Raw genomic sequence first — 57671 nt, 5'->3', positions numbered from 1 at the left:
CCCAGCTTTTTGGCCGGCGGCGTGGTTGCGAAGGGCGATATTTTGCTCAGCATAGAAAAAGACAATTACGAAGCGGCGGTTTTACAGGCCGAAGCCCAGCTGGCCAGTGCTGAAGCAGCCTTGATTGAAGAGCAGGCACAAGCAGACGTGGCAGCAGATGAAGCCAAACGTTTTCCAAACAAAAAACACACCGACCTGTTTTTGCGTAAACCTCAGGTGATGAGTGCCAAGGCTGCGGTTAAATCCGCTAAGGCCGCATTAATGCGTGCTCAGCGTGATCTGGATAATTGTGATGTGGTTGCGCCATTCAACGGTTTGATTGTGTCTCGTGACGTGGGCCTGGGTCAGTTTGTGTCAACGGGCAGTGTCGTTGCCCAGCTTAATAACATTGAGCAGGCTGAAGTGGTGATCCCCATCGCTGGGTTCGATTCCGTGTTTTTGCCTGAAACCGTGGGTGGTACCAAAGCGACGGTGTTTAACAAAGGCGTGAATAGCTTTACCCGCGAAGCACAGATCCATCGTGACCTGGGCACGGTTGATACGCAAACACGCATGAGCAATCTGGTCGTGCGTATCGAAGATCCATATGGCCTGAACAGTGACAAGCCGAAAGTGAAGTTTGGTACTTATGTGCAGGTGAGCTTTTTAGGTAAAACGCTCAAACAAATTTATCGTTTGCCGCAAGAGCTGGTCAATAATCAGACGGTCTGGTTGCTTAATGACAATGCGGAACTTGAGCCTCGTGAGGTGCAGGTGGTCCGAGAGGAAGGTGAATACTTCCTGGTGGGTGCCGGACTGAACAACAGCGACAAGGTGGTTGTCACCTTACCTGAGTATCCACAACGTGGTATGGCGGTGAAAGTTGCGGGTGCAGACGAATCCAATGCACAGGGCTCTGGCCTGGAAAAGCTATAACGGCAGGGACGGATAATGAGTGAACAACCTACACCAAAGCAAACGGGGCTGATAGCCTACTTTGCCCATAACCCGGTCGCTGCGAACCTGATGATGATATTTATCCTGATCATGGGGATCATCAGCTACTTTACGATCCAGCGCCAGATGTTTCCGAGTATTGAGCTTAATCTCATCTCGGTTAATGCGACCTACCCGGGCGCTTCGCCACAGGAAATTGAAGAAAGTATCCTGATAAAGGTAGAAGAAGCACTTAAGGACGTAACGGAAATAGATAAGGCGGTGTATCGTGCCTACCGTAACGGCGGTAGTGTACAACTGGAGATTGACACCAGTGCAGAGCTGGCCGACGTCGCCGACAAAGTACGATCCCGGGTCGATGGTATCGCAACCTTCCCGGCCTCGATGGAACCGATCCGTGTGCAACAAATAGAGTTTACTCAGGATGTTGTACAGATGGCTCTGGTGGCTGATCTGCCTCTGACACAACTGAAGCCGTTGGCGAAAGAAGTCGAAGACGAGCTGTTGCAGCTGTCTAATATTTCTTTGGTCGATCGTAATATGCCAGAATATGAAATCGCCATTGAAGTTGACCCCGATGCGCTGCGCCGTTACAACATGTCGATGGAAGAAGTGGCCATGGCGATCAGTCGCTATTCAACCAATGTCTCTGCTGGTCAGATCCGCACCAATTCAGGCCTGATCTCAGTACGGGTCGAAAATCAGAAATACCGTGGTAACGAGTTCCGCCGTATTCCGGTTAAAGTGGGCGAAAATGGCGCTAAAGTGCTGCTGCAGGATATTGCAGAAATTAAAGACGCCTTTATTGAAGGCGAATTCTATTTTCAACTTAATGGCGTGAATGCGGCTTACCTGTCGGTTAAAGCAACCAATGACCAAAACATGGTGCCGATCGCCAATACGATCCATTCCTACATTGAAGCGAAGAATGAAACGCTACCGGAAGGAGTTGAGTTAACGGCCTTCGTGGACATGACTTACTACCTTGAAGCCCGTCTGGCCATGATGAAAAAGAACATGTTCCAGGGGGCGATTTTGGTCGCCATTATGCTGAGCATTTTCTTACGCTTTAAGCTCGCGTTCTGGGTTATGGTGGGTCTGCCTGTGTGTTTCCTGGGCGCTATTATGATGATGCCGGTATTTGGGATCAGCATGAACATTGTGTCTCTGTTTGCCTTTATCATGGTGCTGGGGATCGTGGTGGATGACGCCATTGTCATCGGTGAAGCCGCCTATACCGAAATTGAGCGCAAAGGACCTGGCGTGAATAACGTGGTTGTTGGCGCGAAACGGGTCGCTACTCCGGCCACATTTGGGGTGTTGACGACCATGGCGGTGTTTGCCCCTATGGTGTTGTCGAGTGGCCCAGAAGCGGCATTCTTTAAATCGATTGCGGTTGTGGTCATGCTGTGTCTGGCCTTCAGTCTGATTGAGTCTAAGTGGATCCTGCCTGCACACATTGGCCATACCAAGTTTTCACCGATGCGTGAGGGCAGCTGGCGTGCGAAGTTCAATACGCGTTTCTTCGCCTTTGTGAATGGGCCTTACCGCAACCTCATCGAAACCTGTGTACAGTGGCGCTGGACGGTGCTGTGTGGCTTTGTTGGTATGCTAATACTGAGCGTATCACTGATCACCTCGAATCAGGTCAGGTTTGTGGCGATGCCCAAAGTACCGCACGATTACCCTATGGTAAAACTGACCCTGAACGACAACGCCTCGGACTCGCAAACGCTGGAAGCGCTGACCACCATCGAAAACATGATGTTGAAGGTGGAAGACGAGATCGAGCAGGAGTATGGACAGGGCATGATCAAAGACATCATGGTCTGGAATGAGGGCCGCACAGAAGGCAACGTGCTGGCGGTATTGGTAGAGGAAGATGACCGCCCGTTTGATGCCTTTGAGCTGTCGCGCCGCTGGCGTGAAAACATGCCGGACATTGCTGGTGTGAAGTCTTTGCTCGTGATTGATGACGTTAACGATGAAGGTCAGGGACAAGGGGAATTTGGTTACCTGCTGTATGGTCCGGACATCGATATGCTCAATGCTGCGGGTCGCCAGTTTATTTCTATGCTGCAACAAGAAAAGGGTCTGTTTGATGTGAGTTCCAGTATCGACCCGGAAAGCAAAGAAGTGCAGCTGGTGCTCAAGCAGGTGGCGTACGATTTGAACCTGAGTCTGTCAGACATTGCTAACCAGGTTGGCATGAGTTTCTATGGTGGTGAAGCGCAGCGCGTGATCCGCGATGGTGAAGAAATCAAAGTGATGGTGCGTTACCCGCGCCTGGACAGGGAAGCCTTCTCATCCCTGAAGCATACGGTCATCACAACGCCTGAGGGCAAAGATGTGATGTTGGGCGATGTGGTTGAGTTCGTGGAGCGCCCGGGTGTGAGCTATATTCGTCGTGAAAATGGCTACCGCACTGTGTATATCTACGGCAATATTGATGAGCAGGTGATTGAACCTAATCAGGTGGTTGAGAACATCAAAGATAACCTGTTGCCTAAGCTGCTTGAACAGTTCCCTGAGGTGAAGACCGAACTGGGCGGTGATATCGAAGAAGATCAGGCACAGGCCAATGAGCAAATGATGTTCTTCATTGCTGGTATGTTTATTGTCTATATTCTGTTGGCGGTGCCGCTGAAGAGTTATGGTCAGCCGTTAATCATTATGTCGGTGATCCCGTTCAGCCTGGTCGGTGCCATCTGGGGGCACTGGTTCTTTGGTCTGGATATGAGCATGATGTCGACCTATGGTCTGATTGCGGCGGCGGGGGTTGTGATCAATGACTCGCTGGTCATGACCGATTATGTGAACCAGGTCAGAAAAGAAGGCGTGAAGCTGAAAGATGCCGTGGTTGAAGCCGGGTGTGCGCGTTTCAGGGCAATTACCCTGACGTCTATCACGACCTTTGCCGGTGTTATGCCCATCATCTTTGAGACCAGCCTGCAGGCTAAGTTTGTGATCCCCATGGCGGTATCACTGGGCTTTGCGGTGCTGTTTGCGACCTTAATCACCTTAGTGCTGGTACCGTGCCTGTATATCATTTTAATTGATATCAGCAAGGTATTTGGCGGGGTATTCGGTGCGTTTGGTAAAGCCGCACGTCGTGTTACTAACAGCAGGGCAAGTCAGCCGCAAGGCTAACTATCTGCCAGAGTTACAATCTTTAGAGGCCAGCATTCGCTGGCCTTTTTTATGTGCGCAACTCAGTGGTGAATCAGGGGGTGTTTCTATTTTGGTTAATTATTGTTGAATAGGTGTTTTTTTGGTGTTACATTTGCGTTGATTTTAAATAAGGAGATAGTTATGAAATCAACATTTTTTAGGTCTGGCCTGGCGTTACTGACCTTGCTTTCATCTTTGTCTGCATTGGCATCTATGCCGATGGACCCGGAATTTAGAGGGTTGTACTTTGAATCTCAGGGAATTGAGGTCAAAGTTGATCTCAAAAGAGATAATATATACTCACCCTTTGAGCGCATTATTTTTTCAACTGTATGTGATCGCAACCATACTCGGTGCCATTCAAATGCATTCAGTATGCAAATGATGGATGATTTTGTTGCAGCATTAAAATACAAAAAATTCTATAAATATGTTTATGTACCTTTTGATCCTTGTGATGTTACACCTGGGTGTATACCAATGGGAATTGAACCTTCTGAAGGAGAGTTGAAAACTGGCAATGATGATATTCAAAGGCGAGGTGGATATCGTCCAGAACCACAATCCAGTCACCCTAGTTATTTGCAGACGTTCCTACATTCAATGGCTCAGGCAACAGGCTCACAATCGATTGGTGCCATGGCTGATTTTTTAAAGGCAGATAGTGCAGACGAGAATGGTAAATTTAAGACATACCGCTTTAGCTCCTATAATAAGCGAGGTCAGAAAATCCCCTTTTCAATATGTAAGATAGTCCCCGGAGATTGCGAAGAACAGATCGATGTGACAATTCGTGACTTAAACCGTGGCAAGATCGCGGTATCTGTTCCCGTGAGTGATGGCTCTGGTGGAGGCGACAGTGAAAAATACTGGCAGCGGGAGAAGGATATTCGAGACTATCTGCACCATCTAGAGTACGAATGTATCCCAGCTTATACAGATACAGGCGGGGGCAGGGTGTTGCAAATGGTCTGTGTAATGAAATAAAGCCGCGTTCACTATTCAGAGGCCAGCATTCGCTGGCCTTTTTCGTTTTCAGATAGAATCTCAGCGGCTCACAGTGAATTAAATGACATCTCAGGCGTTTATTTGCTATGTTAGGATCACAACGGTTTTTAACAAATTAGGAACAAGTGAGTGACCAAAACCCTGACCCCGCCAGTGGCTAAAAAAGTGCCACACACCATGACACATCACCAACATCAAAGGACAGACAACTACTACTGGATGCGTGACGATAAACGTCAGGACGTCGAGATATTAGACCATTTACATGCTGAGAACGCCTATTGTGAGGCGATGATGGCAACGCATAAAGGGCTACAGGACCAGTTGTTTGAAGAAATGAAAGGTCGCATTGTCAAAGATGACAGCACGGTGCCGGTTAAGGATGGGCGTTTTTGGTATATGAGCGAAGTCAGAGGCGACGATGAATACTCGCGTCATTATCGTGGCAGCGATGAAGCCATGACAGACAAGCAGTTACTACTGGATGTCAATCAGCTGGCGCAGGCATACGAGTTTTTTGAACTGGGTGACATTGCCGTCAGCCCCAATGACAATTTGCTGGCCTACAGTGAAGATACGGACGGCCGGCGTATTTATACTGTGTGCTTTAAAGACTTACAAAGCGGCGAGATGCTGAGTGACGTACTGACCGAAACCGAAGGGGAAGTGGTTTGGGCCAACGACAGCAAAACCGTGTTTTATGTCCGTAAAGATTTGCAAACCCTGCTGGGTTATCAGGTTTACCGCCATGTCCTGGGTACGCCGCAAAGTGACGACCAGCTGGTGTATGAAGAACAGGATCGTCAGTTCTATATGGGCCTGGGCAAGAGCCGAGATGAAAGCGAAATCTACATTCATCTGGCGGCAACGGAAACCACAGACATTCTGGCGTTGTCGGCTGATGAGCCTCTGGGTAAGTTTGAGCCTTTGCTGGCACGCACGCCGGGTCATGAATATGGGCTGGATAAGCTGGGCGAGTATTACTACCTGGTGTCGAACCGGGCAGCGAAAAACTTTCGCCTGTTGCGTGCTACCAAAGATACGCTGGCAGAGCCGGAACAGTGGGAAGAGCTAATTGCACACCGAGAACATGTGCTGCTTGAGGGCATGGAGTTGTTCAACAGCCACTATGTGGTGACAGAGCGCGAGCGTGGCCAGATCCGCTTTGTGGTGCACGATTATGCCGGGCACAGTTATCAGCTGAAATTTGATGATGCCTGCTTCTACGCTGGCCTGGGCTATAACCCTGAGCCCGACGCTCAGGTGGTTCGGATCTATTATTCAAGCCTGACTACCCCAAGCAGTATTTATGATTTTGCATTGGAAGGGGGCAAAAAGACCCTGAAGAAGCAGCAACGTGTATTGGGTGAGTTTAACCCGGATCACTATGCATCCGAGCGATTACATATTCCTGTGCGCGATGGTGTTGAGGTGCCGGTGTCACTGGTCTACCGTAAAGACAAATTCAATAAAGATGGCACCAACCCCTTGTTGCAGTACGGCTATGGTGCCTATGGGATCACCATAGATCCGAACTTCTCCAGTAATACGCTGAGTCTGCTGAACCGTGGTTTTGTGTATGCCATTGCGCATATTCGTGGTTCAGAAATGCTGGGTCGTCACTGGTATGAGCAAGGTAAAAAAGCGCATAAACAAAACAGCTTTAACGACTTTGAAGATGTAACCCGGGCGTTGGTTGAACAAGGGTACGGTGCTGCGGATAAAGTATTTGCCTCTGGTGGCAGTGCCGGTGGCTTGCTGATGGGAGCCGTGGTGAATCAGGCGCCAGCGCTCTATCGTGGTATCGGATGTCATGTGCCGTTTTTGGATGTATTGACAACCATGCTGGACGAAAGCATCCCGCTGACCACCAATGAATATGACGAGTGGGGAAACCCCAATGATGAGGCGGATTATCGCACCATTTTAGCCTACTCACCCTATGACAACCTGCGCGCAGGGGACTATCCTAATATTCTGGTAACAACTGGCCTGCATGATTCTCAGGTGCAGTATTGGGAGCCGATGAAGTGGGTGGCTAAACTGCGTGAGTTAAAAACTGATGACAATCAACTGTTGTTTAAAACCGATATGGATGCCGGGCACGGCGGTGCTTCAGGTCGCTTTAAGAGTTTGCGTGAAAAAGCCCTGGAAATGGCCTTCTTTATTGGCTTGTTAGAGCACTAACTGGTGCAACCGCCGGTTGGCATCTGCCAGCCGGTTTACCACGCAATGTTGACACACATGTTTGGAGAGCAAGGTATGTTTGCAGCACATGGAAAATGGCAGATCGACATTGTGCCGCCAGTGATATTTGTGAATCTGATTGGCGCATTTAATCGTGAAGGAGTACGGGCGTTTGAGCAACAAGCGCTGACTGAGATCGCGCCTTATACTGCTGGTGCGCTTCAGCGTGTGGTGATTAATCTGACCCAGTGTGAACTGGCAACCGCGGACAGTCTGGCTGCATTACAGGTGTATTTTGCGGATGTGGCCCAGCGCGGTTATCAGGAAATTGATTTTATCGGGGTGAATGCGGTGTCGCGCCAATTATTGACACAATTGTGGCAGACACAGCCGGTGAAAGTGTTATTTTACCTGGATGCGGACGCTTACCTGGTCCAGCACCCGCATTATCGTGATGCGACGCCCTGGCTGAGCTGAGCCGCCTTGTTTAAGATGGAGGGCGTGCCCTCCACTTATCATTGGCTGTTAGGCAAGATACGCTTTAAGCATCCACACCAGTTTTTCCTGCTCTTTGATGTAATCACTCATCATTGCTGCGGTGCCTTCATCGCTGGCATCACCTGCCTGCTCCAGAATATTGCGCTGCATTTTAATCAAGGTGGTAAAGCCATCCAGTAAGCGTTTTACCGCTTCCTGACCATCACTGATCCCTTTCGCTTCACTGATTTGACTGTGCTCCAGATAATCGCTGAAGGCGTGCAAAGGGGTGCCTTCAATGGTCAGGATACGCTCTGCGATTTCATCGACCTGAAGCAGTAACTGGTTATAAATTTCTTCAAACTTAACGTGTAACTCGAAGAAGTTACGGCCTTTGATGTTCCAGTGAACACTGCGGGCATTCATATATTGGATCTGGTAACTACTTAACAGGGTATTGAGGCTGCCTACCAGTGCCTGACTTTTCTGACTGTCTAATCCAATGCTGTTGCTCATTGTTTACTCCTGTACTGTGGTTAAAAAAGAGGACGCGACATGATGCGTCTGATTGATGCTTAGTGTGACTAAAAAGGCGGCAGATGCCAAATGGGAAAAGTCGATTGCCGGTATCGAGATTATTGAAGACAGTGCTGCCACACGCGTGTCTCCTTGTTAGAAAAAAGAAGGTACAGCAAGCGCTTAGCGCGGGTGTTAAGGATGCTTAAAGTTTGCCAATTTGACACGCCGCGCCCCAACAATGACAGCTAAGTTGATCTATCTCAAACGTAAAATGGGTTGTATTTTTGCTACAGCAGCGTTTTGATTCAGGTCAAAATTTCCACGATTCAGAGGCGCATAATGAACTTAACAGGCACAGAGCGTGTATTTTTTCAGGGTAATTTAAGTGCGCATCTGAGCCATCCCGTTAGGTTATTATTTCGGTGTGTCAGAGCACAAATACTGTGCAGCACCCAAGGAGCGTATCATGCAAGGTAAAACCCCTTCTCAACATAAATCCGAAATCGCTGTCGTGGTGATAGCACTGTTGACCTTTGTTGTGGGCCTGGTTGGCCACCTGGCAGGTGCCAGCTATGCAAATTCAGATGCGTTTGGATATATTGCTGCGCCCATTCCTCTGATTGTGGGGATCATCGCATTGGTGGCTTATAAAATTGCAGCCAACGGCGATCATTGATTATACCAATTTGCTTAATTAAGTGGTCTATTTTGAGGCGAGAAAATAGGGTCGATAACAAGGCAAAAATTTTGCTATTTAGTTGTTCTAAATAAGAAATTTTTAACGCCGTTAGCGTCCTATTTGCTCCTTCAAATAGACTAGGTATTAAGTGAAATTGGTATTACGTTCGAGTACTTCGACGATGTAATCGAGCACCGTCCGGGAATAAATTAAGGTGGTATGGCTGAGACGAAAGATTTTGTGCTCGGCCATGCCCTGCAATTTGGTCTCGTCCAGCAGCACGGTGCCATCGGAACGGCTGCCTTTTTTCAACAGCGGCATCAGACCAATTGGCAAGTCTCCGGCGATACTATAGAGCTTGGCTTTAAACGGCCAGTTTTGCTGTTGGCTGAGCAGGTATTCGACACTGTTTTTGAGCAGCATATCGAAGCCGTGATCATGCATGTGTTTGGCGATATAGCTGCCTTTGTGTGGTGTCCCCAGGGTGATTACTTTGCTGATGGCCGCACTGGCGGCCGAATTGTGAGTGAGGTAATCCCGGGCCACCAGACCACCCATAGAGTGGCAGACCAACGCGGCATCATGGCCCGCAACAAAAGCATCGATTTGTTCAAAGATAGCGTGTCTGTCGGGTGTCAGCGTGTTGTAGCTGAGATTGAGGATGTCAAAGCCAAGTTTTTCCAGGCGCTCGCACAGCGGGCGCATGACAAATCCAGACATATACAATCCATGTAAGACGACCACTTTGGTTACTGCCATTGTTTTTACCTCTTTTGCACCCGGGTGAGCTTATCCTTGTAGTGTTTCGGGGATCAGGTGCACGCTGTGTTGCTCATCACTGAACCAAATCTCGCCATCCTGCACTGTGACGGTTAACGCCATTGTACGCGTTAGCATTTCAGCCATCACGCTGGTGGCGCTATATGGCAGGCTGATGATTTTTAGGTTGCTATACTGGCGCAGGGTGTTTTGGTTCTTTTGCCACCATGGGCCCTGATTGTTCTCACCATACGTATAAAGTACCACTTGTTTGGCTCGATTGCTGGCTTTTTTCAGCCATTTTTCTTCCGGTAAGCCAACACTGAGCCATAGCTCAATTTCGTCACTGTAGTTTTTTAGCCAGATATCCGGCTCATCTTCGACACATAAGCCTTTACTGAAACTGAGTCCATCCTGATATTCCAGTGCAAACGCCAGTAGCCTGACCATCACGCGTTGGGCGTTTTCTGATGGATGTTGTGCCAGCGTGACACTGATGTCCTGATACACATGACGGTCCATATCGCTGAGCGAGAGGTTGGCCTTTAAAATAGTTGATTTGAGTGCCATTGCCTGTCCAATTTAGCAAAAACGACATTATATCGGTAAATACACAATTTGTGCGGGGAAAGTGAGGCTGATCTGCACTAGCCACGGTGCAGGTAGTAACGGAACAGACACGCCTGCAAAAGCGCACAGCCAGGCAGTAACCAGGGTCCGTTATAAGTCAGCGAGAGTATCAGCAGTATAGCAGGCAGGGTTGCGTAGAAAACAAGATGACCATTGGTATAGCGGCCACACAGCCAGTGAACCGGCAACCCGATAGCGAGCCAGCCTATCACAGAGAAAGCAAGGTAAAATGATGAGAGGAGCGCGATGGTGGTAAACAGGCGCACCGTTTCCATTGGACCGGGGAAGTCACTAAACATCAAGGCCGCAATACCCAGTAATAGCAGCAGGCCGGTGTAAAAGACACTTTTGACCGCGGCACTGTCCCAGTTTCCTTTCAAAACACATGCTCCCTGTTTGGTGTAACCTGTTGCTGTATCTTTGATCCCCCAATATCCACGTTTATAGTACACTATGCGTTATTCATGTGTCGCGTGGCCGGGTTGCAGAAAGTATGTTTTCTGTGCGTCTACAGTCTGACACAGCCAGATTTAATAAGGTAGAAAACGATGAGCAGAACAGGTATCCAGTGGTTTCCGGGACATATGAACAAGGCGCGCAATGAGATCAAAGAGATCATGCCGCAGATGGATGTGATTATTGAAGTGCTGGATGCCCGTATACCCTACAGCAGTGAAAACCCCATGGTGGCGCAGTTGCGCGGCGACAAGCCGGTCATCAAAATTCTGAACAAGGCTGACCTGGCCGACCCTGAGCAGACTCAGGCCTGGATGGACTACTTTGAGCGCGAAGATGGCGTCAAAACCCTCGCATTTGGCCATGACAAGGGCAACGAGGTACAGCGGATCAATGCCTTGTGTAAGAAGCTGGCACCGCAAAAAGTGGGTCAGGATAAGCAGCTAAAGGCCATGATTATGGGGATCCCCAATGTCGGTAAATCTACCTTAATTAACATTTTGGCCGGACGAATTGTGGCTAAAACGGGTAACGAACCGGCGGTCACTAAGGCCCAACAGCGTATTAAGCTGGAAGACGGCATTATGTTGTATGACACCCCGGGCATGTTGTGGCCTAAAGTAGAAAACGAAAACTCGGGATATCGTCTGGCTGCCACCGGCGCCATTCGTGATACTGCAATCAATTATGAGGAAGTGGCCAGTTATACCGCTGAGTATCTGTTACAGGCCTACCCTCAACTGTTGCAGGCACGCTATAAAATTGACGAGCTGCCCGAGTGCGACTGGACTTTTATTGAAATGGCCGGACGTAAGCGTGGCTGTATTCGCGGTGGCAATCAGGTCGATACGCACAAAATGTCGGAGATCCTGATCAACGAACTGCGCGATGCCGTCATTGGCCGTATCACCATGGAAACACCACAAATGCGGGATGAGGAAGAAGAAATGGTGGCCCAGTTGCGTTTGGCCGCAGAGGCGAAGAAAGCAGCCAAAGAAGAAGAAAAGCGTCAGCGCCGCGCTCGTGCGCGTAAAAACCGTCGTTAATCTGTGGGCTTGAAGCAAAAATCAGGCATAAAAAAAGCCCGGGGCAGGGCTTTTTGATTTCATATCTACCGTCACCGATATGAGCAATGTAGCAAGTAAAATGTGAGTTGGTTGCCTGTGAGCCACATCAAGGGGCGTTAATGTTTTTCACCTGCAACCAGAGCTTTTTGCGTAAGCAACACGTACTTCTGAGTCGAGAAACAAACTGAGTACTACAACAAATTGAGCCGTCAACCTCGCTTTGTTGATAATGATTATCAGTTAGATTTGATTCGGTGTCAACACCTATTTGAAATTAATTCTCATTTAGGTTTTTCTGTGTTAGGCAGGTAAATTCCGGACATAAAAAAAGCCCTGAGGAGGGCTTTTTGATTTCATATCTACCGTCACCGATATGAGCAATGTAGCAAGTAAAATAGTAAGTTGGTTGCCTGTGAGCCACACCGAGGGGCGTCGGTACTTTACACCTGCAACCTAAGCTTTTTTGCGTGAGCAACACGTACTTATTCTGGGTCGAAAACAAGTTAAAACATCAACAAATTGAGCCGTCAATCTCGTCTTGTTGATAATGATTATCAATTAGGCCTTTCCAGGAGTCAATACCTATTTGAAATTAATTCTCATTTGCGTTTTTGTGGTTGGATCATCAGGCAGTAAATTTTAGGCATAAAAAAAGCCCCGAGCAGGGCTTTTTATGTTCATATCTACCGTCACCGATATGAGCAATGTAGCAAGTAAAATAGTAAGTTGGTTGCAAGCATCCTGCATTAAGGGGCGTTAATACATAGCACCTGCAACCTGTGCTGTTTACGTGCGCATCACGTGTTTCAGGGTCGAGAAACAAATTACGTACTTCGACAAAGTGAGCCGTCAATCTCGCTTTGTTGAGAGTGATTATCAATTAGATCTTTGTGCCTGTCAATGCCTTTTTGAAAATAGTTCTCATTTGGTTTTTCTCTTCCTTCTTGCAGTTGTATCCGTTGATGTTGTGCTGGGCATTACACAGGCGTTTTTGATGATGTGGCTGGCACTTAGTTGTCAGGGAGAATACGAAAGGGAGTCTGCCTTCGTTCAGAAATGAAAAAAGCCCTGAGGAGGGCTTTTTGGGATCATATCTACCGTCACCGATATGAGCAATGTAGCAAGTAAAATAGAAGGTGGTTGTTGAGTTACACCAAGGGGCGTCAATGTAACTCATTAACAACCAATGCTGTTATCGTGCGCGACACGCGTTTCAGGGTCGAGAAACAATTAGAGTAACAAAATGAACCGTCAAGTCACTTTGTTGAGAGTGATTATCAATTAGATCTCTGTGCCTGTCAATTGCTTTTTGAAAATAATTCTCATTTATGTTTTTTGGTGTGTTGTGTATTGTAGTACGGTGCTATTTTATGAATTTATGCATGGGGAGTATCTATTCTGTAAACAAGTAAGTTGTTATTCTGGGTTTGCTTGAATTGCAAAAAGGAATTTATGATGACCCCCTGTTTTTTGCCAGTTGCAGCAGTAGCCGCACTCAGCCTGCCTGCATATGCTCTGGACTCTTTTGATATCAACACCCAGTTATTTTCATTTGCCTCTCAGGGCCACACAATTTATCTGGAGACATTGCCTGTACCACATTCAGGGCAAATGATACGTCTTCGCTTTTGGGCACAGTGCAAGGATCAGCAATGTGATGACTCACGCTTTGTGCGGCAAATGGTCCGTGATCTGGAATGGGCGATGCCACGAGAGGCGGTCGGCGTGTCAGACAAAGCGGATGTTCTGCCCTGTCAAAATGTGCTTGAGGGGTGCTGGCCGAGTTTCAATACAACTCGTATGCTGCTGGAAACGGATGTGACATTTCAGGAGTTGACTTCATTTGACCTGAACATTTTTGAATTGTTAATCGTTTCTACGACCCCAGAATCCGGCTCGGTGATCCCTATACAGGCCTGCACTCGTGAGGCGCGACCGGGCCTTTGTTTGGTGAACGATAACTTTCAGTTTACCACGCTCAGCCCAACGTCATTTTCGGTAACCTACGAGGCGAACTGGAATGATGCGGATCAGCGCGATGATGAGCAGGAGCTGCACCGCTTTACTCAAAGACAGGGTTATCATTGCAAAGAGCAGGCACACACCATGACGTCGCACGTGCGGGTAACACTGACATGCGAGCATCAGGGTGAGTAAAGACGCGTGCTTAGTGTGCTTGCAGCCAGTAATAGTAGTCGGTCGCATCGTGAATATCGACGCGCTGCTGCGTGGCTTCCAGTTCGCCAATGACCCGGTGTAAATGGGCAGGATCCTGCCAGGTATTGCTGACATCTACGCCGAGTCTCACCGAAAACGTGGGGGAGACCAGTGCCCGTTCATCAACAGTGGCATTTAAAATGGACGCGCTGTTATCCCGCTCGTAAGCCATGATCGAAACCCCATCCAGCACCTCCTCCAGTGCTGCGAAAAAGGCCGTCCCCTGATCGGCCCAGCCAATTTTAGCCGAGCTGTCATACCAGGTGGGAATATCGGCATACAGCTTTAATTGCGCCATACCCTGATCATCCAGCAAAGCTCTGATGGCTCTGAATGTATCAATGAGCTGCCACAACAACGCCTGACGAGACTGGGGTGTGCCTTGCTTCCATTCAGCCAGTGCATGAGGCTCAATATCCAGATGCAGTGCAGTAAATTCAGCATCAGGCGCAGCATTGCGCTGATAATCGATAAGACGAGCTTGTAATTTGTTGAGCATTTTGCTGTGATTTTGCGCGAAAACCCAGGTATTTTGCGCCATCAGGTAATGTGACTGAATTCCATGCGCAGCCAGTGCCTGGTTCCACTGTGCGACGGCCTGAGGCTGCGTTTGTGTATATTGTCCGTAGGAGCCATAGACGGCAGTGATATGTTGCTGTTGCAGCAAATCGATCAGCGTCTGCTGCGTCGACTGGCTGGTGATCATGGCGGATGCCCCCAGCGGATCTCCGCCTTTTTTCCACAGCCAGGTTGCGCGTTCCGTCGCTTGTGCACAGGCACTGGTGGTCAGCGCCAGAGCAAAGAGTGTTCCCAGAGAAGTGATCTTTTTAGCCATAGTGTGCTCCCTTTATACTTATTCGATAGTCGGTGATGCCCCTCAGTGAGGATCTGCTTGGGGTGCTCGATCCCAGTGCCAAATTGCCGTATAACTAACCTTAAATAACAAAAAATCAACAGGACATGTATGCTGAGTTTACTTGGCTTAATCGGCGCATTGGCGTTACTGATTGGCCTGACCCTGCGAGGGGTCAATTTGTTTATCGCTGCGCCTCTGTGCGCATTAATCGTGGCCCTGACCAGTGACATTGCTATTTTTAATGCCACCGCAGGCCAACCCTTTGTGTCTCTCTATATGGCCGGATTTGCCGGGTTTTTGCAAGCCTGGTTTTTAATGTTCTTGCTGGGCTCCCTGTTTGGCAAATTTATGGAAGACAGCGGGGCTGCGGATGCCATTGCCCATTATGTGATTGGCAAAATCGGCATGAAATACGCGGTGTTAGCTGTGGTATTGGCCTGTGCCTTATTGACCTATGGCGGCGTCAGCGTGTTTATTGTGGCCTTTTCTGTCTATCCGATGGCGCTCAGTCTGTTTAAGGATGCCAATTTACCCCGACGCTTTATCCCGGCGGTGCTGGCATTTGGTTCCGTGACCTTTACCATGACCTCTGCGGGGTCGCCCGAAATTCAGAACTGGATCCCAATCAAATATCTGGGGACTTCGCCTTATGCTGCCTGGCAGGAAAGCCTCGTGGTAGCTATTTTTATGGCGGGATTAGGGTATGTACTCTTAAGCTGGATGATCCGCCGGGCGGTGGCCAATGGCGAATGTTTTGTCGCGCGGGACAATGACCCGGAACAGATCCAGCGCAACTTACCGCACCCGATCACGGGTTTATTGCCCTTGCTGGTCGTGTTGATTTTGTCATTTACTCTGCATAGCACACTCCAGCAAAACGCGCTGATCGTCGCATTACTGGGTGGAGTGCTGACGATATTAGCGATTAACTTCAAGCACTTTCATAATTTATCTCAGGCGGTGAACTTAGGCACCACAGGGGCATTGGTGGCGATCGGAAACACGGCTGCGGTGGTTGGTTTTGGTGCGGTTGCCAAAGGCACGCCGGCCTTTAATGAGGCCGTTGCCCTGATGACCAGTATTCCCGGCAACGAACTGCTCGGCGCCGCGATTGCGGTCAGCGTGATTGCTGCACTGACAGGGTCGGCATCGGGTGGACAGGCCATTGCCCTGCCATTGGTGGCGCCACATTATCTCGACTTAGGCGTGGATGCCAGTCAGCTTCACCGGGTGGTGGCGATCAGCTCAGGCGCGCTCGACACTTTGCCGCACAATGGTTATGTCGTGACCACAGTGCGGGCGATCTGTGGCGAGAAGCATCAGGATGCGTACTGGCCGTTGGCAGTGTTGACTGTCTTAGTGCCTTTATTGGGGGTTGGGCTGATCCTGGGTTTGTTTATCTGGTTTTAACGGGCTTAAAGGAGGCGTTATGCTCAGGGGCGAGATCATCGTCAAAGCCCCTGTTTTAGGTAAGTCTGAGTAGTAATAAGTGGTCATTTAGATCATTAAAATGACCGCTTATTTGGCCTGTTCATGACACTTTGGTCATTGAACAAAATGGGGACAGCCTTTATCTGACGGTGTTTTAGAACGCATAAAAGCCATATAAGCAAAATACATTCCATTGGAAACCACTTTTTTCTCAAATTGATTGCATTTTAGACGACTTGAAGGATGATGTTCGCCTAAAGAGGTGATATACTCCCGCCGAATAATTTTTCTACTTTAAATAGAGCAAAACAATGGCAGATTTATCAAAGTACAGAAACATTGGTATTTTCGCGCACGTTGATGCGGGTAAAACTACCACCACTGAGCGTATACTAAAGCTTACTGGTAAAATTCATAAAACCGGTGAAGTACACGACGGTGAGTCTACAACTGACTTCATGGAGCAGGAAGCTGAGCGTGGTATTACAATCCAGTCAGCTGCGGTAACTTGTGAGTGGAAAGGCCACCGCTTAAACGTTATCGACACTCCTGGACACGTTGACTTCACAGTTGAAGTATATCGTTCACTGAAAGTACTTGACGGTGGTATCGGTGTATTCTGTGGATCTGGCGGTGTTGAGCCTCAGTCAGAAACTAACTGGCGTTACGCGAACGAATCAGAAGTTGCACGTTGTATCTTCGTAAACAAGCTTGACCGTATGGGTGCTGACTTCTACCGCGTAGTAGATCAGGTTCAAAACGTACTTGCTGCTAACCCACTTGTTATGACGCTGCCTATCGGTATCGAAGACGAGTTCTGTGGTGTTGTAGACGTACTTGAGAAGAAAGCGTACGTTTGGGATGAGACTGGTCTTCCTGAAAACTACGAGATCCAAGACGTTCCTGCAGACATGGTTGACAAAGTTGAAGAATACCATGAAATGCTGATCGAAACTGCGGTTGAGCAAGACGACGACCTGATGGAAGCATACATGGAAGGTGAAATGCCTTCTCTTGAGCAAATCAAAGCATGTATCCGTAAAGGTACACGTGACCTTGCTTTCTTCCCAACTTTCTGTGGTTCTGCATTCAAAAACAAAGGTATGCAACTAGTACTAGATGCAGTTGTAGACTACCTACCTGCACCTACAGAAGTTGATCCTCAGCCGCTTACAGACAAAGACACTGGTGAGCCTACTGGTGAAGTTGCAACTGTTGACGCTGAGCAGCCGCTTAAAGCGCTTGCGTTTAAGATCATGGATGACCGTTTCGGTGCCCTGACCTTTATCCGTATCTACTCTGGTCGCATGAAAAAAGGTGACACAGTACTTAACTCTGCAACTGGTAAAACAGAGCGTATCGGCCGTATGGTTGAGATGCAAGCAGACGAGCGTAACGAACTGACTGAAGCACAAGCGGGTGACATCATCGCGGTTGTTGGTATGAAGAACGTTCAGACTGGTCACACACTATGTGATCCTAAGCACGAATGTACACTTGAAGCGATGATCTTCCCTGAGCCGGTAATCTCTATCGCGGTAGCACCTAAAGATAAAGGTGGTAACGAGAAGATGGGTATCGCGATCGGTAAGATGGTTGCAGAAGATCCTTCATTCCAGGTTGAAACTGACGAAGATTCAGGCGAAACCATCCTTAAAGGTATGGGTGAACTTCACCTGGACATCAAAGTTGACATCCTTAAGCGTACTTACGGTGTTGAACTTGTTGTTGGTCAGCCTCAGGTTGCTTACCGTGAAACTATCACGCAAGAAGTTGAAGATAGCTACACGCACAAGAAACAGTCTGGTGGTTCTGGTCAATTCGGTAAGATCGACTACCGTATTAAGCCTGGTGAGCCTAACTCTGGCTACACTTTCTCATCTTCAGTTGTTGGTGGTAACGTTCCTAAGGAATTCTGGCCAGCAGTTGAGAAAGGCTTCAAGATGATGATGGACGAAGGTGTTCTAGCTGGCTTCCCAGTACTAGACGTTGAAGTTGAGCTGTTCGACGGTGGTTTCCACGCAGTTGACTCATCAGCTATCGCTTTCGAAATCGCAGCTAAAGGCGCATTCCGTCAGTCAATCCCTAAAGCAGGTCCTCAACTTCTTGAGCCTGTGATGAAGGTTGACGTGTTCACACCAGAAGACAACGTAGGTGACGTAATCGGTGACCTTAACCGTCGTCGTGGTATGATCAAAGACCAAGAAGCTGGCGCAACTGGCGTTCGTATCAAGGGTGAAGTACCGCTATCTGAAATGTTCGGATACATCGGTCACCTGCGTACTATCACGTCTGGTCGTGGTCAGTTCTCAATGGAATTCTCTCACTATGCACCTTGCCCGGCAAATGTTGCTGACGCAGTAATCGCAGCTGAGAAAGAGAAAAAAGCAGCTAAGTAATTAGTTGACTGATTTCTGAAAAAAGGCCGCATTCGCGGCCTTTTTTAATGCCTGAATTTTCTGCTATGTTGCACAATTCGGTAGTTCATTCATCCTATGAAACAAAAATATAAATAGAATCATGCCACTTTTTCCCGCCAGTCAGGGTAGACCAACTATTGCTAAAAATCACATAAACGGACTTGATTTAGGGACTTTGCAACTTTATCATTAGTGTCCAGAGTCAGTCGATTCTGTTTGTGATTGAGTAAAATTGGGAGGTACTCATGAGAACCATAGATTTGGATATCAGCTGGTTTGCCATTTTAGCCACAGTGTGTGGTATTTCGCTGTGTTATGTGATGATGAACTTGGTGGCGCTTCACGGCGTAGCATCGTCACTGGTGGTTGTATCCCTGTCGGGTGTCGCTTTGATTGTGCTGATGACACTGACCGACAAGCGCTTTGTACATATTGATAAAGCAGGAATTTGTTATCGCACATGGGTGAAAACACGATATGTGCACGCAGACGAAATAGCGTCACTGGAGCTACAAAAGCTGGGTCCATTGCAATGTTTAAAGGTTGTCCTTCATAACAACCGAAGATTGTCCTTTCCTTATTGGTCTATTGATGATGCTGATCTGCAAAAAGCAGCTCAGGTACTGTCGGTACCTATATCGGGGAGAAAACATCAAGTGAAGGCTTGATGAGCTATCAATTCACTTCGCTTCACCAAGTGAATTGATTTAAAAACTGAGAGTAAATAAAAATGCGCCGTAAGGCGCATTTTTTTATCTTCTTTAATGCAGGTATGGCTCAAGCACTTTTACATGCTTCAGCCATCACACTCACATTTATTTTGTGCGACGACGCAGCAGCGCCAGAGGTGCCGCAAACAGTGCTAACCAGCCCAGGCTGCCTGAGTCATCATCGCCGTCATTGTCATCACCTTGTTTGATATCTTTAACGTTGACAACAACCTGTACTTGCTCTGACAGGTTACCAGCACTGTCTTGTGCCTGAACCATGAACTCGATTCGGTTATCGAATTCATAATCCAGTTCGCCGGCAACAACAACCTGACCAGATTCATTGACCGAAATGACGTTTGTACCAGTTACAATAAAGCGCTCTACCGGCGTCTCGTCAGCATCTGCATCTGAGAATTCAAGCATACCAATAGCAGTGTTTATCGGTGTGTTTTCTGCTACGTCGAAGCTTTGACCAGCTGCAATCACTGGGCGTGGATCAACGGGCGGCGCGGCGGCTTCTGTTTTAATCTCTACAATCACTGGATCGTGGTCAGATGCACGGTAGGCATGTGGTGCGTATAGCGCGGCAATTTGTGCATCCGTTCTATATTCAGTGTTGTAATCCAGCATACGTGGTTCATCAGCATTGATGTGCCAGTCTGTCGCATCTGTGACCTTAGCTAACAGTGAAGGTGATGCCACGGCATGGTCCAGGCTACCCAGGCGTCCTGAGAAGGTATAAGAGTAGCTCTGTGTGTTACCGTCCACATGAGTCATAACATTGCTCAGACCTTTATCCGCGAAGGCACGCATCGGGTCTTCCATTGCATAGGCGTTCATATCACCTACTAGGATAACGTCTTCATCGTCGTTACCCGTTGGGTTGGTCGCCAGCCAGTCTGCGAACGCGTTTGCGCCTTCAGTACGGATGACATTCCAACAGCCCTGACCATCGCCCTGATCAGCGTTATCACCTTCTGCGCTGCCACAACCTTTCGATTTGAGGTGAGCAACGGCAACGGTAAACTCTTCATTATTGTCCAGCTTACGGAAGCTTTGCGCCGTAGGTGGACGGTTGCTGTAATCAAACGGCACAGCAGTTGTGAAGCTAGCAGCACCCGCTTCTTCTACTGTGTCGGTACGGTAGATAATGCCTGTTGTGATATCGTCACCACCAATCGTGTCGGTGTTGAAGTCGACAAATGCATAGGTGTAATTAGACTCAGCATTAATCGCTCTCACTAAATCAGCAATGGCACTGTGCTCACCAAATCCGTCGTTTTCGATCTCCATCAGACCAATAACATCGGCATCCAGCGCAGTGATAGCGGATACCAGTTTTGCTTCCTGACGGACCAGCTCTTCTGCTGTGTCTGCACCACGTGGTGTTGGGAATCCTGCACCCTGGCCGTCGCCATTGAAATAGTTCAGGACGTTGAAGCTGGCGATACGCAGATCACCTTCACCTTCAAGCTCTGGAGCTTCAGCACGTTCATTGGTGTTGTTGAAAGTCGGGGCTGTGGTTGGGTTTAGGCGGTATTGGCCAAAGCTGTAAGCAATAACCCCTTGCACATTAGACACCGTGTCACCCAGACGGATGGTTTTGTAAGCATCCAGGCCGGTACTTGGATATGGGATCACTTCTGGGTTCTGAACGGTCGAACCATCATCCATCAGCAGGAACTTCTTCTTGTTTTCTGCTTCCAGTGCATTGGCTTCATCACCAGGCATCGCTAATTGTGTACCCTGGTAAAGGCGTTCTGTTGCCAAGCCAACTTCACCATAACGACCTAAGTTATAAGTATCTGCCACAACCATGTCATTGGACAGGTTAACTAACATGCCTTCTACGGCCTCCAGGTCGCTTACCTCAGAGACGGGCAGGGTTAGCACCTGCGCCTGAACTTCTGCGCTGCCACAGATTTCTAGTTGAGTGACATTGCCCAGCTGAGTAGCATTGTAAAACTCTTGAACCGTACCCTTAACACGTACCTGGTCACCAACGTTTACGTCGACATCTTTATAGTATACAAATAGACCTTCTGAGGTCATGCTGTCTTCGTCCATGTCATTAGCCAGTGACTGAACAAAGAAGCCTTTCAGCTGGTTGTCTTCTTGCAGGTCTGCTGTGACCACAGCTTCAATGGTCACAATTTGATCTTTAAGCGGGCTTTCGTCTGCATTACCCTGAATAGCATTAATGGCTGTGGCGGCTTCTCCACACACTAATGGCTCTGGCGTGTCACCATCGTCGCCACCGTCATCTCCACCGCCGGTATCGCCGCTATGGCTACCTAGGCCAGAAAAATCATCTTTATCGAACTGTATCCACTCGGCACTTGGATCGAATGCCGCGTCAAAGGTTGTGCGACCGGTTGTCACTTCCAGGTTGCGACGTAGTGTTTTGTCTTTTGTTGCAACACCATTATTTTCCCAGTTACTGCCTGGGTCAAAGCCAACCTGGCCAAAGCTGTCCAGTACCGTATCACCGTTACGTAATACAATCGCATCGTCGCCATTGTACCAGCTGCCACCTATTGTTAGCTGTGCAGCACTTAGGACGGCATCAACGGCGCTACTGTTTGCAATGACATAAGTACCACCTGCTGCGATTTCACCGCTAAGCTCAATGGTATTTGATGGATCTGTGTTGCCATTTGAATAATAGCTGAGCGTATATCCGTCCAGTGATATTGCGTTTTCTGAAGTATTGAAAAGCTCTACTGCTTTATTGTTCGAGCTACCTTCAATGTACTCTGACATGATGACCTGAGCCTGCACAGGGGCAGTTGCTGCGGCCACAAGAAGTGCCAGTGGAGTGAATTTTGTTTTTATCATGGTTTTTCCCGTGTGTAGTTTAAACCCAAATGGGTACATAAGCTTACGGGGGCTATGTTACACAAAAATGACACAATGTTAATCGTAAAAATGCAAAAAAGGAGCAATTTATTGCTCCTTTTTTAATAATCACCTATTATTTATTTATCATTCAACCAGATAGCGGCTTGCTTTGCAAAGTAGGTGAGAATGCCATCGGCACCGGCACGTTTAAAAGCGAGTAATGACTCCATAATGGTTGGTTTTTCTGCCAGCCAGCCATTGTCGATAGCCGCTTTGTGCATGGCATATTCACCACTCACCTGATAAGCAAATGTTGGGACACCGAATTCGTCTTTTACTCGGCGTACCACATCCAGATATGGCATGCCTGGCTTAACCATCACCATGTCAGCACCTTCCTGAAGGTCTAATGCGACTTCACGTAACGCCTCATCAGAATTAGCCGGATCCATCTGATAGGTCTTCTTATCCGCCCCTTTGAGGTTGCCTGCTGAGCCAACTGCATCGCGGAACGGGCCGTAATAGCTGGATGCATACTTAGCAGAATAGGCCATGATGCGGGTATGAATGTGTCCGACTTCCTCGAGCGCATCACGGATAGCACCAATACGACCATCCATCATATCTGAGGGGGCGACAATATCAGCACCAGCCTCTGCATGAGACAATGCCTGCTTGACGAGTACCTCAGTGGTGATATCGTTTATCACGTAACCCGCTTCGTCTATGATGCCGTCCTGGCCATGTGTAGTGAATGGGTCCAGTGCTACATCGGTGATCACTCCCAGCTCCGGACACTCGCTCTTAAGTGCGCGTACGGTGCGTTGTGCCAGCCCTTCAGGATTATAAGCTTCTTCCGCATGTAAGGATTTTTTGTCGCCAGGGGTAACCGGGAAAATGGCGACAGCCGGTACACCCAGCGCCACCAGTTCTTTGGCTTCTTCTACCAGTAGGTCGATCGACAGACGCTCAATGCCGGGCATAGAAGGGATCGCTTCTTTACGGTTCTTGCCTTCCAGGACGAACACCGGATAGATCAGATCGTTTACCGTGAGCGTGTTTTCACACATCATACGGCGGGAAAAGTCGTCTTTGCGCATACGGCGCATACGCGTATAGGGAAAAAGATCCAGTCCTGACTGAGCCACGTTAAGTCTCCTGCTTAGGTTGGTAAATACAGATCCGATTGCGGCCTTGTTGTTTGGCCATGTACAAGCCTTTATCAGCCAAATCGGTAAATAGTGTGGGGTTGTTGGTGTTCTGTGCGATGGCACTGTAAACCCCGGCACTGGTGGTAAATTTAATATGGTGACCGGCGACTTTCAGCTCATGGGCTTCAGTGGCCTGGCGGATCTGCTCGGCCAGCTCCAACGCGCCTTCCTGTGAGGTGTTGGGCAGCAGGATCACAAATTCTTCACCGCCATAGCGAAATACTTCATCATGGGGTCTTTTCAGGTGTTTCTCTATGAGCCGCGCGAACGCACAAATGGTGTGATCCCCGGCAAGATGACCGTAGTTATCGTTTACTTTTTTGAAGAAATCAATATCCAGAATGATCAGACTCAACGTCGTTTGTTCCCGACGTGAACGGCGGACTTCCATCATCAGACGCTTATCAAAGTAACGACGGTTCTTTACTTTGGTCATGGGGTCTTCCATGTTGAGCTTTTCCAGCTCATGGTTTTTCTCTTCCAGCTCTCTCAGCGTCACCTGAAGTTCAAAAGTGCGTTCATCAATGCTGTTTTCCAGCTCTTCCTGTGCCTGTTCCTGGAGTTTCAGTTTTTCTTTGAGCAGGGCGTCTTCTGCCTGAGTACGGGCGAGCTTATGTTGCTGTGTCTTGATGTGCTTTTCACGTTCAAGTATGAACTGCCGAGTCAGCACAAAGCTGATATAGAGGCTCAGGATCAAGTAACAGATATAAGTCACCGGGCGGTCCAATTGAGCGCCACCAAATAAACCCAATTCAAAACCAAACTGATAGCTGAGGGTGATTAACATAATAATGTAGATCAGTAGGGCCGTGATTTTGGTGGTGCGACGGTAACGGCTGCGCAGGGTGCAGGCGATATATCCTAATACGAGTGTGAGTGCCATGCCATAGGCTGCAAAGGTGGCTTGTGTCAGCGGCAGGAGCTGGCTTAGTAAGGTTAAGATCAGACCCAGTATCAGCAGTTGCGTGAGCTTGCGGTCATATTTTATTGGCAGCAGGTTGGGCAGTGCTTTGCTGCGTTGAATGGGGATCAGGGTCAGTGTGGAGAACATCACCAGCAGGCTTTGACCATATTGCTGCAACCAGACGTGTGAACCATACAGATAACGGTAGCCAAAACCATATAGGTGCACTATGAGCAGCCAGAAGAGGCCGATAATGAGTGTGCCATGTAAAAAATAGCGCCGGCGAGTAAAACTATACAGGGTAAAGTTAATGGCGATCATGGCCAGTATAAATCCGGCCAGTATCCCGTAGACCAGATTAAACTTGCTCTTGTACTTGAGGTACTCTATTGGGTGCCAGAGGCTCAAGGGGACATTCAGCGTACCATGATGGCTGAGCTGCAAGTAGACCTGACTGTGACTCTGTGCCGGCAGCTCTAACGGAATGAGCTGGGCTTCGTGTTTAATGGGGCGCTGCATTAGTGGCAGCGCGTCACCCAACGCCAGAGTCAGAAAAGAGGCATCATCATGGCGGATGTAGGCGGTGATTTTATCCAGTAAGTTGTTATCTATACTCAGTAGCAGGGGCACCTCAATGGGGCCCGGGTTGTGTAAAGATACGCGGATCCAGGCTTGGGTATTTGCGGGCGGTTTTAACGGCTGGCGCTGACCTGGTTGCCAGTGTGGATCACTGGCCAGTAATGTTTGAATGGTGTCGGCCTGGCTGAAAGCATACTGATAGGACAATGCCTGGTGTTGCTTAAATTCAGCAGATACCTCCAGTGCCTGAGCAGCACCGGATAAGCACAGCAAAAGTAGCAGCCAGCGCCACACCATCAGGCATTGTTCCCTGATATCTGGAACAAGGTTTTGAAATTCTCCGTGGTTTGCTGGGCCAGTTGCGTCAGGGAAATGCCTTTGAGCGCCGCAACATGATGTGCAATCTCTGGCAGGTAAGCCGGCTCATTACGACGGGATTTCGGTTTCGGTTTGAGTGTTCTGGGAAGTAAGAAGGGCGCATCGGTCTCCAGCAGGATCCGATCTTCTGGAATATAACGCACTAACTCCCGTAAGGTTTCACCCCGGCGCTCATCGCACAGCCAGCCAGTCAGGCCAATCATCAGGCCATAATCCAGATAATGGCGCAAAGCGTGCCTATCACCAGTAAAGCAATGTAGTACACCGCGCAGGGAAAATTCGTTCAGCATGGCACTGAGCGTATCAAATGCCTCGCGTTCATGCAGATACACCGGCATGTCGAGTGTCTGAGCCAGCTCCAGTTGCACACCGCAGATCAGTTGCTGCACCGGGCGCGGTGAGTAGTCACGATTGAAGTCGAGCCCACACTCGCCAATAGCGACTACGTGATCTTGGGCTGCCAGGTGGCGCAACTGGGCGATGAAATCGTCCGGCACGTCTTTGGCATCATGAGGGTGCACACCTGCGGTCGCATACTGGTTATATTCTTGTGCCAGCGCCAGACTTTGCTCACTGGTGAGTAAGTCACATCCAATCAGCAACATAGATTCTACGCCCTGATCCGCCGCCCGGGTCAGGATGGCTGTGCGATCGGTATCAAATTGTGTACTGGTCAGGTTGACGCCAGCATCAATAAAGGTCGCCATTTAATCTACCCTTCTCACTTTTATTGAGCGGTTAGAGCCATCTTTTTGCATGATGAAAGAATTGAATGAGCCACGACGAATGGTCACTGTGTCCCCTTCTTTTGCAAAGAAGGCTTGTGTGCCGATCTGCTGCCAGCGTTGCTGGTTATCGAGCGTAAACCGGCGTAATCCATTGGCGGATTTGCTCACCTCCACCACAGTTGCGTTGACTGTCTGTTGGCTGTCCTGTTTGTGTTCCAGGCCAAAAGACTTGGCATTCGTTGCTGGCGGCTTAGAGCGTACCGGGTGTGGCTTACTGGCATAGTCAGCGGCCAGTTGATCGTAACAGGCTAAGCGCTTGTCGTCGGATTGCTGCTGACTACATGCTTGCAATTTATGCGGTAATTTACCTTTGGCCTGAGCTGGTTGTATGCCAAGCACAGCGGTAAATATCACTGCACCGATCAGCAAAAATGTGATTTTATTCATGGCTTTCTTCCTCAGCGACGGGCTTTTTGCTGTACAGCCTGGCCAACAATAACCCCAATTCAAACAGCAGTGCCATCGGAACGGCGAGTAGTGTTTGCGATAACACATCGGGAGGCGTTAAAAACATCGCGACGACAAACACGCCGACTATGATATAGGGCCGTTTTTGTGCCAGGCTTTGTGTGGTCGTGACACCGCTCCAGCACAACAGCATAATGGCCACGGGTATTTCAAATGCAACGCCGAATGCAAAGAACAACTTCAAAATGAAGCCAAGATAGCTGCTGATATCCGGAGAGAGGGTCATCATGTCGGGACCCACGGCGGTAAAGAAGCCGAGAATAATGGGCATCACGACAAAATAACAAAATGCAATACCGGCGTAAAACAGCAGGATACTGGACAGCAGAATGGGTATCAGCATGCGTTTTTCATGCTGATACAGGCCGGGTGCCAGAAATCCCCAGATTTGATGCAGTATCATAGGCACTGCCAGAAACAGTGATACAAACAGGGTCAGTTTAAAGGGGGCAAAGAAAGGGGCCGTGACATCTGTGGCTATCATAGTGCTGTTTGCGGGTAGGCTCTCAACCAGTGGGGCTGCCACAAATGCATATATATCGTTGGCAAAATAAACCAAAGAAATAAAAATGATCAGGATGCTTAGTAGCGCCTTAATTAGACGGTTTCGAAGCTCAATAAGGTGGCCAATAAAGCCACTATTTGTCATATCTGACATGCAAAAACTCGTAAACGGTTAGTTTTGAGAGGACGGATCTTTGTCGTTTTTCGACGGATCTGGAGACTTGCTGTAGCTGTGGCGTACTGACTCTGCCGCACGCTGCAACTCCTCAACCGATTGTTTGAGACCTGGGGAAATATTGTCCAGGCCCTGTTCTTCGGCTTTTTTCAGGTTGCTATGCAACTCGTGTACTCTCAGCTCTTCGCTTACTTCCGCCTTGACGGAATTGGCAACAGATTTGACTGTGTTGATCCAGCGGCTGACCGTTCTGATCGCAACAGGCAGGCGTTCTGGCCCGAGCACAACCAGGCCAACGATCAACACTACGACGAGTTCCCACATCCCCATGTCAGATCACACCTTGTCTTTTTCTTTTTCGCTGGTTGTTTTAGCCTGTGCAGCCTGATCGGTCAGCTGTTCTTTGCTATCCGTTTTTTCTGACTTTTTTTCTTCTTCGTCTTCAGACACTGCATTTTTAAAGCCTTTTACCGCATTGCCCAAATCACTACCAATGCCACGCAGTTTTTTCGTCCCAAACAAAAGCACGATAATGGCCAGAATGATAAGCAACTGCCAAATACTGATACCACCAAAACCCATGTCTACTCCATTTAATGTGTTATTGAATTAAGAAAGATTATACGCCGAGTGTGTAAAATATCACCCTGTTTTGCGCCATGCTTTAATAAATATTGCAATTGCCAGTGTAGCGCAGATTCCGCTTGCGAGCTGACGCTCATCAACAAAGCACAAACCAGCCACAATGGTGAGCGCTGCTGCGGCAAGGCCAAGTAGCAATGCACGGGTGTCTGTGTGGTTTTGTTGCACAATGGGTGCACTTTGACGCTGGCTGCGCTTCAGATTCTGATAGATAAGATCTGGCAGCTCAGGCATTTTTTCAGCCCAAAATGGCAAGTTGGTGTAGAGTTTTTTGGCCACTGCCAGAGGACCGACCTGATCCTGCACCCACTTTTCTAAAAAGGGTTTGGCCGTTTTCCATAAATCCAGCTGTGGATAGAGCTGGCGGCCCAGACCCTCAACGTATAAGAGGGTTTTCTGTAACAACACCAGTTGGGGCTGCACTTCCATATTAAAACGTCGAGCGGTATTGAACAGGTTAACCAGTACATGTCCGAACGAAATTTCGGCCAGTGGTTTGTTAAAGATTGGTTCGCACACAGTGCGAATGGCAAACTCGAACTCCTCAACACAGGTGTCGGGGGGTACCCAGCCTGAGTCGACGTGTAACTGTGCAACCTGACGATAGTCGCGGTTGAAAAAGGCAATGAAGTTCTCTGCCAGGTAGCGTTTATCTTCACGATTTAAGGTGCCCACGATACCGCAATCAATGCCGATATATTTCGGGTTATGCGGATCTTCGCGTGACACAAAAATGTTACCCGGGTGCATGTCGGCATGAAAAAAGCTGTCGCGGAAAACCTGGGTAAAAAACACTTCGACCCCGCGCTCAGCCAGCACCTTCATATTGGTACCCTGGGCCAGCAGTGCTTCTGTATCCGATACAGGGATACCGTAAATGCGTTCCATCACCAGGACATTGCGTCTTGAATAATCACTGTACACTTCTGGAATATAAAGTGACGCTGAGCCTTCAAAGTTACGTCTGAGTTGGATGGCATTAGCGGCTTCACGCATCAGGTCGAGTTCATCGAGCAGAGTTTTTCGATATTCCCTGACCACTTCGACCGGGCGCAGGCGGCGACCGGCACTGATTAGGCTGGCCAGCAGATGAGCAAAACGCTCCATCAAAGACAGGTCCGCGAGGATTTGTTTTTCAATATTCGGGCGGATCACTTTGACCACCACTTCTCTTAATTCTTCCTCAACGACTAGCTTGGCGCAATGTACTTGCGCGATAGAAGCCGAGGCCAGCGGTGTTTGTTCAAATTCGACAAAACCATCGTGGATACTATTGAGGCCCAGTGCTTTTTCTATCAGTGCTTGTGCCTGATCGCCAGGGAAAGGGGCAACTTTGTCCTGCAACAGGGCGAGTTCTTCGGCAATGTCGGGTGGCAGTAAGTCGCGACGCGTTGACAGCATTTGGCCAAACTTGACCCATACCGGTCCTAATGTTTGCAGTGCCAGTCTGAGGCGGGCACCGACGGGTTTGTCGCTGTGCTGATTGGGTAGCCAAAATAAACTACGTCTAATCGCCCGGGCATACCAGGGTTGCTTGTGCCTTGGAAGCAGGTCGTCCAGGCCGTAATTAAGAAAAGTTTTACCGATTTGATACAGACGAGCGATGGACAAACCCAGCTCCTTATAATTCGCTTAACGCGTTGATACGTTGTTCCAGCGCCGCCAGTTGTTGAGCCAACTGTCGCGTATGGGATTTAAATTGGCGGACTTCCAGCGGGTGAACGGCTACTTTCAGCTCGTCCTGGCACAATTGTGTAAAGGTCCGTTGTAGCGTCTTGAGATGACTGCCACCACGTTGCGTGGCTGTCTTGCAGCGCTCGACCAGCAGTTGGGCCGGCGCATCGCCAAGATGACGTGAAAGGTGTTCTGCCCAGTCAATATCGAGGCCGGAAAATGCTTTGCTGTAGCTTTGTGCCAGTTGTAAATCGCCTTCGAGATCCAGCTTTTCCTCACGGATGAGACGCGTCAGCTGACTGGGATCTGAGATTTCACCTAAGGTCGATAAGGTGGTCGTGATGTGGCAGTCGGCTTTGTCCTGGTAGTTTCCATAGACAAAACAATGTGGTTTCCCTTGCTGTTCACCCACATAGTGCAGCGCACAGCACAAGCCGAGATCGGTTAAGGTGATCGCCAGCGTTTTGTGCTGCGTGGGAGCCAGCTGCAGTGCTAAAGCAGGTTCTTTGTTCAGCAGCTGATCCAGTGCGCTTTCTGCAACGGCGGTGAGCAGCGTGATCCACATACAATTTCCTTGCTTCTTCGAAATTAAAATTTAAAGCCTCGATGAAGCGCCACAATACCGCCCGTCAGGTTCTGGTAGCTCGCTTGTTCAAAGCCTGCTTCTTCCATCATTGTTTTCAGGGTTTCCTGGTCTGGGTGCATACGGATAGACTCTGCCAGGTAGCGATAGGATTCGCTGTCGTTGGCAACCAATTTACCCATAGTTGGCAGGATATTGAATGAGTAGAAATCGTAGAGCTTCGACAGCGCTTCGTTGTCTGTTTTAGAGAACTCCAGCACCAACAGACGACCACCCGGCTTCAATACTCGGTACATGGAACGCAGTGCCTTATCTTTGTCTGTGACGTTGCGCAGTCCAAAGGCGATGGTGATCACATCCAGGCTATTGTCCGGAAAGGGCAGTGCTTCGGCATTCATCTGCACATATTCGATATTCCCAACCCGGCCCAAGTCACGCAGTTTATCGCGGCCTACACGTAGCATGGAGTCATTGATGTCGCCCAGGGTCACCTGACCTGTTTCACCCACCAATTCACTGAATTTGGCTGTCAGATCACCGGTACCACCGGCCAGATCCAGAACTTTGTGGCCTTGTCTGACACCAGAACACGCAATGGTCTGGCGCTTCCATAAGCGATGGATCCCGAATGACATCAGGTCATTCATCACATCATATTTTGCAGCCACAGAATGGAAAACGTCGGCCACCATTGAGGCCTTTTCCTGCGTTGCTACTGTTTGATAGCCAAAGTGTGTGGTGTCGCGGTTTGCTTCTTTCATGTGTGTTATTTGTGCCGGATCTGGGTGTTAATAGTGTACTTGATAGCACTCAGTGAGCGCAATCGGTGTCAGCAATTTAAGCAGATTAATCAACAGGCCGCTGCACTGAAGCCGGATGAGCTGAGGAAATGTTATGTAGCGGCAGAGACATAGTAGTGCTGACCGAGCGACTGGGCTTTTTTGGCAGCGAAGGCAGCACGCTGGGCCAGGGTATTGAAATCGTGCTCGGGTTGATGTTGCGCAATGCCAATGGCCAAATCAATGTCGGGAAACGAGACATCGCCTTTGGCACTGACAAATTTCAGGCGACTCACGCCACGACGAATTTTTTGCGCGACGACCTGGGCTGTATCGGCATCACAGTCTGCCAGCACAATGGTGAATTCCTGTCTGCCTGTGCGTCCCGGCAGGCCGCTGTGGAGTACGTACTTTTTGATCCTTTTTGCGACCCGCTGCAATACAGTTTCGCCGATCAGCTCGCCAAACCCCTGACTAAAGTCGTCGAGGTTTTCGATTAAGATGGAAATGGCAAAAACGGGTTTATCCTGGGTCAGCCATAGTTGGGTTTTATGGCCCAGATAGTGGCGTTTATACAAACCCGTTTGTGGGTCTAAAATGCGTTGCTTGCGCAGAGTCAGCAATTGTTGTTGCTGTTTTTCGTGTAGCTCCCGGGCTTTGCGCAGAGCGTTTTTAAACTGCTGATGCTGTTTGAGCAGTTGCTCTGTGTGGGCGCTGAAGTCAGTTAAGGCCGCCCGCGTTTTAACGACGTTATGCTCATCGAGATTGTGGATACAGTGGCTGATCTGTTTAGCAAATCCAATCAGGCTTTGCTGAGACTGCTGCGCTGAGTCGCTGAGGTGATCGATCATGCCGCCAACTTGCTGGATGAGCGTTGCCTCAGTTTGATGCTCTTTTTGCAGGTGCTCGTAGTAGAGCTGCTCAATGTAAATACTGTCGATGTTGGCACGGTTTCGGATATCGCGATCCAGTTGTTCATTGAGTTCGCGGTGAGTCTGGCTGATATAGACATAGCCAATGTGGTAATTTAGGGGGGTAGGCGGCAGCTGATTCTGTTCCAGAAACTGACAAACTTTGGTCATTTTTTCTTGTGCTATTGCCATGGGATCATGGAACATCATTTTACTTACCACAATAATCAGTTGCTGTTAAATACTTGGCAGAAATACTCGAAACGGTTCCTATGAGATACCTAGCTTCGTTGCGGCTACATTAATCGCTCTGTAGAGTTTTGAAAAGCAAAAATCCGCGTAATGAGACAAATTTATTGCTTTTTATGGGTGTTGTTGAATTAGTAATCACTTTTTTATTGTCTCCTTGACTGGGCGTTGCAGGGGCATTGATGGCTCAAAGTAGCCACTGGTCGTATTAAGTTGCAAGCCCATCTCGAGCATGTTTATGTGTTGCGCAAATTTCACAATATTGTTAAAGGAACATCTACGTGAGCTTCCCACTGAAAACAACCCTATCCCGCTCTTTGTGCGCAGTGACATTGGCACTGGGCCTGGCAGGGTGTGAACTAACTCAGGTCAGCGCTGACCAGCAATTTACGACTTTAGCTCAGCAAGTCATGGTATTTCGCAATGACAAGCAGGCACAGGGAAGCACTTTACTGCCGGATTTGAGTGCAGCCTATCTGGCCACTAAAAATGCCGAGCGCGTAGCCTTTTTGCAGCGTATAGACGCACTGGATGAAACAAAATTAAGTGAAGAAAATCGTATAAACCTGATCATTCTGCGTGCTCAGATCCAGGACAAGGTAGATCGCTATCGCTTCAATGCGCACTACATGCCACTTAAGTCTGAAAGCGGCTTTCACAGCAGTCTGCCGAGGCTACTGGGTGGTACAGAGTTTAAAACCCGCGATGATTATGCGCTGTATCTGAGTAAACTGGCAGAAGTGCCGCGTTATTTTGCAGAAAATATTGCCTGGATGCGCAAGGGGCTTGAAACAGGCCTGACTCAGCCAAAAGCAGTATTGGCCGGGTACGAGGCATCTATTGAGGCCTTTATTGTCGATGAGGCGACGGAGTCAACCTACTTCCGTCCTTTCAAGCATAATCGCAGCGGCCTACCAGATGACGAGTTTGAGCGCTTACAAAAGCAGGCACAGAAAGTGATCGCACAACAGGTGATCCCGGCATATCGCGAGTATCTGGCATTTTTTGTCGAGCAGTACAGGCCAGGTGCACGTGATGACATTGGTATCTCGAGTACCCCGAATGGCGTTGAGTTTTACCGTAATCGGACCGCGCACTTTACGACCACACAGATGACACCTGAACAGGTGCATGCGTTGGGGCTGGAAGAAGTGGCTCGGATCAAAAGTGAAATGATGGAGATCATCAAGCAAACCAAATTTGACGGGAGCTTTGCCGAGTTTGTCCAGTTCTTAAGAACCGATCCGCAGTTTTACGCCAGCAGTGCAGAAGAGTTGCTTAAAGAAGCCGCTTTCATTGCCAAGAAAATGGATGCGCAGTTGCCTAAGTTATTCCATACACTACCGCGTCGCCCTTATGGGGTTGCGCCGGTGCCGGATGCCATTGCACCTAAGTACACTACTGGGCGATATCTGGGGGCAAGCAAGGACACTGACGCAGGTTTTTACTGGGTCAATACCTATGCGTTAGATAAGCGTCCTTTATATGTGCTTGAAGCCCTGACACTGCACGAAGCGGTGCCGGGACATCATTTGCAAATTTCGCTGAACCAGGAATTGGACTATTTACCTGATTACCGTCGCGACTCCTATATCTCTGCATTTGGAGAGGGGTGGGGCTTGTATGCTGAATATCTGGGTCTGGAAGCTGGCTTTTATCAGGACCCGTACAGCAATTTTGGCCGCCTGACCTACGAAATGTGGCGGGCAGCTCGCCTGGTTGTGGATACCGGAATGCACATGTTTGGCTGGAGCCGGGAGCGGGCGATGAACTTTATGCGTGATAATACGGCTTTGTCGCTGCACAATGTGAAGACAGAAACGGATCGCTACATATCCTGGCCAGGTCAGGCATTGTCATACAAGGTCGGTGAGTTGACCATTAAACGTTTGCGTGCGAAAGCCGAGGCGGCGTTAGGGGATGCCTTTGATATTCGCGAGTTCCACCATCAGATCCTGCGTCATGGCTCTGTGCCGTTAAATGTCCTGGAAACGCAGATCGATAAGTATATTGCGTCGGCGCAAAACACAAGCCAGACATAGTAACGGGCAGATGGATCAACTCTGAGCCTGGCCTGAGTTGATCCATGTGCTACAGATATTACTGTAAGACGCTGATGATCAACTGATAGCAGGCGTCTTTGCTTTGACAGCTGCGGGCATTCAGGATCAGCTGTTCACCGACCTCCAATGTCAGGCGCTGCGCTCGCAGGCGTGCCTGCTCATCTTCAATTTCATCCAAATCGCTGACATGGGCAAGCCCTATGGTGCGGCGGATCATCTCACTGCCACAATACCCAATGGCGTCTTGTAATACATCACGCAGAAACAATGCCGCATAACCAGGTGCCTGTAAGGTAGTGTCTGTGCCATGTTGTTCGCACAACGTCTGCCATTGATAGTCAAATTCACCCAGGCAGATATCTATGGTGCGCAACAAGTAAGTATGCATATCACGACGCTTTGACGCTTCACTGATACGGCCATGCTGAGCACAGAAATTGAGGAGTAAATTACCGATAAAAGAGCCGAGATCGAAACCAATGGGACCAAAAAAGGCAAATTCCGGATCAATAAACTTGGTGGTTGTGTCATCGACAAACAGGCTACCACTGTGTGCATCACCATGCAGTAACGCTTGCGGAGAAGACAAGAAACGCTGCTTGAGCTGAGCAATGGCCAGTTTTAATGCTGTATTGTGACGTAGCTTGTCGACCTCTTTGCTCAGCGCATCCGGATAGTGGTTACGCTCGCTATCCTGATAGGGGTCGTCAAAAAATAACTCTTCTGTGATGGCACACAATTCCGGGTTGGTAAAAGACTGGATCAGGGCTTTCTTGTTTGCAGGCGTGAGGTAGAAATCGCTGTGATAAAAACTGGTTGTGGCCAGATAGCGGGCCACATCCCGACCCAGATTGGCAAAAGTACGCCCGGCGTTGAGTTCACTGCGTAAGATTTTCAGATGACCCAGATCTTCAAGTATCGTCACTGCCTGCTCACTGTTGTGGTGCAATACCCTGACAGTATGGGTGGGACAAACCTCACCATGGCGACGTAAGGCGCTGGCTTCGATGCGGGCCCGATCAAGTGTCAGTGGCCAGCTTTCACCGACACAGCGCGCGTAGGGTAACGCCTGCTTAAGGATCACGCTGTGGTTATGTTGATCAGTGACCCGAAAAACCAGGTTCAGGTTGCCATCGCCAAACTCATAGCAGTTCAGCTGTGCGTCTGGTGGGAACATCCCCCCCAGGTTATTGATGTATTCAATGGCCTTGTCATTGTCAAACGCCTGATAAGCACTCATTCGGATCATCCAGATAGCATAAAATTAGATCAGCATTCTATACCTGCAAACGTTTAGAAGTCTATACATCTTTAGATCTTGATGTAGAATAGAACCGTTCGTTTTTTCAATCGGGCACTGTCGAGATGAAGTAATTTCGTCGGTGACAGATGACACAAAGAGGTCATAACGGCACGGTTAGTGTCAGACTTCATACTTGCCTGTCCATCGATATGAATGGGCATTCGTCAGGAGCAAATCGGAGTAAACAACGGTGAAAGAGCTAGTTGCGCGGAGTTTGAAGTATCAGGCTGGTAGGGTTCAGGTGCTGGACCAGTATTTACTGCCACATGAGGAGACATGGCATCATTGCACCAGTGTGGCGCAAATGACGTCGCTGATCCTGACGCTGAAAGTGCGTGGCGCTCCTTTGATTGGTTTAGCAGCGAGTCTGCTGGTTGCTTACCTGGCGGAGCAGGGTCACAGTAAAACTCAGCTTAGTGAGGCAATTGACGAGCTGGAAGCCACCCGCCCGACGGCAGTGAATCTGATGCACTGCATGGCGAGGCTGCGCACTGCCTTGCAACAGCAAGACTTTGCCCTGGCTGTGGTGACGGAGGCGGAGAGATTGTTTGAAGAAGACTGTGCACTGTGCGACAGAATGGCCACATTGGGTGCGCAGCTGGTCGAACCCTCAGATAATATTCTGACACATTGCAACACCGGCGCGCTGGCCACTGCTGGGGTGGGCACCGCTTTGGGCGTGATCCATCATGCTGCCCGACAGCATGCGGACATCCATATCTGGGTTGATGAGACCCGGCCATTATTGCAAGGGGGACGACTGACTGCCTATGAACTGGCACAGTGGCAGATCCCTTACACTTTGATTTGCGATAATATGGCGGCCAGCCTGATGGTTGCAGGCAAGGTCGATAAAATTTTTGTCGGGGCTGATCGCATTGCTGCGAACGGCGACTTTGCCAATAAAGTGGGCACCTATAATTTGGCTGTGCTGGCCCACTATCATAAGATCCCTTTCTATGTCGTTGCCCCGGTAACAACCCTGGACATTGGCTGTGCCTCGGGCGCAGAGATCCCGATTGAACAGCGTGCTGAAAGCGAGGTGACCGGGGTGAGTGGCAGCTTTGGTCACTGTCAGTGGGCACCCGCACAGGCACAAGTGTATAACCCGGCTTTTGATGTCACACCAGCTGAGCTGATCACGGCCTGGGTACTGGATACGGGCGTGTATTTTCCGCAGGACGTGGCGGCGGGCGTTTTAGGCACGGTATGACGACACCGTGCCGGGTGAGCGCTTTAATCCAGTAACGGAAAGCGCTCGGCGATAGGGCTGTCAGTACTTTGTGCCACCCAGCCCTGTTCATTGTTGAACAGCCGGATTGCGGTAAACTGAGGGTCGCTGCCCATATCAAACCAGTGAGATGTCATCGCGGGTACTGAGATCAAATCGCCCTGCTGACACAGAACCTGATAAACCCGTTCGCCAATATGCAGGCAAAATAGCCCCTGACCCTGAACAAAAAAACGTACTTCATCTTCGCTATGGGTGTGCTCAAACAGAAACTTCTGACGCATAACGGGCGCGTCGGGGTGACCTTTTGGCAAAGAGATCACGTCTACGGTCTGATAGCCATCCTGTGTTTTCAGGCGATTAATGTCCTGCTCATATGCGTCAAGAATGTCATCATGTGATGTCGTCTGGTTAATCTCATAGGCGGCCTGCCATTGCTCGAAGCGGACACCCACCTCAGCAAGCTGAGCGGCTATCTGGTTGTGTGCATCACTGTGGAATTCAATGTTATCCGGGTGCTGATCATGGTAAATGGTCAATTGGCTCATCGTGACTCCTGTGCATTATATTGGCTGAAATCTTCAATAAAGGCATGTGCCTGTGTCCGTGGCTGTCCGTCACGCCATAATTGCAAGGTCTGCATGCCTGCTGCTTTTGCCGCATCCAGCTCGGCCACCACATCGCTCAGAAAGAGCACTTCATGCGCCGCAAAGGATAGCTGACTGGCGATGGCCTGATAGGCCTCGGGTTGCTGTTTGGCACCTATCCGGGTATCAAAATAACCACTGAATAAGGGGCGCATATCGCCATAGTCCGAATGGGCAAACAGCAGTTGCTGGGCCTGCACTGAACCAGACGAATAGACGTAGAGTGCAGTGCCCGCAGCATGTTCGGTAGACAAAAACTGGTGCGCATCTGGGTAAATATGGCCGGTAAAATCGCCATTTTGATAGCCATGTTGCCAGATCATGCCCTGTAATTGTTTCAGAGGCGTGACTTTCTTATCTTCAGCGATCCAGCTGAGTAGCGTCTGGACAACCTGATCCAGTGAGGCTTGTGGTGCGTTCAGTTCAGCACGCACTGCATCCAGCTGTGCAGTCACTTCCGGGGTGTGTGCATGCTGGCGCACGAAATCGGGTAGCTTGTCTGCGGCATAGGGGAACAGGATCTCTTTGACGAAAGAGATACGGGTAATGGTGCCTTCGATGTCGGTCAAAATTGCTTTGATCATGCGTTTTTTTCCAGTTGTCTGCGCGTCAGTTCGCAGTTAAACAAAAATTCCAGTGCCTCGATATGACGACGCGTTTCACTGATGTCTGCCCCCATCGCATAAAGTCCATGGCCGCGGATCAGCACCCCGTGCCGCACAGGCGTGTGGGCATGGTATTCAGCTACCCGACGTGCCAGGGCTGGAATATCCTGATCGTTGTCGAAAACCGGAATAGCCAGGGTCTCCAGATGACTGGTGAAACCATGCAGGGCTTTTTGCATTTCGTACCCCTGAATGTTCAGGCTGTGCTCTGCTGTTAGGCGAGACAGAACTGTTGCCGCAACGGAGTGGGTATGCAAGATGCAGTGTGTACGCGCACTGAGTGCATACAGGGCAAGGTGCAGCTCGGTTTCGGCTGAGGGCTTACCGGTTCCTGCGATGTGTGTGCCTTCGGTATTGAACTCAAGAAAATGCGCGGGTTGCAGCGCCCCTTTGTCATGACCACTGGCCGTGACAACAAAGCCTTGCTCTGTTCTAATGGAAAAGTTGCCCCCGGTTGCCGGTACCCAGCCTTGCTCACTGAGCCAACGTCCGGCGTCTATCAGGGCATGTTTCGCTTGTGCTGATTGCATACGCTTACCTCTCACGAATAACATCGTGGATAATTTTAGACGGCTATACTTCTATTTGCAGCAATGATAGCATCGCTCGGGCCGTTACACCACACACAAACGAGGACTTGGCAGTGGAAAGTAAATTACCTCATGTAGGCACCAGTATTTTTTCTAAGATGACTGCGCTGGCTAATCAGCACGGTGCACTGAACTTGTCTCAGGGTTTTCCTGAATTTGATGCGCCAGAGCGCCTTAAACTGCGGTTGACTCAGCATGTACAAGCGGGGATGAACCAATACGCGCCATCACCCGGGGTACCGGCGCTACAGCAGCAAATAGCGGCCCTGGCAGAGCGCAAATACGGTGCGCAGATCGACGCCGAGGCGCAGGTCACAGTCACTGCCGGCGCCACAGAAGCCTTGTTTGTTGCCATTCAGACCCTGGTGCGCCCGGGTGATGAAGTGATCATGTTTGACCCGGCCTATGACTCTTACCATCCGGCGATAGAGCTGGCAGGTGGCACCAGTGTGCACATTGCTTTGCAGGCGCCTGATTACCAGGTTGACTGGCAGCAGGTTGCGGCAGCTATCACACCTCAAACTCGCGCTATTATTGTTAATACGCCACATAATCCGAGTGCGAAAACACTCAAAGCAGCAGATATGGTAGCGCTTCAGGCCCTGGTGATTGAGCATGACCTGTATGTGATCAGCGACGAAGTTTACGAGCACATTACCTTTGATGCGCAGCCACATTTGAGTGCGTTGCGTGACCCGACGCTGGCTGCGCGTGCGATGGTGGTGGCCAGCTTTGGTAAAACCTTCCATTGTACTGGCTGGAAGCTGGGGTATTGCATCGCACCAGAGGCGCTGAGCAAGGAGTTTCGTAAGATCCATCAGTATGTAACCTTCTCCTGCTTTACGCCAGCGCAGCTGGCACTGGCAGACATGCTTAATGAAGAGCCTGAGCATGTGGATGCGTTGGCTGATTTTTATCAGCATAAGCGCGATCTGCTCATTGAGGCGCTTAAACCAGGGCGGTTTACTATTTTACCCAGCGAGGGGAGCTACTTCCTGTTGCTGGATTACAGTGCTATCTCGTCACTGGATGATGTGCGCTTTTGTGATTATCTGGTGGAAGAAGTCGGGGTAGCCGCTATTCCGCTGAGCGTATTTTATGCCGACGGCAGTACAGATAAAGTGATCCGTTTGTGTTTTGCCAAAGAAGATAACACCTTACTGGAGGCGGCGAAGCGTTTATGTCAGCTTTAACTGTCGCTCTGGTTCAGCAGGCCATTGAGTGGTTGGCTCCCCAGAATAACTTTGTTCAGCTGGAAAGGCTGTTAGATGCACAGCAGGCGCAACTCAGTGGTTGCGATCTGATCATTTTGCCGGAAACCTTTGCAACCGGTTTTGCATTGGCTGAAGCGTGTGCCGAGCCGCCTGAGCAGGGGGAAGCACTGGCTTTTTTACATCAGCTGGCACAGCGCTGGCAGGCCGTCGTGGCGGGCAGTGTGTTGGTGGATCTGGGTGAAAAGAAAGCCAATCGTTTTTACTGGTGCTGGCCGGATGGCACCGTGCGCTATTATGACAAACGCCATTTATTCTGTCTGGGTAAAGAAGGGGATTATGTGCATGCCGGACAGGAGCGGGTCGTTGTTGAGGTAAAGGGATTTCGGATCTTACCTCAGGTATGCTATGACCTGCGTTTTCCGGTGTTCCAGCGTAACCGCAATGATTATGATGTGATGATCAATGTGGCTAACTGGCCTGCTGCGCGACGTCGGATCTGGGATACCTTATTGCAAGCCAGAGCAATTGAAAATCAGTGTTATGTGCTGGGCTGCAATCGTATTGGTGACGATGGCTATGGAACGGCGCACAACGGTGGCACCGCCGCTTATGACTTTACAGGCGCATTATTGGCCGGTGCCCCGGATGACGCTGCCGATGTACTCGTAGTTAGTCTGGAAAAGGCGCCACTGGATACCTTTAAACAAGGGTTTCCTGCTCACCTTGATGCCGATGACTTCGTGTTACCTGCATTGGAAAAAGGACCGCGCGACGAATGAGTTCGTCGCGCTAAGTTAAATCTGGCATACCTGCCGAATCAGCCTAAGATGCATTGTAGCTGTGGATGAGCAGCTCCTGCTCAGGAGGAGCCAGCGCTGTTTGCTGTTGCGAGGCTATCGAAAAATAGCCAAGCAACTCACGCATTGCATTCGCCTGATCCGCCATTTGCCTAGCCGCAGCCATGGTTTCTTCCGTAATGGCTGAGTTTTCCTGAATTAAATCGGTCAGGCGCTGCACCACAATGTCTACCTCTTTGATGGACTGTTGCTGCGTGGTCGTCGACTGATTGATTTTCACTATATTTTGACTGACATCGGCAACTGCCTGCACTATCTGGTGCAGCTTATCGCCTGAGTTATTCGCCAGTTGAGTGCCTTGTTCCACTTTTTCGTTGCTGTTAGCGATGATCTCTTTAATTTGCTTTGCAGACGCGGCACTGCGGCCCGCTAATTCACGCACTTCATTGGCAACCACGGCAAAACCCCGGCCATTTTCGCCGGCGCGGGCAGCTTCTACGGCAGCATTAAGGGCCAGTAAGTTGGTCTGGAATGCCAGCGCGTCGATCACCGACACGATTTCATTAATGTCTTTGCTGGCCCGGTTAACTTCGCCTATGGCATCAACCGTGTCCTGCGATAAGGAGCCACCTTCTTTGGCTATGGTCTCCGCGTTGCTGGCCAATTCCACAGCCGTACCGGATTGTTGTGCAACCTGAGTCAGCTCTTCCAACATATGGCCTGTGCTTGCGCTGGCCTCTTCCAGGTTGGCAGCTTGTTCCTCGGTGCGCTGGCTGATCTCGGTGTTACTGGCGGCTATCTCGCCAGCACTCTGGGTGACCTGGCCGGCCGCATACTGGATCCCTTCAATCACTTCCGTGAGCTTGGCAATGGTGGCATTGACGTCACGTTGCAGGGTTTCAAACACACCTTCATAGTGACCGTTGATCTGCTCATTTAACTGTCCTTTAGCCAGTGCCCCTAGTACCCGGGTGACTTCATTGATGGCATCAGATACTGTGGTTGTTGAGGTATTTACGTCCTCTTTAAGTTGCAGTAACTGACCCTGCAGGTCAGATTCTATCTGGATGGTAAAATCACCCTGGCTCATGGCTGACATCACGCTGGCCAGCTCTTCAATAACACGACTGAGGTTATTGACCGAGTGGTTGATATCGCCTTTGAGGGTGTCCAGCTGGCCCCGCATGGGAGAGTTGATGGTGCGATCAAAGCGGCCACGGCTGATTGCCATCATCACAGATGAAATCTCACTAATGGCTTCATCAACACTGCTGATCGACACATTTATGTGCTCTTTCAAATCACCAAGCTGCCCCTGAGCAGGTGTTGATACTTCCTGTTTAAAGTCCCCTTCGCTGACCGCGGCCATGGTGTGGCCAATGTCTTCGATAATGGCGGCAAGGTTTTCTACACTGGAGTTTGTGTCTTCTTTGAGCTCTTCCAGTTGACCACGCAGCGGCAACTCCAGGCGCTTACTAAAGTCGCCCTGACGCAGGGCACTCATCATCGCTGCCAGCCCATCTATGGCACCGGCGACGCTGCTCACGGAATTGTTGACGCTCACTTTGAGCTGCAGCAGGCTACCTTGAGCCTCTACCTGCACTTGTCCCCGGAAGTGGCCTTGCTCCATGTCCGACATCACGGTCACAATTTCAGTCATGGTGGTATTGATTGAATGCATGGAGCTGTTGATGTGCTGCTTCAAAATTGCCAGGTCGCCACACATGTCTGACTGCAACTGTTTATCAAATTGACCTTCCGACATGGCGTGGATCACCTGACCGATGTCGCTCAGTGCACTTTGCAGGCTCTGGGCACAATCATTGGTGGCACGTTTAAGGGTATCCAGTTCACCTTTGCAGGGGGCACTGATCCTGTCATCAAAGCGACCGGCCGCCATGCGGTCCATGACGCGGTTTGTTTCCGAAATAGATAATTGCAGTGCGTCCAGCAGTGAATTGAACGCTTGTCCGCAGCGACCAATTTCATCATTGGTGTCAATCTTGGTACGTAATGCAAAGTCGCCTTCTTGTTCTACCTGGCGCATGGTATTGACCAGCGCATGAACCGGGCGGGTCAGGGTTCGGGCAAACCAGAATGCGGCCAGAATGATCATCAGTACACAGGCCGCCAGCACGATAAGCAGCTGAGTACGCAAAGTATTAATGGGCGCGAAGGCTTCGGCCTCATCAATTTCAGCCAGCAATGCCCAGCGTACATTAAATACGTCTACAGATGTGTATGCTGACAATACAGGATTGCCATTGTAGTCCAGCACCACTTTTTGCCCTTGCTGCCCCTGCATGGCCAGCTGAAATGCCTCGGTATTCACTGTGCCTTTTTCAGGGTGACGGAATGAGGCAGTCACAGAATGATGAACCGGATCCAGGTAAGAATCTGAGCGCATCAGGCCTTCCGGGCCAACCAGGTAGGTCTCGCCGCTCTCACCCAATCCCTGACGTTCAGTCATGATGGCATTCAGGGCGTCAATGGAGAGTTGAAAGATCAGTGTGGCTGATACCTGACCGTCGATGACCAAAGGCGCGGCAACAAAACTGGCCGGGGCATTGTAAGAAGGCAGGTATTGCTCGTAATCAACAAAGGCCATTTCACCTTCTTTGGTGAGCTCTCGGGCTGCCAGAAATGCCTTGGCAAGGTTACTTTCTGCATAGGGGCCATACAGTAATGAAGTGGCAAAATCGCTCTCTTTGTAAACCGAATAGATCACATTGCCGTTCAGGTTATCGACGATAAAGATATCGTAGAACTCGTAAACATCGGCAATTTTTGTGAAAAATGCGTGATACTGACTATGTATTTCATCATACGCATCATCAACGCCACTGCTGGTCAGGTTTACTTTTTCGCCCAGAGGATGAGGGTTCTCGGCCAAGTAGCGAGTCTGTAAAGTGATCCCTTGAGGAGATAACTCAGAGAGCAATATTGCGGGGGGCGCAGCCTGCTCATTGAGTGATTTAAATTGGGGCGCAAACTGCTCACGGTAGAAGCGTGTCAGGCTGGTCGGAGTGGCAACCGCATCCTCAACTTCGCCATAGGCGCGGATAAAATCTGTAGCTGCCTGTTGGACATAGGGATTGACAGCCAGCGATATCAGCTTGTCCTCGACGCCATTGAAATGGCGCTCAATGGCGCTTTCTTTTATTTCGCCTACCGCACCCAACTGGGCATAGACTTGCCGGCTCATTGCATCGGATGATTGTATCAGTGCCATGGCGATAATGATGGCGGTCGGGATCAGGGCGACCAGTAAAAAGGCCGAGATCAATTTTTGCGTCAGGTTAAGTGACTTAAAAAAGTGGCTGAGATCAGACATGCTCCCTGCTCCTTGTATTCGCTGATATACCTGTGAGGCTGACCGATAAAACCTAGATTGACGACCTCGTTACACAGCCATCATAGCATGAGCTTGACGACAGAGTATCCTATTCAGTGACACAGTTTAGAACAGTTCTCGACAATATCCAGCACATGGATCGGGACAAAGAGATGCGTGTAAGGCCTTGTTGCCAGAAGATAAATGCTTAAATGTGGTGTTTAGTGAAAAAAAAGCAGCCTTTCGGCTGCTTTATGAATGAAATGACCAGATATTAGTGTTTCCAGTGATATTTATGTGCTTTCTCTTCCATATAAGCTTCCGTAGCCGGATGCATTGGCGTCTTGTTGCCATTTTCGAAGAACAGCGGCTGGCGCTTCACATTATAATTGCCGGTTTCATTCATGGTCGCGGCGTCATAGATACGACCATTCAGTACTGTATAAGCGACTTTTTCTGATTCACGGATGTCGTTCAGGACGTCACCGTCGATGATCACTAAGTCGGCAAGTTTACCTTTTTCAATGGTGCCGATATCATGGTCCATTGCCAGGTATTTCGCACCGTCAATGGTACCGCTGCGCAGCGCTTCCCATGGTGTAAAGCCACCTTGTGCCATTGACCACAGTTCCCAGTGTGCACCCAGACCTTCACGCTGGCCGTGTGCGCCGATGTGCACGGTTACGCCTTTGTCGCGCAATTGCTTGGCAGATTTAGCTGCATTGATGTGGTTGTAGTGGTGCTCAGGGGCTTTTTCACGACGAACAGAGCGCGGGTTCAGAATGTAGTCCGGAACAAAGCTTGCCAGGCGTTCATTCTTCCACACATCTGTGGTGTCATAGAAATAGTCTTCTCCTTTGATACCACCGTAGGCAACGTTAAAGGTGGGTGTAAAGCCCGCTTCTGTCTGACTCCACATCTGAGTGACGTCTGAATAGATGTTCGGGATTGGCAGGGCGTGCTCAAGACCCGTGTGACCATCGATGATCATGTTCATGTTCTGCTGGAACTTAGAACCGCCTTCTGGTACTACCATGATCTCCATCTGCTTTGCTGCTTCCAGCACTTGCTGGCGGGTATCACGGCGCGGGTGGTTGTAGCTCTTAACCGTGATTGCACCAGCGTCTTTCAGACGTTTAACGTGGAACTGAGCATCTTCCAGGTTGCTGATCGGCGTTTTGTACCCAGGTGCATTACCGGCATAGAGGATCCGGCCTACGGAGTAAATACGCGGTGCTACGGTCAGGCCGGCACGTTGTAATTCAGCCATAGAGAAGACTTCATTGGAGTCATTCGATGGATCGTGAATGGTCGTCACACCAAAGCTGACATTAGACAGCTGGTTCCAGTTTTGCTCAGGTTGCAGGTTGTAGCTGCCATAGCTGCCGTGGGCGTGCGCATCGACCAGACCCGGGATCACGGTTTTACCTGTGATATCCATTACCTTGGCTTTGCTCGGGATCTCAACTTCACTGCGGGTACCGACCGCGATAATGCGGTTTTCTTCAATCAACACTACCCCATCTTCGATGATCTCCTGTTGCTCGTCGGCGTTGCGCATGGTCACGACTTTACCACCAACCAGGGCCAATATGCCTTCAGGCTTGTCGGCCTTTTTCTCAAAGCTCAGGTCGATGCCTTCGGCAGTTAAAGGTGTAGCCTCGGCTACGGCACCTTTCAAAAACGCAAAGGTATCGGTCAGCTTGCGCTGATATAAAGTCGGGCCAAAGGCCCAGGTCAGGGCACTGCTGTCCGCCTTCCAGTTCAGGAAGTCTCCTGAGTATTTAGAGACTTGTTGCACTGGGAATGATTTAGTGCCCTTGTTGATAGACAAGGTTTTACCTGTGCTAGTGAAGGGCGCAACGAAGGTGTTGAAGTTCTCGATGAAAGCAACATAGTTGCCGTCCGGAGAGACGCGATAATCAAAAATGTAGTCGCCTTTGAAGTGTGAACGTTCTTTTTCACCGCTGAGGTCGACTGATTTCAGTTCGCGATGGGTTTCATCGCTCATCACACTGAAATAGATACGGTCTTTTTCCGCACCAAAGTGTGGGTTGTCACCACGCTTAATGATGCGCTTGGCTTCGCCACCTTTGGCGCTGGTCAGATAGATGCCTGGCTCCATCGACCAGTCACCGCTGAGCAGGTAGCCACCAGTCACTTTGCGATACAGTACGTGTTTACCATCTGGCGAGAAGCTTGGGTTGATGTAGTGACCCGGGTCCTGAGTGATCACTCGGCCTTTACCCCCACTGGCTGACACAATGCGTACGGCGCCTAAGTCCTGATCGTCCCAGCTGGTGTATACAATGTACTTACCATCACGTGAGAAGCTTGGGTAGAACTCAAAATGATCGTTTTGTTTGGTAACGCGACGTACCTTACCAGAGGCGATGTCTTTGGTGTACAGGTGGCCCAGTGCCTGGAACAGCGCGGTTTTACCGTCTGGTGAAATTTGTGACCAACGTGCCAGCTTGACCTTGAATGCATCCGGTGCCACATCAACGGCAAATTTCAGTGCCGGGGTAATCTCTTTTTCAGCAACCACGCGGGTCGGGATCACTTTGGCTTGTTTGCTTGCAATATCTACCTTATGGAAGACGCCAGCGGCCCAGAAAACCAGTGCTTTGCCATCGGGCGTGTAAGCGAATGCTGGAGTATTACCCTGAGCACCATTGGCTTCTTGCAGGTCACGGTCCAGTCCAGAGAAGATCTCTGTTTCGATACCGGATTTCAGATCTTTGATATACAAGGCGCTTTGCATCACCTCGCCATTTTCAATACGTTTCACGAACGCCAGAGATTTGCCATCTGGACTCGGCGTTGGGCGAATTGCACCGCCGGAGCCACGGATCACGGTTTCTTCTTCACCGGTGGCCAGATCCCAGGAGCGGATTTCAAACACTGAACCCAGTGCATTTTTGTTGTATTCCCAGCGTACGCCTGCAGTGGCATCGACGGAGTAATAGAGCTTCTTACCATCGGTTGAGAAAGCGGGTTCAGCGATGTTCTTCTGTGATTTTGCGCCGTGCAAACGATCTCTTACGACAACGCCTTTACCACCTGAAATATGATACATGCGGATCGAGCCACCCGGGATGGTACGGCCCGTTACCTGACCTTGTTTGACTGCAATGTACTGACCATCAGGCGACCAGGCTGGGTTATGTAGCAGGTTGTGAGACTCATCAGAGACTTTGCGCATGTTGTCGCCATTGACGTCCATCACCCACAGGTTTTCAGCGCCTTCGCGGTCTGAAATAAAGGCGATTTTGCTGCCGTCCGGCGAGAACTTAGGCTGGAAGTTCCAGGCTCTGTCGCTGGTAATGGCGGTTGCTTTGCCACCTTTAATAGGCATGACGTAAATGTCACCTAGCATATCAAAGATAATAGACTTACCGTCGGGGCTGACGTCCAGGTTACTCCAGGTCGTTTCATTGGTGTCTATGGTAATGGTTTGCTTGTCACCTGGCGGATTTAGTACATTCCACTCTTTGGTGCTCGCCTGTGATGCCTGTTCTGTGGCAGTTGCCACGCTGGGCGTGCTAAGGCCAATCATGGCCGCACCGATGGCAATGGCCAGCGATGATTTATGTAGTGTCATTTTATAAATTTCCTTCAGATTTCTTGTTATCTGGGTCGTCGGGTACCCTGTGTCGGTTAGAATGACTAAATTTTCCAATAAAGTCGACATTGCGGCGATAAAAGTACCGCTTTGTGCGTTTGGCTTTTAGCGTTTCACCTCAACTGAGTGTTTGATGCCGTACGTACTGCAAATAGGCTTCCAGGCTCTGTTGCCACAACACCATGGCATCGGCCAGTTCCTCGTCACAGCGTTTTTTATCCAGCAGCCTGCGCTCAATTTTCTTGAGTGTCAGACCATAGCGATTGAAACCCAGTTGTAGCGCTGTGCTGGCCTGACGGTGCAGGAGTTTGATGCACTGTTGATCGTCCTCATCCAGTAATTGCTGAATGTGGCGCAGTTTCGTGCGGGCGGACAAAACAAATTCATTGTAAATGGAAGACACTTCGTCTTCACTGAAGCCGCTCAGGGAGCCCACCGCACTCTCGTCGTACAGGGTGTCGCTGAGCTCGACGCTGATGTCAGGGGTTTGCGCCTTTTGCGAGTTGCTAATGGCCTGACGCAGTTTATCTTGTTTAATCGGCTTGCCCACAACGTCACGGATCCCCAGTGCCAGGTACTCTTTAACCTCTTCGGGGCTCAGGCTGGCGGTAAAGGCTAAAAATGGGGTGCGGCGATTTTTATGCTCAATGTTCTTAAGCCGTTTGAGCACCTCCTGACCCGTTAAGTCTGGCAAGTTCATATCCAGCAGAACAACATCAAAGGCATGCTCCGTAAGTTGTTCTATGGCACTTTGGCCATCGTTGGCCAGCTTAATTCGGTGCTCATCAATGGCCATAAATTCGATGGCTATTTTACGGTTCAGGTCGAGATCTTCCACCAAGAGAACATCCAGGCCGGTCGCGTAGTCGACATTGTGATGGCGCTTTTCGACTAGGCTGAGCTCGCCGACCGTTAAGGTGAGATCAAAGCTGAAGGAGCTGCCTTTATCCAGTTCACTGATGATCTCGAGCTGACTGCCCATTTTATCCAGCAGGCGTGCTGTGATAGCTAATCCAAGTCCGGTGCCGCCTTTGGTTTTACCCGCGCTGCTCTGGACATATGGCTCGGTCAGTTTTTCGATGTCCTCTTCTTCAATGCCCGGACCGGTGTCTATCACGCTAAAACGCACCCGGTGTTCCATATTGCCTTCTTTGATCAGCTCGACACAGACCTTTACTTCGCCTTGATCGGTAAATTTAATGGCGTTGCCAACCAGGTTCAGCAGGATTTGACGCAGCTTTTGCTGGTCGCAGTAGTAGCAAACCTGCTCGGGCATGTCGTACACCAGGGTAAAGGTCAGCCCGCGTTGCTCAGCCATGGGTGTCATCAGCAGGCACAGGTTGTTTAGCCAACTCTTGAATTCAATGTCCTCGGCGGCCAGCACTTCGTCACTTTGTTCCAGACTGGCATAGTCGAGCACTTTATCGATCAGTAGGTTGAGTGATTCAGCGGAGTTAATAATGGCTTCGCAGTAGGCTTTACTGGCCTGATCCCCAATGCGGTTCAGTACCAGTTGAGCACTGCCCAGGATGCCGTTGAGCGGGGTACGGATCTCATGGCTGACGGTGGACAAGAACAGCCCCCGGATCTCAAGGTCTTGTTGTGCTTTTTCTGTCAATCGGTTGAGGTTATGTTCGCGACGCTCATTACATAAAATTGCCATGCCAGTGGCATAGAAAATAGGTGCCAGCACGCCGTTGAAAAAGAGTGTAATGGTGAACCAGGGACTGTCCAGCAGGTTACCATGGTGGATCTCCCCCATGAGTAAAGTTCGGCCAGTAAACACACACAGAATAAAGCTCAGTACGATGAGATAGACAATACTGCCGTTGGGATACAGAGGATGGGCATAGCGGATAAAGTAGTACAGTAACAGCAGGGCCTCGGCGATATGCTGAAGATCGGAGATGAGAATACGCTGCCTGAGGCCCGGCGCTACAGCACTGAAATAAACAAGGGCACAAAATAAAACCCCTGTGACTATCAGATAAAACTGAAAGGCTTTATCGCGGACCCCGAGAAACTGGCTGATCGCCCAGCAATGCAGCACGGATGCCGCAAATAACAGACCGTTTGCAATGCCTATGGTCTGCCACTGCTGGAAGTGGCTGTGTAGCGCAAAGCCGATAATGCCAGCAAACAATACCATAGGGTAAAAAATGTATAACACAGTGCCGGGGGTGTCTTTATTAGCCCGCCATGTTAGATAATTTAGAAGGGTCATCATCGCCGTCATGACGACGCTGGTGACATACAGAGTTTTGGGATCCAGCATGGTGTGCCCTAGCAATCAATCGACTTTGCTAGCATAAAAGGAAGTGAGATATCAGTAAAGCGGTAGACAGTGTCGGGGTTGACCCGACACTGGATACAGTAGAGAAGGCGGTTAGCGGATCTCGTCTGGGATATTTTGTTGCGCCCAGGACAATAATTCGATTCGATTCCGGCATTTCGTTTTTCTGAATGCACTATACAAGTGCGTCTTCACCGTATGTGGGCTGATGTTCAGATCTTCGGCAATCTCTTTGTTCTTTGACCCTTTACTCATCAGGGTAATAATGGCTTTTTCACGTTTTGTGAGTTTAACCGGCTCAATATCCCCTTCGGTCAGTTTGTGTAGCGCATCTTTATTAAACTGCAACATACGGTTTAATGCATTACACATAATTTCGCGACGATACCAGAGCTGATCTTCCATCAGCAGGCGAATACCTTTCATCAGCACATCCGCATTATCTGTGGTGTAGAAGACACCACGGATACCGCTGAGCAATGCGCGATTGGCCAGCTCAGGATTCTCATCCAGGTTAAACAGGACAATGTCACAACTGACTTTTAGGTTAACCAGCTGTTCTTTCAACTGACCCCAGGCGTCATTGACGGCTGTTTCGATGAAGAGCAAACGAGTGTTCTCTGGTACATCTGAAATATCGGTCCCAGTGATTACGTCCAACCCCTGAGTTTTCAGCAATGGTTGTAATACATTGACGCCTATGGTGTTAATAGGCTCTTTGTCTAGCAATAAAAATGCAGTACTGCTCATGTGGAAAACACTCTCATTCTGTCTGATTACGCAATGCTATCACGTGATTCAGGCCTTTTGTATTAGAAATCACATCAATAAATAGATTGTTCTGCTATATATTGTGGCATTTCTGATCTTGTTGTCGAATTAAAGCCTTAGCGAAATAACTAAGGCTATGAAATTTATAATTTTAATTTTTTATTTGCTAATATGTTAGTAAATTACATTCATTAACAAAGAATAATTTAGCCTAGTACTTTTTTCTTATCCTGGTATGGGGGCCAGCCCATTTCTTTCCCGGCAAGCACGTGTAAATGAATGTGGTAAACGGTCTGACCGCCATCGTTGTTGCAATTCATGACTGCGCGATATCCGTTTTCTGCAAAACCATGCTCTTTGGCAAGTTTAGCTGCTACCAGATATAAGTGCCCAACCAGGTGTGCATTTTCTTCATTAATGTCATTCATGGTGGCGATGGGGGTTTTTGGGATCACCAGAACATGAAAGGGCGCTTGTGGGTTAATGTCCTTAAATGCCAGGGCCAGATCATCTTCAAACAGGATATCGGCGGGAATTTCCCGATTAATTATCTTGGTAAAAATTGTTTCTTGGCTCATTATTTTTCCTTGTAGACGATAGTTTAGCTGATCAGCATAGCGTGCAAAGAGTAAGATACAAGCGAAAAGTGTTGTTCAGAGTTTGGTCACCTGAAAACCGAATACCCATACCAGTGGAGCGGGTATGTTGGCCTTAACTGAGCGCTTGAATTCTCTGTGGCTATTTTGGGTTCAAAGCTAAGTGTCAGCCACATTAACAACAAAATAAAGAGGAATTATGAAGAAAAAACGCATTTTTTACTTTCTGTTACTCAGCCTGCTGAGTGCTCGAGCAGTGGCAGCGCAATTATCTTTTCCGGAAGAGTTGTTACCGCTACAGGTGGGGCAACAGGAAATAGAGCATTCCTTCTTTAATAAAGTGCGGGATCTGACGCTTGGCGCGGGCACGCACCAGGTAAAAGTCAAGTATACGGACTTGTACGAGATTGGGTATGACGATCATGAAGTGATTGAATCAAAACCATTTTGGGTGAGTGTTGAGGTCGAGGAGCAGGGTGGCTATCAGGTTGGGTTTGATCGGGCCGACACACTAAAAGCGGCTAAGCAGTTTGCAAAGCAGCCCAGACTCTGGCTGAAGGCCCCTGATGGTACACGCACACCGATAAAGGCGCTTGCACATCAACTGCAGGTGCGGGCTGTACCAACCACCGAACCTATGCCAGAGGCGGCACCAGTGAAACCGCAATTTTCAGACTCTTTGCCGGTAGAGCCGCCCGTGGCACCTCAGGCTGGAAAGCCTGATGCCGCAGCAATGCTGGACTTTTGGTGGCAACAAGCCAGCCCGGCGCAGCGCGCGGCGTTTTTAGAAAAAGTACAGCCCCGGTGAGGCTGCACTTTTATTGGCTGCGATACCAATCTAGGTATTAATTAGTTGGCAAAGATAGCGTCAATGGTGCCCTGGGCTAATGGGTGGTAACCCGGACGGGCTTTCCGATACACCTGATAGGCCCAGTCACGTTTACCATTAGCAACGAGTGATTTGTACAGGCGAACAATCAGCTTGCGACGGCCAATACCGCTGAGGTGTTTGTCGAGTGCCGGGTAGATGGCCTCATAGCCGTTGCCAACTGCCAGCATGAACCAGGCAAACGCCAATTCCGCGTTGGTTGAGTCAGTTAACCCAAACGCCTGGTCCAGCGCGACCATTTTACCCTCGGCCAGATCGCGTGGCAGATTATTGATAAAGTGCAGCCACTCATGCACTGTCCAGCTCGCGGTGGGTATGCTGTCTAATGTACGGTTACCCGCTAACCAGGCTTTAGTAGCAGCATCGACTTTGTCAAACGCATCAGAAGTGGGGTTAGGTGCATCTGCAGGCAAGCCTGGCGCGTGGATCCACTCATTGACCTTATCCATGCTGACAATGCCAGGGTGTTTGTTGATGAGGTGTTTCTCTATGTATTGAACAAACTCGGCTGTGGTCAGCGATTTGAACGCATACGCATCAAAATATCCTTTCACAAAGGCATCAAACACCTTTCGGCCAAACTTTTCCTCTAAATAGATAAGGAAGAGCTGCCCTTTGGTGTACGGAATAGAGCTGAATGCGTCGTCTGGATCGCGACCATTCAGGCGCAGATTCAGGCGGGTGTCAGGTGCTGGTAGTTCTTTGACGACGTTACGCAACCGGGCGGAATCCAATGCCTGTTCCATGACCGCACGCTCGCGACCAAAGACTTCTTCCATAATGCGGTTTTCTACATAGGAGGTAAAACCCTCATTCAGCCATAAGTCTTCCCAGGTGGCGTTAGTAACCAGGTTGCCTGACCAGGAGTGTGCCAGTTCATGGGCGATGAGGTTAACCAAGCTTTTATCACCAGCGACGACGGTCGGGGTAATAAAAGATAAACGTGGGTTTTCCATGCCACCGAACGGAAAGCTGGGCGGTAGCATTAATAAGTCATAGCGTCCCCAGGCATACTCCCCATACATGACATTGGTTTTGTCGATCATGGCCTGGGTATCATTAAATTCAGCGACAGACGCATCCAGGATCTGCGGCTCGGCGAAGATAGCGGTTTGGTGCGACATCTCTTTGTATTCAAGGTTACCTGCGCCAATTGCTATCAGATAAGGCGGAATGGCTTGTGGCATATCAAACCAATAGTCACCGTCTTTGATTAACGCACCGCTGTTGTCGGCACTCATAACCGCACGAACGTCTTCAGGGGTGTTAACACGGGCAGAATAGGTAACGCGCATCGCTGGCGTATCCTGGACGGGGATCCAGCTGCGTGCATGGATAGCCTGAGACTGGCTGTACATAAAAGGATGGGACTTGCTGGCGGTTTGCTCTGGTGTCAGCCACTGCAAACCGGATGCCTGCGGTAAGCTGTTATAGTAAATACGGGCTTTTTTTGCTTGCTGTTTGAAGCGAATGGTCAGCTTAGACCCTTTTACATCATCGCGTTTTGCAAGCGTGAAAGAAGCTGGGTACCATTTGCCGTTGCTGCCCTGATACATCACTTTATCAATTTCAAGATCACGCGTGTCCAGCACCAGGGTTCTGGCTTGCTTGTTTTGCCATGCCAGTGTGTGTTCAACAAAACCTTCCAGTTGTTTGTCAGTAAAATCGACATCCAGATCCAGGTGAAGGTGTGTACTGATCACGTCGTTGAGGTTGGCATAGGTGTGTTCGTCCACCGCCTGAGCACTCAGCGCGGTGTGTGACAGGCCTGCTAAGGCAAGACCAAAGGTTAGGGCAGAAAGTTTCATTATTATCCTTGCTCATGATGTGAGTAGAGCCGTTGTTATACCACTTAAGTGCCAAAATGACACCTTGATGCGTCGGAGCTTCGGATAGGCTACACTAGCGGCAATTTTGTATTTGTTACAGGGGTCGGGCGTGCCGTCTTTGCAGTCATTACATACATTTTCGTTACCGGCATCATGTCGTACCTTACTGCGTATCACCGATCCGGCGCAGCTTTACGACCACGATTTTTGTACGCCGTTTTATATTTTGGGTGAAGGCAGCAACAGTGTGTTTCTCGCAGATTATGAGGGCACCGTGATCCAGATGGCAAATTTGGGTGTGGAGGTAGAGGAGCAGGCCGAACACTATGTTGTGCGTGCGGCCGCTGGCGAATCCTGGCACGCACTGGTGATGCATTTATTGACACGCAACATTGGTGGGCTGGAGAACCTAGCGCTGATCCCGGGTACTGTGGGCGCGGCTCCGATCCAGAATATTGGTGCTTATGGGGTGGAGCTGGCAGATCTATTATATCAGGTACGCGGATTTGATATAGCCAGTCGGACTCTGAAAACACTGGATAAAGCGGCATGTCAGCTTGGCTATCGCGACTCTGTCTTTAAACATGCCCTGCAAGATCGTTTTATAGTCACTGAAGTGACGTTGCATTTACCCAAGCCATGGCACCCGGTGTTGCACTATGGGCCGTTACAGGCATTACGCAATGAGGCGGTGACACCTGAGATAGTCGCAAAGCAAGTGATGGCAATCCGGCGCAGTAAGTTGCCCGACCCGCAGACGCTGGCAAACGCCGGAAGCTTTTTTAAAAACCCAGTAATTGACAAAACGCAAGCTCAATCCCTGGTGCAAAGCTACCCTGATTTACCCCTTTATCCGGTAGATGCAAAGCGCTGCAAACTGGCCGCTGGCTGGCTGATTGAACACGCCGGGTTAAAAGGCTATCAACAGGGGGGCGTCAGAGTATATGAGCGCCAGGCTCTGGTGTTGGTAAACGAAGGGAACAGCAGTGGTGAGGATCTCAAAGCAGTGATCAGCCATATTCAACAGATGATATTCAACAAGTTTGGCATTGTGCTGGAGCATGAAGTCAGGCTGATAGGCCATCAAGGTGAAATTACAATACAGGAAGCGCACTATGGTTAAAGCACCAGATGGTAATAAGTTGGCTATTTTACATGCCCTGAAGTGCGGTGAATTTGTCTCGGGACAGGCATTGGGCGAGCAGTTGGGGATCAGCCGCGCGGCGGTGTCTAAGCATATTAAGTCTTTGCAGCAAATGGGCATTGATATCTTCAAGGTGACGGGCAAAGGCTATCGGCTCAACAATAGCTTGCCTTTATTAGAGGAAGCCGAGATCCGTCAGAGTTGGGAGCAGCTCAGCGACACGCCATGTCAGATAGAAGTGCATTCAATTATTGACTCAACCAATAGCGAGCTGATGCGCCGTATTCAGGCTAAGCAGCCAATTCCACGTGGGCAAGTGCTGGTTGCGGAAATGCAGCAGGCAGGGCGCGGCAGGCGAGGACGTCAGTGGCAGTCTCCGTTTGGTGCCAATCTCTACTATAGCTGCTACTGGCAATTGGAAGAGGGGATGCAGGCTGCCATGGGGTTATCAATAGCCGTCGGACTGGCGGTATATGATGCGCTCAAGGCGTTATTTGATCTGGAGGTACAACTGAAATGGCCGAATGATGTCTATCTGAATGAACAGAAACTGGCGGGTATTTTGGTCGAGTTGGACGGTCAGGTTGAAGGTCCTTGTCATCTGGTGATTGGTATCGGTCTGAATGTGGCGATGCCAGACAGTGCTGCCGGGGCGATAGATCAGGCCTGGACAGATCTGAGCCAGCACGTCAGTGCGGTAAATAAAAATCAGCTGGTGGCCGTGCTGACTTTGTGTTTGCAAAAGCGCCTGGAGGTTTATCAGCGTCATGGGCTGAGTGTAATGAGTGAGCAGTGGAACGCATTGAACGTATATCGCCAGCAGGCAGTGACACTGACTACCGGGCAGAAACAATGGCGGGGTATTTGTGAAGGCATCGATCAGCAAGGTGGGTTAGTGCTGCGTCAGGATGGTGAGCTGAAGACCTATTATGGGGGAGAAATTTCTGTGCGTAAGGAGTTGTCATGAAGCTGTTAGTTGATGTGGGTAACACGGCACTGAAAACTGCGACCCTGACAGGAGAGACGATCACCCTGATTGATGAGACGGATATTCCCTGGTCAGAGATAGAGGAAGTGCTGATCGCTCAGGTTGGTAAAGGCGAGTTGGTGGCGCCATTGATAGAACGCGCGCAGCAATTGGCTATCCCTCATTATTATGCGACTGTGAACGCGACATTGGGTGAACTGCGGTGCGCTTATCCGCAATTTGAAAATCTGGGTATAGATAGGTGGCTGACCGTGGTGGCTTGCTATCACCTTTATCCACAGCAGTACTGTGTGATACTGGATTGTGGGACCGCCAGTAAAATTGACGTGTTAAATAGTGAAGGCCAGCACTTAGGCGGTTGGATCTTACCGGGTCTGGATATGATGCTCAGTAGTTTGGTTGCAAACACTCAGAAAGTATTCAGTGACGATACCAGCTTATTTTTGCCAGAGCTCGGCAAGAACACACCAAATGCGATAAAAAATGGGGCCTTGGTTGCGACGCTTGGTGCTTTGGAGTTTTACCTGAGCAAGTCGAACGAGGATCCTGTGATTGTATGCGCCGGTGGATACGGCGAATTAATGCAACAACACTTGGTCCGCCCCAGTACATATAACGATATTTTGGTTCTGCAAGGTTTGATGTACTGGCGTAAATATCAGCATTTTGCATAATAAATTGCCTGCAATACAGGTTTTTGCTGTAAATGTGACCATTTAAACAATTATCTGTGATTTTTTTTGATTTGGGTGTTGCATAGTCCCGGCCATTCCTCTAATATCTCGCCCCGTACTAAAGCAGTGCCGACTTAGCTCAGTTGGTAGAGCAACTGACTTGTAATCAGTAGGTCATCCGTTCGACTCGGATAGTCGGCACCAGTTTTTAAATAGCAACGCTTTAGACAAGAATTTTTTGACGTGGAGGGGTTCCCGAGCGGCCAAAGGGATCAGACTGTAAATCTGACGGCACTGCCTTCGCTGGTTCGAATCCAGCCCCCTCCACCACTTTATTCTTGACGGTTAGAGGTAGTTAAGAACAGGTTCCTAAAGCGGGCATCGTATAATGGCTATTACCTCAGCCTTCCAAGCTGATGATGCGGGTTCGATTCCCGCTGCCCGCTCCAGTTTTCTGGTGTGCTGATATAGCTCAGTTGGTAGAGCGCACCCTTGGTAAGGGTGAGGTCGGCAGTTCAAATCTGCCTATCAGCACCAGTCTTCGGATCTTCCTAAATACTTCCTTTGATTTGTCATAAAAACATTTATAATTGTACTGAATAATTCTAATCTGCCGCCGTTGTGGCGTGTGGATTATTTTTATATGTAATCTAGATACACAAAACTTATAGGTTCCGTCATGGCAAAAGAAAAGTTTGAACGTTCGAAACCGCACGTTAACGTTGGTACTATCGGCCACGTTGACCACGGTAAAACTACCCTAACTGCAGCAATCACTAACGTACTTGCAAAAGTATACGGTGGTG

General features: G+C 49.4%; 47 protein-coding genes and 4 tRNA genes (1 of these 51 running past the window's edge). 24 read left to right on the top strand and 27 right to left on the bottom strand.

Going from position 1 to position 57671, the window contains the following annotated elements:
- The 5 genes from IY568_RS15870 to IY568_RS15850 form a co-directional block, all read left to right on the top strand.
- Positions 1-915, top strand: the 3' portion of a protein-coding gene (locus tag IY568_RS15870; RefSeq protein ID WP_125560991.1) for an efflux RND transporter periplasmic adaptor subunit. Its footprint begins 252 nt before the window's first position; the window shows 915 of its 1167 coding nt (coding positions 253-1167); the start codon falls outside the window, past its left edge; it ends in the stop codon at positions 913-915.
- 15 nt (positions 916-930) lie between these two features.
- The gene (locus IY568_RS15865; RefSeq protein ID WP_125560989.1) at positions 931-4086 is read left to right on the top strand and encodes an efflux RND transporter permease subunit; all 3156 of its coding nucleotides are present in this window, start codon (positions 931-933) and stop codon (positions 4084-4086) included.
- Positions 4087-4248: 162 nt separating this feature from the next.
- Complete coding sequence (locus IY568_RS15860) at positions 4249-5094, top strand: hypothetical protein (protein WP_194868059.1); 846 nt, start codon at positions 4249-4251, stop codon at positions 5092-5094.
- Between the two features lie 150 nt (positions 5095-5244).
- A complete protein-coding gene (locus IY568_RS15855; protein WP_194868058.1) occupies positions 5245-7302 on the top strand; it encodes a S9 family peptidase in 2058 nt (685 codons plus the stop codon).
- 75 nt (positions 7303-7377) lie between these two features.
- Complete coding sequence (locus IY568_RS15850) at positions 7378-7779, top strand: hypothetical protein (protein ID WP_194868057.1); 402 nt, start codon at positions 7378-7380, stop codon at positions 7777-7779.
- A gap of 48 nt (positions 7780-7827) precedes the next feature.
- Here IY568_RS15850 and IY568_RS15845 read toward each other — a convergent pair whose 3' ends face one another.
- A complete protein-coding gene (locus tag IY568_RS15845) occupies positions 7828-8295 on the bottom strand; it encodes a Dps family protein (RefSeq protein WP_125560981.1) in 468 nt (155 codons plus the stop codon).
- A 469-nt stretch (positions 8296-8764) separates the two neighbouring features.
- Here IY568_RS15845 and IY568_RS15840 point away from each other — a divergent pair, with 469 nt between their 5' ends.
- The gene (locus IY568_RS15840; protein ID WP_010384994.1) at positions 8765-8974 is read left to right on the top strand and encodes a hypothetical protein; all 210 of its coding nucleotides are present in this window, start codon (positions 8765-8767) and stop codon (positions 8972-8974) included.
- A gap of 147 nt (positions 8975-9121) precedes the next feature.
- Here the strand turns inward: IY568_RS15840 and IY568_RS15835 are convergent, their stop codons facing one another.
- The 3 genes from IY568_RS15835 to IY568_RS15825 all read right to left on the bottom strand — a co-directional run bounded on the left by IY568_RS15835 (position 9122) and on the right by IY568_RS15825 (position 10746).
- Positions 9122-9736 (bottom strand): alpha/beta hydrolase, encoded by a 615-nt coding sequence (locus IY568_RS15835; protein WP_125560977.1) that lies wholly within the window; start codon positions 9734-9736, stop codon positions 9122-9124.
- A 30-nt stretch (positions 9737-9766) separates the two neighbouring features.
- Complete coding sequence (locus IY568_RS15830; RefSeq protein ID WP_010384996.1) at positions 9767-10306, bottom strand: YaeQ family protein; 540 nt, start codon at positions 10304-10306, stop codon at positions 9767-9769.
- 77 nt (positions 10307-10383) lie between these two features.
- Complete coding sequence (locus IY568_RS15825) at positions 10384-10746, bottom strand: hypothetical protein (protein WP_194868056.1); 363 nt, start codon at positions 10744-10746, stop codon at positions 10384-10386.
- A gap of 168 nt (positions 10747-10914) precedes the next feature.
- Between IY568_RS15825 and ylqF the strand changes: the two genes are divergently transcribed.
- Together ylqF and IY568_RS15815 are read left to right on the top strand one after the other, a co-directional pair.
- Positions 10915-11868 (top strand): ribosome biogenesis GTPase YlqF, encoded by a 954-nt coding sequence (ylqF, locus tag IY568_RS15820; protein ID WP_058796685.1) that lies wholly within the window; start codon positions 10915-10917, stop codon positions 11866-11868.
- Between the two features lie 1473 nt (positions 11869-13341).
- Positions 13342-14046: a hypothetical protein gene (locus IY568_RS15815; RefSeq protein WP_194868055.1), complete on the top strand. Its 705-nt coding sequence runs from the start codon at positions 13342-13344 to the stop codon at positions 14044-14046.
- A gap of 10 nt (positions 14047-14056) precedes the next feature.
- Here IY568_RS15815 and IY568_RS15810 read toward each other — a convergent pair whose 3' ends face one another.
- A complete protein-coding gene (locus IY568_RS15810; protein ID WP_194868054.1) occupies positions 14057-14941 on the bottom strand; it encodes a hypothetical protein in 885 nt (294 codons plus the stop codon).
- 129 nt (positions 14942-15070) lie between these two features.
- Here IY568_RS15810 and IY568_RS15805 point away from each other — a divergent pair, with 129 nt between their 5' ends.
- The 3 genes from IY568_RS15805 (at position 15071) to IY568_RS15795 (ending at position 19481) form a co-directional block, all read left to right on the top strand.
- Positions 15071-16372 (top strand): GntP family permease, encoded by a 1302-nt coding sequence (locus IY568_RS15805; protein ID WP_194868053.1) that lies wholly within the window; start codon positions 15071-15073, stop codon positions 16370-16372.
- A gap of 332 nt (positions 16373-16704) precedes the next feature.
- Positions 16705-18792 (top strand): elongation factor G, encoded by a 2088-nt coding sequence (fusA, locus tag IY568_RS15800; RefSeq protein ID WP_194868052.1) that lies wholly within the window; start codon positions 16705-16707, stop codon positions 18790-18792.
- Between the two features lie 266 nt (positions 18793-19058).
- The gene (locus IY568_RS15795; protein ID WP_125560967.1) at positions 19059-19481 is read left to right on the top strand and encodes a hypothetical protein; all 423 of its coding nucleotides are present in this window, start codon (positions 19059-19061) and stop codon (positions 19479-19481) included.
- 147 nt (positions 19482-19628) lie between these two features.
- On the opposite strand, the gene IY568_RS15790 is transcribed toward IY568_RS15795, so the two are convergent.
- From IY568_RS15790 to IY568_RS15735, 12 genes are all read right to left on the bottom strand, one after another.
- Positions 19629-22364 carry an ExeM/NucH family extracellular endonuclease gene (locus IY568_RS15790; protein WP_194868051.1) on the bottom strand — a complete coding sequence of 912 codons (2736 nt, stop codon included), beginning with the start codon at positions 22362-22364 and terminating at the stop codon, positions 19629-19631.
- Between the two features lie 140 nt (positions 22365-22504).
- Positions 22505-23515 (bottom strand): porphobilinogen synthase, encoded by a 1011-nt coding sequence (hemB, locus tag IY568_RS15785; protein WP_125560963.1) that lies wholly within the window; start codon positions 23513-23515, stop codon positions 22505-22507.
- 1 nt (position 23516) lies between these two features.
- The gene (locus IY568_RS15780) at positions 23517-25358 is read right to left on the bottom strand and encodes a diguanylate cyclase (RefSeq protein ID WP_194868050.1); all 1842 of its coding nucleotides are present in this window, start codon (positions 25356-25358) and stop codon (positions 23517-23519) included.
- A complete protein-coding gene (locus IY568_RS15775) occupies positions 25358-26146 on the bottom strand; it encodes a TatD family hydrolase (protein WP_194868049.1) in 789 nt (262 codons plus the stop codon). Before IY568_RS15775 ends, IY568_RS15780 begins: the two co-directional genes overlap by 1 nt.
- The gene (locus IY568_RS15770; protein WP_194868048.1) at positions 26147-26614 is read right to left on the bottom strand and encodes a hypothetical protein; all 468 of its coding nucleotides are present in this window, start codon (positions 26612-26614) and stop codon (positions 26147-26149) included.
- The gene (tatC, locus tag IY568_RS15765; RefSeq protein ID WP_194868047.1) at positions 26607-27353 is read right to left on the bottom strand and encodes a twin-arginine translocase subunit TatC; all 747 of its coding nucleotides are present in this window, start codon (positions 27351-27353) and stop codon (positions 26607-26609) included. The genes IY568_RS15770 and tatC overlap by 8 nt, the downstream gene beginning before the upstream one ends.
- 18 nt (positions 27354-27371) lie before the next feature.
- Complete coding sequence (gene tatB / locus IY568_RS15760; RefSeq protein ID WP_049865663.1) at positions 27372-27704, bottom strand: Sec-independent protein translocase protein TatB; 333 nt, start codon at positions 27702-27704, stop codon at positions 27372-27374.
- Positions 27705-27710: 6 nt separating this feature from the next.
- The gene (tatA, locus tag IY568_RS15755) at positions 27711-27956 is read right to left on the bottom strand and encodes a Sec-independent protein translocase subunit TatA (protein ID WP_125560953.1); all 246 of its coding nucleotides are present in this window, start codon (positions 27954-27956) and stop codon (positions 27711-27713) included.
- A 60-nt stretch (positions 27957-28016) separates the two neighbouring features.
- On the bottom strand, positions 28017-29627 hold the full coding sequence (ubiB, locus tag IY568_RS15750; RefSeq protein ID WP_125560951.1) for a ubiquinone biosynthesis regulatory protein kinase UbiB: 1611 nt from the start codon (positions 29625-29627) through the stop codon (positions 28017-28019).
- A 10-nt stretch (positions 29628-29637) separates the two neighbouring features.
- Positions 29638-30255, bottom strand: a complete 618-nt coding sequence (locus IY568_RS15745) for a ubiquinone biosynthesis accessory factor UbiJ (RefSeq protein WP_125560949.1) — start codon at positions 30253-30255, stop codon at positions 29638-29640.
- A gap of 23 nt (positions 30256-30278) precedes the next feature.
- Complete coding sequence (gene ubiE / locus IY568_RS15740) at positions 30279-31034, bottom strand: bifunctional demethylmenaquinone methyltransferase/2-methoxy-6-polyprenyl-1,4-benzoquinol methylase UbiE (RefSeq protein ID WP_194868046.1); 756 nt, start codon at positions 31032-31034, stop codon at positions 30279-30281.
- A 131-nt stretch (positions 31035-31165) separates the two neighbouring features.
- Complete coding sequence (locus tag IY568_RS15735) at positions 31166-32173, bottom strand: GGDEF domain-containing protein (protein WP_125560947.1); 1008 nt, start codon at positions 32171-32173, stop codon at positions 31166-31168.
- 320 nt (positions 32174-32493) lie between these two features.
- Here IY568_RS15735 and IY568_RS15730 point away from each other — a divergent pair, with 320 nt between their 5' ends.
- Positions 32494-34254 (top strand): DUF885 domain-containing protein, encoded by a 1761-nt coding sequence (locus IY568_RS15730; RefSeq protein WP_125560945.1) that lies wholly within the window; start codon positions 32494-32496, stop codon positions 34252-34254.
- Positions 34255-34312: 58 nt separating this feature from the next.
- On the opposite strand, the gene mtnK is transcribed toward IY568_RS15730, so the two are convergent.
- Positions 34313-35515, bottom strand: coding sequence for an S-methyl-5-thioribose kinase (gene mtnK, locus IY568_RS15725; RefSeq protein ID WP_194868045.1), 1203 nt, complete (start codon positions 35513-35515; stop codon positions 34313-34315).
- A 253-nt stretch (positions 35516-35768) separates the two neighbouring features.
- Between mtnK and mtnA the strand changes: the two genes are divergently transcribed.
- Positions 35769-36791, top strand: a complete 1023-nt coding sequence (mtnA, locus tag IY568_RS15720) for an S-methyl-5-thioribose-1-phosphate isomerase (protein WP_194868044.1) — start codon at positions 35769-35771, stop codon at positions 36789-36791.
- A 23-nt stretch (positions 36792-36814) separates the two neighbouring features.
- Here mtnA and IY568_RS15715 read toward each other — a convergent pair whose 3' ends face one another.
- The 3 genes from IY568_RS15715 to IY568_RS15705 are packed head-to-tail and all read right to left on the bottom strand — an operon-like array spanning position 36815 to position 38651.
- Positions 36815-37357, bottom strand: a complete 543-nt coding sequence (locus IY568_RS15715; protein WP_194868043.1) for a 1,2-dihydroxy-3-keto-5-methylthiopentene dioxygenase — start codon at positions 37355-37357, stop codon at positions 36815-36817.
- The gene (mtnC, locus tag IY568_RS15710; protein ID WP_125560938.1) at positions 37354-38040 is read right to left on the bottom strand and encodes an acireductone synthase; all 687 of its coding nucleotides are present in this window, start codon (positions 38038-38040) and stop codon (positions 37354-37356) included. The genes IY568_RS15715 and mtnC overlap by 4 nt, the downstream gene beginning before the upstream one ends.
- Positions 38037-38651 carry a methylthioribulose 1-phosphate dehydratase gene (locus IY568_RS15705; RefSeq protein WP_194868042.1) on the bottom strand — a complete coding sequence of 205 codons (615 nt, stop codon included), beginning with the start codon at positions 38649-38651 and terminating at the stop codon, positions 38037-38039. Before IY568_RS15705 ends, mtnC begins: the two co-directional genes overlap by 4 nt.
- A gap of 158 nt (positions 38652-38809) precedes the next feature.
- Between IY568_RS15705 and IY568_RS15700 the strand changes: the two genes are divergently transcribed.
- Both IY568_RS15700 and IY568_RS15695 read left to right on the top strand, forming a co-directional pair.
- On the top strand, positions 38810-39904 hold the full coding sequence (locus IY568_RS15700; protein WP_267252096.1) for a methionine aminotransferase: 1095 nt from the start codon (positions 38810-38812) through the stop codon (positions 39902-39904).
- Complete coding sequence (locus IY568_RS15695) at positions 39892-40704, top strand: amidohydrolase (protein WP_125560932.1); 813 nt, start codon at positions 39892-39894, stop codon at positions 40702-40704. The genes IY568_RS15700 and IY568_RS15695 overlap by 13 nt, the downstream gene beginning before the upstream one ends.
- Positions 40705-40747: 43 nt before the next feature.
- Here IY568_RS15695 and IY568_RS15690 read toward each other — a convergent pair whose 3' ends face one another.
- From IY568_RS15690 to IY568_RS15670, 5 genes are all read right to left on the bottom strand, one after another.
- A complete protein-coding gene (locus tag IY568_RS15690) occupies positions 40748-44056 on the bottom strand; it encodes a methyl-accepting chemotaxis protein (protein ID WP_194868040.1) in 3309 nt (1102 codons plus the stop codon).
- Positions 44057-44330: 274 nt separating this feature from the next.
- Complete coding sequence (locus IY568_RS15685) at positions 44331-47660, bottom strand: amidohydrolase family protein (RefSeq protein WP_138538034.1); 3330 nt, start codon at positions 47658-47660, stop codon at positions 44331-44333.
- A 139-nt stretch (positions 47661-47799) separates the two neighbouring features.
- A complete protein-coding gene (locus IY568_RS15680; RefSeq protein WP_010385030.1) occupies positions 47800-49956 on the bottom strand; it encodes an ATP-binding protein in 2157 nt (718 codons plus the stop codon).
- 111 nt (positions 49957-50067) lie between these two features.
- On the bottom strand, positions 50068-50724 hold the full coding sequence (locus IY568_RS15675; protein ID WP_010385031.1) for a helix-turn-helix transcriptional regulator: 657 nt from the start codon (positions 50722-50724) through the stop codon (positions 50068-50070).
- 227 nt (positions 50725-50951) lie between these two features.
- On the bottom strand, positions 50952-51323 hold the full coding sequence (locus tag IY568_RS15670; RefSeq protein WP_010385032.1) for a histidine triad nucleotide-binding protein: 372 nt from the start codon (positions 51321-51323) through the stop codon (positions 50952-50954).
- 217 nt (positions 51324-51540) lie between these two features.
- Between IY568_RS15670 and IY568_RS15665 the strand changes: the two genes are divergently transcribed.
- Entirely contained in the window at positions 51541-52149 is a 609-nt protein-coding gene (locus IY568_RS15665) for a DUF2057 domain-containing protein (protein WP_194868039.1), read from the top strand.
- A 41-nt stretch (positions 52150-52190) separates the two neighbouring features.
- Here the strand turns inward: IY568_RS15665 and IY568_RS15660 are convergent, their stop codons facing one another.
- Positions 52191-54038, bottom strand: coding sequence for a M1 family metallopeptidase (locus IY568_RS15660; RefSeq protein ID WP_194868038.1), 1848 nt, complete (start codon positions 54036-54038; stop codon positions 52191-52193).
- 130 nt (positions 54039-54168) lie between these two features.
- Here IY568_RS15660 and murB point away from each other — a divergent pair, with 130 nt between their 5' ends.
- The 8 genes from murB to IY568_RS15620 form a co-directional block, all read left to right on the top strand.
- On the top strand, positions 54169-55182 hold the full coding sequence (gene murB, locus IY568_RS15655; protein WP_194868096.1) for a UDP-N-acetylmuramate dehydrogenase: 1014 nt from the start codon (positions 54169-54171) through the stop codon (positions 55180-55182).
- Positions 55175-56170 carry a bifunctional biotin--[acetyl-CoA-carboxylase] ligase/biotin operon repressor BirA gene (birA, locus tag IY568_RS15650; RefSeq protein WP_125560920.1) on the top strand — a complete coding sequence of 332 codons (996 nt, stop codon included), beginning with the start codon at positions 55175-55177 and terminating at the stop codon, positions 56168-56170. Before murB ends, birA begins: the two co-directional genes overlap by 8 nt.
- On the top strand, positions 56167-56865 hold the full coding sequence (locus IY568_RS15645) for a type III pantothenate kinase (protein ID WP_194868037.1): 699 nt from the start codon (positions 56167-56169) through the stop codon (positions 56863-56865). The genes birA and IY568_RS15645 overlap by 4 nt, the downstream gene beginning before the upstream one ends.
- 128 nt (positions 56866-56993) lie before the next feature.
- Positions 56994-57069 (top strand) — tRNA-Thr (locus tag IY568_RS15640).
- 41 nt (positions 57070-57110) lie between these two features.
- Positions 57111-57195, top strand: a tRNA-Tyr gene (locus IY568_RS15635).
- Between the two features lie 44 nt (positions 57196-57239).
- Positions 57240-57314: transfer RNA gene (locus IY568_RS15630), tRNA-Gly, on the top strand.
- Between the two features lie 12 nt (positions 57315-57326).
- Positions 57327-57402 (top strand) — tRNA-Thr (locus IY568_RS15625).
- A 142-nt stretch (positions 57403-57544) separates the two neighbouring features.
- The coding region (locus IY568_RS15620) for a GTP-binding protein (protein ID WP_228553369.1) at positions 57545-57671 on the top strand (127 nt) is incomplete at its 3' end.

The organism is Pseudoalteromonas sp. PPB1 (assembly GCF_015356275.1).
Lineage (GTDB): Bacteria > Pseudomonadota > Gammaproteobacteria > Enterobacterales > Alteromonadaceae > Pseudoalteromonas > Pseudoalteromonas rubra_D.
Note: the sequence above shows the minus strand (reverse complement) of the source record. Positions and strands in the feature narration are given on the sequence as shown.

Bases quoted from the DNA above. Each gene is read 5' to 3' on its own strand.
- IY568_RS15865 (WP_125560989.1), top strand. From the start codon at position 931: ATGAGTGAACAACCTACACCAAAGCAAACGGGGCTGATAGCCTACTTT.
- IY568_RS15860 (WP_194868059.1), top strand. From the start codon at position 4,249: ATGAAATCAACATTTTTTAGGTCTGGCCTGGCGTTACTGACCTTGCTT.
- IY568_RS15850 (WP_194868057.1), top strand. From the start codon at position 7,378: ATGTTTGCAGCACATGGAAAATGGCAGATCGACATTGTGCCGCCAGTG.
- IY568_RS15845 (WP_125560981.1), bottom strand. From the start codon at position 8,295: ATGAGCAACAGCATTGGATTAGACAGTCAGAAAAGTCAGGCACTGGTA.
- IY568_RS15840 (WP_010384994.1), top strand. From the start codon at position 8,765: ATGCAAGGTAAAACCCCTTCTCAACATAAATCCGAAATCGCTGTCGTG.
- IY568_RS15835 (WP_125560977.1), bottom strand. From the start codon at position 9,736: ATGGCAGTAACCAAAGTGGTCGTCTTACATGGATTGTATATGTCTGGA.
- IY568_RS15830 (WP_010384996.1), bottom strand. From the start codon at position 10,306: ATGGCACTCAAATCAACTATTTTAAAGGCCAACCTCTCGCTCAGCGAT.
- ylqF (WP_058796685.1), top strand. From the start codon at position 10,915: ATGAGCAGAACAGGTATCCAGTGGTTTCCGGGACATATGAACAAGGCG.
- IY568_RS15815 (WP_194868055.1), top strand. From the start codon at position 13,342: ATGATGACCCCCTGTTTTTTGCCAGTTGCAGCAGTAGCCGCACTCAGC.
- IY568_RS15810 (WP_194868054.1), bottom strand. From the start codon at position 14,941: ATGGCTAAAAAGATCACTTCTCTGGGAACACTCTTTGCTCTGGCGCTG.
- IY568_RS15805 (WP_194868053.1), top strand. From the start codon at position 15,071: ATGCTGAGTTTACTTGGCTTAATCGGCGCATTGGCGTTACTGATTGGC.
- fusA (WP_194868052.1), top strand. From the start codon at position 16,705: ATGGCAGATTTATCAAAGTACAGAAACATTGGTATTTTCGCGCACGTT.
- IY568_RS15795 (WP_125560967.1), top strand. From the start codon at position 19,059: ATGAGAACCATAGATTTGGATATCAGCTGGTTTGCCATTTTAGCCACA.
- IY568_RS15790 (WP_194868051.1), bottom strand. From the start codon at position 22,364: ATGATAAAAACAAAATTCACTCCACTGGCACTTCTTGTGGCCGCAGCA.
- IY568_RS15780 (WP_194868050.1), bottom strand. From the start codon at position 25,358: ATGGTGTGGCGCTGGCTGCTACTTTTGCTGTGCTTATCCGGTGCTGCT.
- IY568_RS15775 (WP_194868049.1), bottom strand. From the start codon at position 26,146: ATGGCGACCTTTATTGATGCTGGCGTCAACCTGACCAGTACACAATTT.
- IY568_RS15770 (WP_194868048.1), bottom strand. From the start codon at position 26,614: ATGAATAAAATCACATTTTTGCTGATCGGTGCAGTGATATTTACCGCT.
- tatC (WP_194868047.1), bottom strand. From the start codon at position 27,353: ATGTCAGATATGACAAATAGTGGCTTTATTGGCCACCTTATTGAGCTT.
- tatB (WP_049865663.1), bottom strand. From the start codon at position 27,704: ATGGGGATGTGGGAACTCGTCGTAGTGTTGATCGTTGGCCTGGTTGTG.
- tatA (WP_125560953.1), bottom strand. From the start codon at position 27,956: ATGGGTTTTGGTGGTATCAGTATTTGGCAGTTGCTTATCATTCTGGCC.
- IY568_RS15745 (WP_125560949.1), bottom strand. From the start codon at position 30,255: ATGTGGATCACGCTGCTCACCGCCGTTGCAGAAAGCGCACTGGATCAG.
- ubiE (WP_194868046.1), bottom strand. From the start codon at position 31,034: ATGAAAGAAGCAAACCGCGACACCACACACTTTGGCTATCAAACAGTA.
- IY568_RS15735 (WP_125560947.1), bottom strand. From the start codon at position 32,173: ATGATGTTCCATGATCCCATGGCAATAGCACAAGAAAAAATGACCAAA.
- mtnK (WP_194868045.1), bottom strand. From the start codon at position 35,515: ATGAGTGCTTATCAGGCGTTTGACAATGACAAGGCCATTGAATACATC.
- IY568_RS15715 (WP_194868043.1), bottom strand. From the start codon at position 37,357: ATGAGCCAATTGACCATTTACCATGATCAGCACCCGGATAACATTGAA.
- mtnC (WP_125560938.1), bottom strand. From the start codon at position 38,040: ATGATCAAAGCAATTTTGACCGACATCGAAGGCACCATTACCCGTATC.
- IY568_RS15705 (WP_194868042.1), bottom strand. From the start codon at position 38,651: ATGCAATCAGCACAAGCGAAACATGCCCTGATAGACGCCGGACGTTGG.
- IY568_RS15700 (WP_267252096.1), top strand. From the start codon at position 38,810: ATGACTGCGCTGGCTAATCAGCACGGTGCACTGAACTTGTCTCAGGGT.
- IY568_RS15695 (WP_125560932.1), top strand. From the start codon at position 39,892: ATGTCAGCTTTAACTGTCGCTCTGGTTCAGCAGGCCATTGAGTGGTTG.
- IY568_RS15690 (WP_194868040.1), bottom strand. From the start codon at position 44,056: ATGTCTGATCTCAGCCACTTTTTTAAGTCACTTAACCTGACGCAAAAA.
- IY568_RS15685 (WP_138538034.1), bottom strand. From the start codon at position 47,660: ATGACACTACATAAATCATCGCTGGCCATTGCCATCGGTGCGGCCATG.
- IY568_RS15680 (WP_010385030.1), bottom strand. From the start codon at position 49,956: ATGCTGGATCCCAAAACTCTGTATGTCACCAGCGTCGTCATGACGGCG.
- IY568_RS15675 (WP_010385031.1), bottom strand. From the start codon at position 50,724: ATGAGCAGTACTGCATTTTTATTGCTAGACAAAGAGCCTATTAACACC.
- IY568_RS15670 (WP_010385032.1), bottom strand. From the start codon at position 51,323: ATGAGCCAAGAAACAATTTTTACCAAGATAATTAATCGGGAAATTCCC.
- IY568_RS15665 (WP_194868039.1), top strand. From the start codon at position 51,541: ATGAAGAAAAAACGCATTTTTTACTTTCTGTTACTCAGCCTGCTGAGT.
- IY568_RS15660 (WP_194868038.1), bottom strand. From the start codon at position 54,038: ATGAAACTTTCTGCCCTAACCTTTGGTCTTGCCTTAGCAGGCCTGTCA.
- birA (WP_125560920.1), top strand. From the start codon at position 55,175: ATGGTTAAAGCACCAGATGGTAATAAGTTGGCTATTTTACATGCCCTG.
- IY568_RS15645 (WP_194868037.1), top strand. From the start codon at position 56,167: ATGAAGCTGTTAGTTGATGTGGGTAACACGGCACTGAAAACTGCGACC.